Source organism: Clostridia bacterium (assembly GCA_035561135.1).
Taxonomy (GTDB): Bacteria; Acidobacteriota; Terriglobia; order Terriglobales; family Acidobacteriaceae; genus DATMYA01.
Genome location: DATMYA010000023.1, coordinates 1 through 57,671 on the forward strand (window position 1 = coordinate 1; position 57,671 = coordinate 57,671).

Sequence of the window (57,671 nt, forward strand, 5' to 3'; positions counted from 1 at the left end):
GAACCAACTCGGCTCGCATTCCTATGATGCCGCCGGCAACATGATTGACGGTGGTTTCGAGTACGACCATGAAAGCATGCTGATCGAAATAGGTGGCCAGCTTGCGTACACGTACGACGGCGATGGAAAGCGCATCGCAAAGGTTGGAACCAGGCTCTACTGGATGGGAGTGGGATCGGCGGCGCTGTCGGAGAGCGACACTACCGGACAGATCACCGACGAGTACATCATGTTCGGCGGCAAGCGGGTTGCACACATCTCCTCGGCAACCACGAATCCGCAAATGTACTACTATTTGCCCGATCATCTCGGGACCACTCGCATGTTGACGGATGCAGCAGGTGTGGTCTGCTACGATGCAGATTTCTTTCCATACGGTATGACGCGGCAGATTTATGTAGATACTTGCGACCAGAACTACAAGTTCACCGGCAAAGAACGCGATACCGAAACCGGGTTGGACTACTTCGGAGCCAGATACTACGCCAGCAATATGGGACGGTGGATGAGCCCCGATTGGGCGGCGAAGCCTGTTGCTGTTCCGTATGCGGACCTAATAGATCCACAGTCCCTCAATTTGTATGCTTACGTCCGAAACAGTCCGGTCACAAAGAACGATCCTGACGGTCACAAACTCAATTGCAGCGGTGACCAGTGTGCCCGATACATTGCAGAGTCCCAGAAGGCGACAGGATTAACTTGGCTATAGGGAGGCGTGGCGCAGTCAACATCACCGGTACTCCGAAAGAGATGAGTACTGTTGCAAAACAATTCGCGAAGATCATTGGCGACCCTAATCACACTGTAAAGATCTCTGCGGATTCACACAATCAGGTGATTGGTGGCAACTATGACTTCTCAGGGCACGGTAATCAGCGTCTCAACTACAACTCCATAGACCAGTTGAGCAGCGCTAAGGGCGGCTTCTCGCCAGCATCAGTGACCACCCACGAAACCACAGAAGCGTATCAAGGTTTACTCAACGGAAACAACTTCGGCCAAGCTCACCAAACCGCTATCCAGTACGAGAACTTGGTGAGGATACAAGAGGGCCTTGGTCCACGAATCGGAGAGTCTTCTACCCTGACCAACGGCGGAACCGGGGCACGAATTGAAGTGAACTTCAGCTTTTATAAGGAGCTAATAAATGTCAACTTACAGGTCCCATCAGTTACATCGACACAAAGCGTTCCGTCCATGCAACCGGCTCCTGTTAATTAGCTCTGCCGTTGCGCTTTCGATTATATTGGCGCTGTCGCCAGCGATAGCAAAGTCGAAACAGGTCACGAATTCCTTCTGCGTTCGCCTGGAAAGAATAGGGCCGCCGCCAGGCTTCTGGAGCGGCCCAATAGCTGCTGTTCAGTGGCTTGATGCAGTGGTTATCTCAGCACCCGGAGCCAGCAAAAAAACTGGAGATCACTTACGATTCGGTGTCTATGTTGTTCGCGGCAGCAAGTTTTCGGACAGTACCGATCCGAAACTAAACCCGGTTATCTTTCATCCTGGCGCGGTTATTACTTTGCGAGACGCCAAGGACTGCAAATTCGCGGGCAGCGAGGGGTATGTTTACGACCCTTCGTGTCTGACGAAAGAATGCAGCAAGAGAAGGTAAACTGCTGGAAACCTGCAAGTTCACCGGCAAAGAACGCGACTCCGAAACCGGGCGGGTGGCCCATGCAAGCCGCCGTTGCTTGCATGGGGTTGAGATCGCGTCGGAGTGGACGACGGCGCTAAAACGCAAGAACATAGGGGGCGATGCTGATTGATGGCCTCTGTCCCCATGCAAGCAAAACCGGCTTGCATGGGCCACCTGCCCAGTGATGATGAATCCGCTACGCGTCGTAAATCCTCAGCGGCTGAAACTCTACTCGTATGCGGTCAACAATCCGCTTACGTTCATCGATCCTGATGGGAAAGACGCGATAGCAGTCAACCTTGTGAATGGGGTCCCCGGCGGAGGGCACCAGGCAATAATCGTGGTTCACCCCGACGGGTCTGCTACGTATGCTAGGTTCGGACCGAAGGGCGGCAACGCCGCTTCCGGCCCTGGCGAAGTCGGTGAGAAACAGTTGTCGCCAGTTCAATTCCAATCGAACGGACTCCCGACGGATGCTTCTTACAAACAGTTAGCTAAGGAAGTTGCTGACTTCGAAGGCCAGCCTGCCAGCACTGTTGGGTTCAATTACTTCAAGACTTCCGACGCAGACACGATGGCTCTTCAGAACTGGATGGACCAGATGAAGGCGCTGTCAGATGCAGGTAAGGCTCCTGACTATCAGGTGAATACCCAGAACTGCGCGACATTCTGTATCGCTGGGTTGCTCACGGCACATGCGATTGAAAACAAGAACCTCAGCATCATTCCAAACCGTTTGTTCATGCTTCTCTCACGACTGGCGGTCGAGAACTGGACCTGGCAAGGCCGTACTCCCAAGGAGAAGGTGACTCACAAAATCTGCTGGACCGATGAAAAAGGCAAGAAGCAATGCCAGTGAGGGACGGCTTTATGAAACGACTGAGCTTGTTCGAAAAGAGCGTTGCTGTCCTGACTGTGCTAGTCGTGGCAATCATCGTTGCAGTGGTGGGTGGGTACTGGTGGAGCAACTCCACTCCTCATCGGCCGCGGGGAGTTCCTGAGAGCGCAGTCTTCCTCAGAGCGCCTGCTACAGGGGCTCCTGGTGCACCACGGGGACAGTGGTTGTCGTGCTGGGTGAGCGAGGGGCACAACCGTTGCAAGTTAACCGATAAAGACGGAAGTACGAAGTTCGAAGGCGACTTCCTCCCGTATGGTCGTGATGGTGTGGTTGCGGAAGCTCAGTTGAAAATCAACCTCGCGAAGACTACAAAGCAAGACTCAGTCTGGGCCGGAGACACATGGGTTCCACTGGTCTATCTCGACAATGGTGAGGTTCTCATCCCGGCTGTGCAATACGAAAAGGGAAAGCTCATCGTGGAGAAGGAGCGGGAGAAAACGAAATGAGTCCAGGACGCGATTAGCACATGTCTTGTGACGAAATCTGTTCCGAAATCAAAACAAATGAAACCCTCCCGGGGTGAAATCTGGGAGGGTTCTTCTTTTAGCTGCCGAGGTTTTTAGCCGCCGATCCAACCACGAGACTCAGTCCCCGGCAGAGGCGGCGACGGCTTGCTTCTGCGGAGTGGAGGGTGGTGCCTTTTTCTCCGTGCCGTTGCTTGCGGTTCCGTTCTTCAGGGTGGCGATGAGGGGCTTGATGCGGCGCACATCGGCTTCGCGGGTGACGTTCTTCTCCAGCAGCTCGATGAGGCGTTTGCGGGCGCTGCATCGCTGGCGGAATCGACAACCAGGGGAACAGCGATTTCGCCTCGCTTTCGATCTGAAAAGACTAATGGGACTGCCTTTGCCGAGCGGGTCGACAAAGCATGTAGCGTGCTCGGTTTTGCTATCCCTCAGAGCCGGATGCTGCTCTCGCTTTTTCGTGTGCCTCCACTTGGTTGGCGTATGTCGCCAAAGCCAGCAGTGGGAAGTAGTCCCTATACAAGTGGTAGCTGAGGTAAAAAACGTTGGGAAATCCGGTGCCGGTTGTGATGGATTCCTCCCAGGTTCCATCGGATTCCTGGTGTTCGCGTAGCCATCGCACGCCATCGCTGACGGCGTTGCTCTGAACTTCCCCGGCGGCTATGAGTCCGAGAATTGCCCAGGCAGTTTGCGAGGGCGTGCTAACGGCGCTCTCAAAACGATTGGTCTCATAGCTGCGGCAGCTCTCGCCCCACCCGCCGTCCGGATTCTGCACGCCCTGGAGCCAACGGGCAGCGCGTGCGATAGCATCCGCCACATCCGGCGAACCGGTAGCGCGCAAACCGCGAATCGCGAGGAAGCTGCCATAGATGTAGTTCACTCCCCAGCGTCCGTACCAACTCCCGTTGTCCTCCTGCTCTGTCAGCAGGTATTTCACGCCGCGCGCTATGGCCGCATTCTTGTAGTCGAAACCGCGACGGCAAAGCGACTCTAAGGTGCGCCCGGTAATGTCCGGGCAGGTGGGGTCCAGCATTGCGTTGTGATCGGCGAAGGGTACCTTGTTGAGGATCTGCCAGTTGTTGTCCACGTCGAAGGCAGCCCAACCGCCGTCGAAACTCTGCATGCCCAATAGCCAGTTAATGGCGCGGCGTTCCGCGCGTGCCTGTTTTTCCGGATCACTGGCCTTGGCATGCAGCAGGGCGAGCAAAACCATCGCCGTGTCATCAACATCGGGGTAGAACTCATTGGCGAACTCAAAGACCCAACCGGAGGGAGTTAAATCCGGGCGCTTGGCGGCCCAGTCACCCTTGCGTCGGATTTCCTTGGTGAGCAGCCAGTCGGCGGCCGCGGTGAGGCGGGCGGGGTCGGCCTGGCCAAGCTCACCGAGGGCAAAGGCCGCAATCGAGGTGTCCCAGACGGGGGATTTGCACGGCTGGAAAATCAGGCTCTCCTCGTTCTCCAGAATCAGGTCGTCGAACTGCCTGATGGCGAGTTGCAGGTCGGGATGATCACGCTCATAGCCGAGTGCGTCCATCGCCATGATTGCGTACATCATCGACGGATAAATTGCACCCAGGCCCTCGCTGTATTGCAGATGATCCAGCATCCAGTGTTCAGCCTGGCGGATAGCGCGCCCGCGGATTTGCTTGACGCTCTGACGCTCCCAGCGTTTGAAAAGCTTGTCGGCGGTAATAAATAGATTGGCGATGCGGTCCTTGCGCTGCAAGGCAAACTTCCGGTGCGGATGCACCAGTTCGTCTACACGGACTCCGCCGGGCGTTGGCTTGGTACTTCCGAGCGCCTGCACCAGAGAGAGCGGGACGATGATCGTGCGCGTCCAGGAAGACATCTCGTAGAGAAAGTTGCCCGGGATGATCAAGATCTCGGGCGGAATCGTCGGACAGTACTTTCGAGGATAGAGCCCGAAGAAGCTGAAATTCAGCTTGGTGTAACTGTTGCATGCTTGGATGCCACCAAGCTTAAGAATAAGCGCGCGGGCCTTTGCCATTCGCGGATCGTCGATGCACATGCCGGTCATCTTCAGCATGGTGTACGCGCGAACCGTGGCGTTGATCTCCGAGGACCCGGGCTCGTAGATGTTCCAGCCGCCGTCGGGGCGCTGGGCATCGAGAATAGCGCGGGCGGCTTTGCGAATCTTGGGCATCGTCGGCGGATTCCAGCTTCCATCCGGCGCAGCGGGGTAGAGCCACATCTGCAGGAGGATGTAATCGGACTGGAGGGTGGAGTCGGCGGTAAGGTCGCCATGCCAGTACCCATCGGAGTATTGCTTGGATTGCAACGCGCTTGCTGCTTGCACGGCGGAGGACCGAGCCTCATTCGCTGAAGTGCGAACTACCGCCCGTGCGACGGCGGCGACCTTTGTGACCGCCGCCCCCTCTCCTCTGATCATGATTCCGGCCAACTCACGCATGATTTCGTCCCTTTCGCAGATCTGCAGCTACCCAGATTCACCAACACCGTCATTTGAGAGCAGGTTTTCTCTGAATCTACTAGCGTTCAGGAACTCTGTCTAGACAAGACCGTTGTTTGGTGACAGGCTTTGAAAAACTTTCGACATGCGAAGCCCGTCGGACGAAGTTGTCAGGCGTCCGACGTCGTCATTTGGGACAAAGGCTCCTTGAAGCACGCACCCTGGGCCGCCGAACAACGCCGGCTTTCGCTGTTTTATCAACTTGGGGTCCCCCTTGTTGTCGGTGCGGGACTCAGGCGGATTCCCTCTTCGTGCCTCTCATTCCGCTGTCGGCGTCTGGCGTAAAATGTGTGAGTAGCCGGGTTATAAGGGCGGATGGATGCGCTCGGGCATGTGCAACGCGACATTCCATCATCGCCATCTAAGTAGTTGAAGAAACCAAAGCAGGTTATGAAAGGTATGAAGAAGGTGGGATCTCTCGCCATACGGGCGGCTCTGTCGCTCGCCGTACTTTTGGCGCTGTCGCCATTTGCAAACGCCCGCGCCAGCCAGTCGAAACTGGTGTTGCCGACGTCGGCCAATGAACTCGTTCGCATGACGATCGCCAACGAACTAAAGCAGCTCGATGACGATCGGTTTTACGCATTCATTCAAAGCACTGAAAAACCGAGGGGAACCACGACCAAGGAGATGGTCGAAACCCCCGACGGCGTGATCGGACGTGTTGTCGCCGTGAATGGCAAGCCTCTCTCCCAGGAGCAGCGTCGCGCGGAAGACGACCGCATAAATCGATTACTAGATCCGAAGCAGATGCGCGACAAAGCCAAGGAGCAGAAAGAGGATCAGGAGCGCACTACCAAGCTGGTCCGCTCGCTTCCGGATGCCTTCATTTATACCTATGACGGTCCTCCTGAGGGCAACATCGTGCGCCTCAAGTTCACTCCCAACCCAGATTTCGATCCGCCATCCAGGGAGACTCTTGTGTTTCAAGGCATGGCCGGCGTCATGGTCATCGACGCTGCTGCCATGCACCTCGCCAAAGTCGATGGCACCATGACGCGAGACGTCAATATCGGCTGGGGAATTATCGGCCACCTGGATCGCGGCGGTCATTTCTATGCCGAACAGGCCGAGGTTGACAAAGGTCATTGGGACATTGTGAAGATGAACCTGAACTTCACCGGCAAAGCCTTCTTCTTTAAGAACATACGAATAAAGCAGACAGAGACTTTGTCGGCATTCCGTCGCGTGCCGCGCATGAACGTTGCGCAAGCACTCGAATTTCTTCGCAAGCGAGATGCAGAAGCGGTAACCGCCAGCACGAAATAGCTTAGCCACCGCCGCAAATAGCAAAGATCCGTGCGTCAGGGACACCCCGAGTTCAGCCAAAGAAAGCTCCGCCAGACGGAGCTTTCTCCAAAGCCGAACTCGAACTGCGATCGGCGCTTAGGCCCTCACAGTTTCTTTTCGCACCGTTAGTTCCTCAATCAGCTCTTCCCGAACGTCGTAGCCGCGCCCCGGTTTGTCCGGAATAGCGATGGTTCCATTCGACGACACTTCCACCGCAGGCTCGATCACATCCTCTTTCCAATAGCGTTTTGAGGCCGACACATCCCCCGGCAAACGAAAGTTCTCAAGCGTTGACATTGCGATGTTGTGCGCGCGCCCGATGCCCGACTCCAACATACCGCCGCACCACACCGGCACGGCAGCGGCCTTGCACACGTCGTGCGTCGCAATCGCCTCGGTGAAGCCGCCGACGCGACCCAGCTTGATATTAATGATCCGGCAGGCGCCCAACTGAATCGCCGCCTTAGCATCGCGAGCGTTGTGAATCGATTCGTCCAGGCACAACGCGGTTTGCAATTGTTTCTGCAGGCGCGCGTGGAAGTAGATGTCGTCGCTCCACAATGGCTGTTCGATCATCAGCAGCTTGAACTTGTCGAACTGCTTCAATCGGTCGATGTCTGCCAGTGAGTATGCAGAGTTAGCATCGCAGCTCAGGAGAATCTCCGGCCAGCGTTCTCGGATTCGTTCCAGGATGTTCAGATCCCACCCCGGCTTCACTTTCACCTTGATCCGCTGATAGCCGGATGCAAGCTCCCCGTCGACTTTCTCCAGCAACTGCTCCGGTGATTCCTGAATGCCAATCGATACGCCGGTATTAATCTCGCCCAGAGAGCCCCCGACCAGCTTCCACAACGGGACCTGCTTCTGCACCGCCTCGGCATCCCAAACCGCATTCTCAAGTGCGGCCTTTGCCATTCGGTGGGCGCGCACGCGCGCGAACAACGCTGGACATTCACAACCGGCATTCACTTCGCGCGCCAGCAACGCCGGCGCCAGGTACTGCTGCGTCACGTACCAGGCCGTGTCAATCAATTCTTCGTTGTAGAAGGGATGTTCGCCTGCCGTGCATTCGCCCCATCCCTCAAGGCCGTCCGCGTGTACCGTCACCAGCAGGATTCGTCGCTCTGTGGTGCGCCCAAAGCTGGTCTCGAAATAGTGCACCAGCGGCATTCGAATTTCACGTAGCGTGACAGCCTCTATCTTCAACCTTCACGCTCCTCTTCTCCATAGCCCCAACCTTCATCCCACCGCGCGAGCAAGAAGCGTCCATTCCCTTTTGCGTCGCGCTGATAGCCAAGCACTGCCAGCCCGTCGGTGAATGCCCTTTGAAAGGTCTCCCGGTTGCGGCGCTGTACATCGGCGGCAAGATGCTTCTCCGTCGCGCTCGCCTTCCACGCTGAGATCTCGACAGGCACATCCACCGCCTGCGTCGTGGCGATCGGCTCACGCACGCCCGTGCTCAGGGCAGTCTCTACGCGCTTCGAACGTAGCCACCACTCGGCCACAAAGCGGTCGCTCGGCAGTCCGCCCTGCAACGGCGAGGAAGTAATTCCGTACTGGTTCACGTTGTAGCGTCGCGCGATGGCCCCGAGCCGCTCGATGTTCAGGTGCGCGTTCTTGATCTCCAGCGGATCGAAGGTCCACTCGATCAGGTCGATGTTCTGCGCGAGAGCGATTTCGCGCTGGAAGATCTTGAGTGCGCGCCCCAACCCCAGGTTTCGATACTCCGCTTCTACGGCCAGCATGTGCGAATGAATATAGGAATGGCGGCCTCGAATCCCCGGCAGACCATACGCGAACCCCACCATTCTGTCGCCATCAAACGCACCCAACACGTGCCCGCCAATCTTCTCTCCCACAACAAACAGCCGGATCGGCACCATCTCGATATCGCTGAAGTTCCATACGCGCCTCTGCAAATCCAGCGCCTGGCGGAACTCATCGACTACGTGGCACGTTCGAAGCGTAATCTCGCCAACCTTCTTTTGAGCCTTCATCGTTCAGTTCCCTTTGCCTGCTGCCAGAGCTCTTCCATCTGCTCGATCGGTGTGTCTTCCAGCCTCTTCCCCTGCGCACGCAACTGTTCTTCCATGTACTGGAAACGCCGCTTGAACTTCCGATTGGTTTTGCGCAACGCCTGTTCGGAGTCCAGCGAAAGATAACGCGCAATGTTCACCAGGACAAAAAACAAGTCTCCGACTTCGTCCTCCATGCGCGCCCGCAGTTCTTCTGAAACAGCGCTTCCTTTCGCGCCTGAAACGCCGAGGCCCACCGGGACAGGGCCCGGCGGCGGAATCTGCTTCACCTCCGCGCGCAGTTCATCCGTTTCTTCTTTCAGCTTGTCAAAAAGTCCTTCAACATTAGGCCAGTCGAATCCGACGTGTGCCGCCTTGGCGCTAAGCTTGTGCGCTTCCAGCAGCGATGGCACTGCACCGCTGATACCCGCCAGCACAGAAGTTGGCTTTTCGGGAACTTTGCCGCTTTTGCCGCCGCCTTCTGCGAGTCGCTTCTTTTTTTCGTCGGCCTTGATTGCTTCCCAGTTACGCAGCACCTCGCCCGACGTCTCCGCCTTAACCTCGCCGAAAACGTGCGGATGTCTCGTCACCAGTTTGTCAGAGAGCCGGTCGAGAACGTCCTTGATCGAGAAATGTCCTGCTTCCTCGGCCATCTGCGCGTAAAAGAGCACCTGCAAAAGCAGGTCGCCAAGTTCGCCAGGCAACTCGTCCCAGTCGCGATTGTCGATTGCTTCCAATACCTCATACGTTTCTTCCAACGTGTAAGGCTTGATGGAATCGAATGTCTGTTCGCTGTCCCATGGGCACCCGTCCGGTGCCCGCAATCGCGCCATGATGGAAACGGCGCGCTCGAAGCGTTCTCCTGTGTCTGCCATCGCGCCTCCAATCTAAACGAGCGCATCCTTCAATTCAAAGCACTCGTGCAGTTATTCGGGGAAGAGTTATGAGCTCTAGCAACTCGTGGCGCGTAGCTATTGATTACACAGTCACTCTCTCGCGCATCTAACACGGTGTGAGCAGGCTCCTTCCAACGCGTCCGGCCGTCTCCGGCCAGTTCGACGTCGTAGTCATCGGCGGAGGAATCAATGGCGTCGCTATTGGCCGCGAGTGTGCCAGTGCGGGACGCCGAACTCTGCTCCTCGAGCGTCACGACCTCGCCTCCGGCACGACTAGCCGCTCCACCCGGATCATCCATGGCGGCCTTCGCTATCTGCAGTTCGGCGAAATTGGGCTCGTCCGCGAATCCTTGCGCGAACGCGAGCGTCTTTTGCGTGAGCGCCCGCATCTCGTTCGGCCCATGAGCTTCGTGCTCGCACTTGGGCGCGAGCGCACACTTAGCGCGCTGGAGATTCGCAGCGGACTCTGGTTCTATCGTCGGTTCGCCGGAATGCACAGCCCCAGCGCGGACACGATCCACGAACTGCGCGAGTTTGAGAAGCAGCTCGACGCAGGCCAGCACTGGTCGCTCTTCCACTACGACGACGCGCAGTGCGAATTTCCCGAGCGCCTCGTCGCCGAGTGGCTTATCGAAGCCGCTGCCGATGGGGCTGTCATACGCAATTACACAGCGGCTCTCGGCGTCAGGCTAGCTCATGGTCGAGTCCTCGGCGTGATTGTTCGCGACCTCCTTACGAATGAAGAGTTTACGGTCGACGCTCGCTGGATTATCAATGCTACGGGCCCATGGGCGGACCACATATGCGGAGACTCCGGCATTGACACCGCGGGACCGATGATCGGCGGAGTGCGAGGGTCACACCTGGTTTTACCGCAGTTCCCCGGAATGCCAGGGTCGGCTGTATACACGCATGCGAACGACGGCCGCGCCATCTTTGTGATCCCCTGGAATGGCCAAGTGCTTTTGGGCACGACGGAAATTCGCGACAGCAGCAATCCTTCCGGGGTGCAGCCTGCGCCCGAGGAAATCCGCTATCTGCTCGACTCGATCAATAACCTATTCCCCAATGCTCGCATCACTGAGGACAAAGTTTTGTACGCGTTCGCGGGAGTGCGGCCTCTGCCGTACGTGCCGGACAAGGCGCCGAATGCGATCACACGCCGTCATCTCCTGCGCAATCATGCGGCCGACGGTGCAGCCGGACTTATCTCTGTGATCGGGGGCAAGCTGACAACTGCGGCATCGCTAGCGCGTCAGTGCGCGCACGCCATAGGCATCAAGGTAGCCGAAACGCCACTGCCCATAGCATGCATCGGAACGGCCAGTGGCTTGGAATCCACAATCAGCCAATGGTCCACTCTAGTGGCGCAGACGGCGGGAATCACTGAGCAGTCCGCGCGCGCCATGGCCGCTTGGCATGGCCGACGTGCTTTCTGCGTAGCGCGACTTGCCGGCACCGAACCGCAGCTAGCTCGACCACTCTTCGACAGCACCGAGCACATTGTCGCCGAAGCTGTCTCTGCTGTTCGATACGAATACGCGGTGACGCTTGCAGACATCTTGCTGCGACGCGTGCCTGTTGCGCTCAGCGGTTCCTGGAACGAACACTCCAGCCGCGTGGCAGCAAAACGTATTGGTGCGGCGCTCCGATGGGAGCGCGACGAAATCGAATATCAACTAGAAGAGTTCGAAAACGAGAGAAATGCTTTCCTGCGGAAACCCGCTCGCCCAGGCAATGCCAGATCAACTTTGCCCTCGAACCGTGCGGCTTAGCAACTGTGTGTCATCGGAGATGATGCCATCCACTCCGAATTGCGTCATGCGTTGCATATCGCGCGGCGCGTTCACGGTCCACACCAGCACCTGTTTGCCCGCACTGTGGAAGTCGCGCACCAGTTTTTCGGTCACCAACGTACAGTGCGGCATTACGTGCGTGACCGGGAGTGAACGCCATCGCCGCATCGCACGGGCGTTGCTGAATATGTATCCAGATGGAACGTTAGGGTCGAGTGCGTGCACGCGCTCGACAACCTCGGGCAGGAAAGACGACACCACAACCCGCTCGTAGTCCCCTTGCTCGTGCAGCAACCCGACTACCGCATCTTCAACGCCAGCAACCTTCAGTTCAATATCTAGAAACGCGCGCTGCGCATAGCGCTCGAGCACTTGCTCGAAGCATGGCAGAAACGTCTGTTGCTGTGCCGAGTTGCGGAAGAGAGAACGCACCGGCCGTGCGATGTCTTCCGAAAGGAGGTCAAAGGTGGAACTCGCTACAAGCAGCTTGCCGAACTTCGAATCATGGCAGATCACGTTGCGTCCGTCTGCCGTCCGCCTCACGTCGAACTCGAAGCCGTCGCATCCATGCTGGAGCGCAAGGTCGAAGGCCTCGAAGGTGTTCTCCGGCGCGCAACGGCGGCAGCCCCTGTGGCCAAGCAGCAGCGGTCGCCCACCGGGGTTCTCGTAGCGCGTGTTCATAGATCAGTCGAGGTCGAAGTCGCGCAACGGCTTCTTGCCAGTGTCCGGCGTCTCTTTTGCCCTACGGATGGCCTCCTGGAATTTTTTCTCCAGCAGGTCCGACTTGTTCCTCTCGGCCTCGACGGATTGCTGGAAGATGGACTCCTTGCGAGAGTCGCGTTCCTTCATCGCGCGTGCAGCCTCTTCCATGTCGGCAAACATCTTCGGCATCGCCTTGGGAGTGTGCGCAATCACTGCCTTGGTGTTTGGGTCCACCTTGATAAGGGCGTCACAACATGGACAGGTAATCTCAAATGCAGGTTCGTTCTTCGCCATGCCAGAGATGGTATCGCAAATCGGACGCTGGTGTTTGAGTCCTTCCAGGGCCTAAGAGCTTCTCTGCCGTTACAAAAGCAATCTGAATAGCCGCTAGACGTGGATGACCTGATGACCTGGGCACTGGCGTGCCGTGACTTCGACGAGGTTCTGGAGCAACTCCGAGCCATGCGTCGCGAGGAAGTAGATGCCGGCAATCTCGCGTTCCTGGAGTGTTTTGCGCGGGAACAGCGAGGTCAGGATCTCTTCGGCATCGCGCGTGAGCATCTCATTTCGGCGCAACTCCGCGCGCGCCGCTTTCGATCGCAGTTTGCCGACCTGATACTGCATCTTGCGCGTTGAGCGTTCGGCAGCTTCGACCAGCGTCGGATCCAATCCCTTCAGCGACTGCTGCAAACGGGACATATTGTCCTGCACCGCCGCCGACGTCGCATCGAGATTCTGCTGGAGATCCGAGGGCAGAACTCGCGAACCCAGCAGCTCCCGCAGATGCTCTCCGCCATGGAAGAGATCAGGCAGCGTGAGTTGATAACGGTTTAGCAGCTTCTGCATGCGCGCACTGACCAACGTCGCGCTCATTCGCGGCAGCACGGGTGTAACCCGGCCCAGCAGCTTCTCGTAAACCACGGCTGCCTGCGCGAAGTATGCGATTTCCGCAGGTCCGCCGAAGTAGGCTACGGTGGGCAGCAGGTAATCCTGCATCACTGGACGCAACAGAACGTTAGGACTGAACTGTTCGGGATGTTCAGCTATGCGCGCAAGCATTTCGGCGCGTGCAAACTTTCTTTTCCCGACGAGGAAGTCTCCGTCATTACCACGATGCATGACTACGCGCTCGCCGTCCTGCAAGGCGAAGAGCAGCGTGGACGCAGGCGTTACCTTCACTTGCTCGTGGTATCCGGCATTGCGCAGTTGCTTGCCGCGAGCGAGCAGCGCCTCGTCCAACTCTTCCGCGCGCTCGGCCGCCTGTTGCAGCATGGGAGCTGCAATGGCGTGCAGTTCGGCGTCAAGCGGGTCGAGCAGTATGAGTCCAATGTCGCGGAAAATATGCGTAAACAATTTGGCGAATGCGCTGCCGAAGGTTTCGCCGGTACGATAACTCTCGCGCACGAAGCGGGCGGCCTCTGACGGTTCGAGCAGCGAGGATGCTTCGGCGGACAACGCGTCGATCTCCGGGCCGAACTGCACGTTGCCGACCGGCGCGGCTCCGTTGCTGCGCACCGCGTACGCAAAGTCGCGCAGCTCGCGCGCTCCGGAAGGCATCAATGCACTACTCACCTCCGCGACATCGTGGTCTTCCGTGGCCAGCCAGAAGATGGCAACCGCGGGCTTGCCGCTGCGGGACATCTCGCGCGCGAAGTTCAGCACGCTGGCTGCTTTTAACAACGAGTACAACGGTCCGCCGAACAAACCAACCTGCTGCCCGGTGACAAAAGCCGATGCTCCGCGACGCAACCTGTCGATGGCACTCAGCGTCGGCTCACCTGCTCCCCAGGTGCGGTTCTGGCGTTCGAGGACGTCGGCTACGCGACGGCGGCGCTCGTCTGGTACATGCAGCTTCGTTTGCTCGTTCAGAGTCCAATCGGCTGACGGCGGGCGCGAATAGAAAGTTGAAACGCGCTGGAACTGGAACAGGTAGTCATGGAAAAGCCTGGATGTATGCGGAATTTTCGAGAATGATATGCAGTCCGATGTCACTGTCCGCTCTTCTTTCACCTTGGTTCCGTGCGTTCCGGCGCATCAAGACAACACTGTAGCCAGCGAACACGCAAGCAGTTGGATGTGCAAAAACTTCCCGGGTCGCAGATTCTACGAAGCCAAAACGATTGTACCAACGCCGTTGCGAAACGAGACCTCGGCGACTCTCATATACCTCGCATTCGCACGCTTGACCGATTTCAGTCTAGCTTGCAATACGCTTTAGTGTTTGCAGCCTGTCTCGTCTGAATACCAGCAAGAAAGAAAAGCCACGGCTGATGTGCCATGGCTTTTCTGATGGAGCTGTTGGGGAGGGCGACTGTGCCCAATCCTAACTGATTGAAACGTTACCGACCGCCGCCACCCGGGCCACGACCGCCACGGCCAGGACCACGACCACGGCCTGGGCCGCCGCGTCCACGACGGCGATCACCGGAGCCGCCGCTACGCGGGGGACGAGGGCCGCTAGGTGCTCCCATTCCCTGCTGTTCGTTGATTGGCTGGCCAGCATCGTCAACGCGGTTAAAGTTCGGCTCGTCGTCACCGCCTTCGTAGCCGCCTTCAAATGTGATAGCGCCACTGCCTTCCGCAGCAACATCGGAATCAACATCGCCGGTTCCGCCTTCGGTGGGTGCTCCACCGCCTGCGGCCTGCATCTTGGCACGCTGTTCCTTCAAGATGGCTTTGCGGGAGAGGCGAATGCGGTTGCCTTCCACGGCGAGAACCTTCACGAGGACCTGATCGCCTTCCTTCAGTTCGTCTTTAATGTCCTTGATGCGGTGCTCGGAAACTTCCGAGATGTGCAGGAGGCCGTCGGTTCCCGGGAATATCTCGACGAAGGCACCGAACTCGGCGAGGCGTGTGACCGTGCCGAGATAGGTTTTGCCGATTTCTGCGGTGGCCGTGATGTCTCCGATCATCTGGAGAGCCTTTTCGGCTGCTGCCGCATCGCTGGATGCGACCTTCACGGAGCCGTCGTCTTCGACGTCGATCTTGACGCCAGTGGCTTCGACGATGCCGCGAATCACCTTGCCGCCCGGTCCGATCAGTTCGCGAATCTTGTCCACCGGGATCTTCAGGGTATAGAAGCGCGGTGCGAACTCGCTGACCTTGGTGCGACCTTCAGTGATGACTTCGTTCATCTTACCGAGGATATGCAGGCGTCCACGCTTAGCCTGCGCGAGAGCTTCGCGCATGATACCCGCCGTGATGCCCATCACCTTGATATCCATCTGCAAAGCGGTGATGCCGTTGCTGGTACCAGCAACCTTGAAATCCATGTCGCCGTAATGATCTTCCGCGCCGGCGATATCGCTGAGGACGGCGTACTTTTCGCCCTCGATGACAAGGCCCATGGCTACGCCGGCAACCGGAGCGCGCAGAGGAACTCCGGCGTCCATGAGGCTGAGCGAGCCGCCGCAAACGGTGGCCATTGACGATGAACCGTTGGACTCAAGAATGTCGCTAACAACGCGGATGGCATACGGGAAATCTGCTTCCGCGGGAAGCACTGCGGCGAGCGAACGCTCAGCGAGTGCGCCGTGACCGATCTCTCGACGGCCCGCGCCGCGCAGGAACGCGACTTCGCCAACGGAGAACGGCGGGAAATTGTAGTGCAGCATGAAGCGTTTCTTGGCTTCGCCCTCGAACCGCTCAAGGCGCTGCATGTCTTCGCCCGTGCCGAGCGTGGTCGTGACCAACGCCTGGGTTTCGCCGCGAGTAAAGATGGCGGAACCGTGAGTGCGCGGGAGCACGCTGGTTTCGATCCAGATATCGCGTATCTGGTCGAACGCGCGACCGTCTGGACGGCGGCGATCGTTCAGTACCTGCTCGCGGAAAATGCTTTCGCGGAGCATCTCGTAATACTTGCCGAGCTTGGCGCGACCATCCGCATCGTCCTCGGGAATGGCAGCCTTGAGCTCGTCCTTAATCTCTTTGACTTTGGCGTAGCTCTCCGCTTTGGGATACTTCTCGGTATTCAGGGCATCGGCAAGCCGATCACCGATGCGGCCACGGAGTTCAGCCAAGTATGCTTCGTCCAGAACGGGGGGCTCAACCTTGCGCTTGGGCTTTCCGACCCGCCGCGCGAGTTCGCTGATGGTGGCGCAGATCTTCTTGATTTCGGCGTGGGCGAACTCGATGGCCTCGACGACGCGTTCTTCATCCACTTCATTCGAGCCCGCTTCGATCATCACAATGCCATCGACGCTGCCGACGACCATGATGTTTAGCTTGCTCTCGTGCATGTCGCTGTAAGTGGGATTGATGATGAGCTCGTCATTGACGAGGCCGACCCGAACCGCGCCGATAGGCCCCTGGAACGGAATGTCAGAAACCGCCAGTGCGGCGGATGCGCCGTTGATGGCGGCTACGTCGGGATCATTCTCGGTATCAGCCGAGAGGACCAGCGCGATAACCTGCGTCTCACAGCGGAAGCCATCGGGGAACAAGGGGCGGATGGGGCGGTCGATCTGGCGGCTGGTGAGGATTTCACGCTCGCTGGGACGGCCTTCGCGCTTGATGAAGCCGCCGGGGATTCGTCCGCCGGCGTAGGTGTACTCGCGATAATCAACGGTGAGTGGAAAAAAGTCTATGCCAACGCGAGGTTCAGCATTGGCGCAGGCAGTGGCGAGGACAACGTTGTCGCCCATGCGCACGACTACGGAGCCGTGTGCCTGCTTTGCTATTTTTCCAGTTTCAAACGAAATCGTTTTACCGCCTGTAAGTGTCAGGCTGGCATCTTGCTTGTTCATGATGTGTTCCTTCTATTCAGTGCGCGTTGTGCAGCACGGGCCGGGGCACCGCAGGCGGAAGAGAATTGCTCGTAAGCGTCATCGCGCCTACGGCCGCTGAAACCGGTACCACAGGACGGATTACTAGACAGGGTTAACAGCTTGATCTCTACCCCGCAACGCCGAACATTGCGGGCATCATAGACGTGTACCGAACCAACTTGGGGATAGGGCGAAGCGCCCGGCCTGCGGTTATCCCCCAAGGGGCCGAAAGCCGGGAAGGGGACGTGTGCGCGAACGCACGTTAACCCAAACGTGGGTATTCCCACGACGACACACATAATCTCGAGACGGAAAACTCGACTTCCGAGCGGGCACTACTTACGGATGCCCAGCTTCTGGATGACAGTCTTGTAACGCTCGGTGTCGTACTTCTTCAGATAGTCCAACAAGCTACGGCGCTTGCTGACCATCATGAGAAGTCCGCGGCGGGACGCATGGTCCTTTTTGTGCGTACGGAAATGGTCGGTCAACTGGCCGATCCGCTCACTCAAAATTGCGATCTGGACCTCAGGGCTGCCGGTGTCGTTCGCGTGGGTGCGGTACTGATCGATGATGGAGGTCTTTTGCTCTCGAGCTAACACTGAATCTAACGCGCTCCTGCTCTGTTATATCGTTTCCTGTAACGCGTAGAAGGTTACCACGCGCCACACATAAGTGTAAAGCTCAGCCGTACTTGGGTTTGCGAACAGATACGGGCTCCACGGCATCGCGCCATCAATCTCCCCTGAGAGGCCCAACAAGAAAGAGCGAAATACGGTGAAAGACCGCATTTCGCTCTGTGTTCTCTTCTGCTCCCCTTAGGCAAGCAGGCGCAGCGTGATGTGGTAAGCGGCGAAGGCCGAGACGTAGGCCACGAAAGTCATGTACGCGAACTGGGCAGCGGGCCAAGTCCACCCATTTGTCTCACGCCTGACGATGGCAATCGTGGAAATGCACTGCATGGCGAAGGCAAAGAACACCAGCAGGGCAACCGCGGCTGCCGGGGTTATCTCCTGACGCAAAGCGGCCTGGAGTTGCAGGTTCTGCGATTCGGGATCGAGGCCGTAGAGCGTACCCATGGTGGCAACAATGGTCTCGCGGGCCGCAATCGAGGTCACTAGACCTACGCCGATCTTCCAATCGAAACCGAGTGGGCGGATCGTGGGCTCAATGAAATGGCCAATCTTCGCGATGGCGCTGACCTCAAGTGCAGGAGGCTTTCCGCCATGCATCGGAAGGTTGGTCAATACCCACAAGAGGACGGAGACGGCAAGAATGACGGTCCCGGCACGATAGAGAAAAGCCTTGCAGCGGTCCAGGACACGCAGCCCCAGCGATTGAAGAGTCGGCCAGCGGTAAGGCGGCATCTCCAGCATGAAGGGTACATCAAGACTTTTCAAAACAGCAGACTTGAGGAGTCGAGCCGTGAGGACGGCCATCCCAAAGCCAAGCAGGTACAGGCCAAGCATGGCCAGCGCACGCGTTCCCAGCAGGAATCCAAGCAGCGGCCGGTTCGGAATGAATGCCGCGATAATCATCGTATATACAGGCAGACGCGCGGAGCAGGTCATGAACGGCGCAATCAGAATAGTGGCCGTGCGATCACGCTTGTTCTCGATCGTGCGGGTCGCCATGATGGCCGGCACGGCGCATGCGTAAGCAGAGAGCAGCGGAATAAAGCACTTCCCGTTCAGCCCGACTCGCGCCATGGTGCGATCCGCTATGACGGCAGCTCGCGCAAGATAACCGGAGTCTTCGAGAATGCCGATGACGAGGAACAGCAAAAGAATCTGAGGTAAGAAGACAAGGACGGAGCCAACGCCGTTCCAGACACCATTAAGTAATAAAGAACGAAAAAGGTTATCGGGGAGAACGCTGCCAAGTTGCTGTCCGGCAAACTGAATGGCGTGCCCGAAAACATCAGAGATAGGCTGCCCGATGGCGAAGATGGTCTGGAAGACGCCAATGACCACCACTGCGAATACGACAGAGCCCCATGTGCGGTGCAGAAAAATGGAATCTAGGCGGCGAGTCCACTCCGGCGTCGCGGGGCGGCGGTAACCGGCTTTGGTACCTACGCGCTGCGCCCATTCGCGACAGCCGCGGGCATCCTGCAAAATGGGTAAATCGAGCGGCGACGGAGATTTTGTGCGGGATGAAAGAAAATGAGCAACCTTGTCGATTCCCTCCCCTGTCGTCGCGCTGACCAGCACGACAGGAGTCCCAAGTTGCTGTGCAAGGGCGAGGACATCGACGTGGCCGCCCTGGTTGCGCAGTGCGTCGGCCATGTTCAGAACGACTAGCGTTGGCAAACCCAGCCCAATAACGCGTGCCGCAAGAACGAGGTGACGGTTGAGATTGGTGGAATCTACGACAAGGATGACGGAGTCTGGACGTCCGACGCTTTCCATCTTGCCGGTGAGAACGTCCACGGTAACGCGCTCGTCTTCCGACTTGGGCTGGAGACTGTAGACGCCGGGCAAATCGACGAGAGCAACTTCCTCGCCGTTACTATTGCGAAGGTATCCGGTGTGGTGCTCGACCGTTACGCCGGGGAAATTGCCGACCTTCTGACGCAGGCCTGTGAGGCGATTGAACAGCGTGGTCTTGCCGCAATTGGGAGGGCCAACGACGGCAATGGTTCGTGCGGAACGTTCACTGGCGGACTCGGTGGCTGCGCCTGTGTGGCAAGTTGTAGCCATTCTCAGTCCCCGAATTCAGCCGTTAAGAGAGGCCGGATTGCGATGTGTTTCGTGACTTCATTGCGCAAAGCAAACTCGGCGCCATCCACGCGGTAAACGCGAGGCGTGCCACCGGGCGCAATATGCGCTAAAACAACTTTGAGCCCAGGTATGAGGCCGAGATTCATAAGGCGCTCGGCAACGTGCGCCGGAAGATTAAAGTCCTGGACGACGGCGGTTTCGCCAACGGCAAGATCAGCAAGAGTCGGGTTAGGATGATGGCCTGTCATTTCGATATTGAAAATCGTTTTCAACTCCCTAATTATGATTGTAGCCGTCCTGCGCAGAAGTGCAAGTGGTGATCGTCACACTTATTTGTGACGAGTTCACAATTGGGAAATGGCTGGGGGCAACCAGGCGTTCGTTTTCAGGCACTTAGTTCGCGGTGGGAATGGAGGATTTTTCAGGTTCCTGCACTGTTCAAAGTGAAAGGGCATGGCCGCGGCCATGCCCTTTCTTTGACTGGCGCGTATGTTGCTCAGGAACGATGCTTAAAAACGGAAAAGGTAGCTGAGCTTCACAAAGACCTGTCGCCCCGTCGGAGTCGTTGGGGAGTTGCTCCGCATGAGGCCACCGGGCGCACTGTTTTCAAGACGCAGGTTGTCGTAAACGTCGGTATAACCGACATAGAGCGCGGTACCGGGATTGATCATGTAGGTGAACAACACGTCACCTGTCAGCTTTTTGGCTCGTTCTGAGTCGACGAGCAATGGATTGGGGAGGACGGCGTTGTAGTCAAGTATAGTGCGGACAGAGAGGCGGGGCGTGAACTGGTAATGCACCTTGGTGCGCACGATGTGGTTGTTGAAAATCGGACGGCTGCCACCTGGCGCCGAATCCAAAGTCCCCAGACGCCAGTAGATGTAGCGCTCCGTGACACGCAGGCGCGAGGTGGGCCGCAAGTTAATGGTGACGCTTTTATCGTTGGATTTCGAGAGTGTTGGGAGACCGATCGCTGGATAGTAGTTGATACCCGTACCATCCGATCCCGACAGCGACACGCTCAACCACTTCAGCCATTCGGTACCGAAGTAGTAGTGCGTGCTGTGCTGACGAAAACCTATGCCCCGGTATTTTTCAAAGCTTTCAGAACGCTCCAGAGACAGTTCTGTAGAGCGTGGCAGTTCGATTTCGAACTCAGGTTCCACTTCCCATTCCTGCAAAGTTCCTTTGTGATCCCAGATGACGCTACTTGAAACGAAGGGGCCAAACCAGAGCACGTTGCCCTTCTTTGGGTGCCAGAAGTAACCGATCTCCTGCTTCAACCAGCGTACGTCCGTGCGACTGATGTAGCCGAGCGGTGCGCGAAGGTCGGGGCTACGGTCCCAATACTCGGTCGAGAACTTCAGATCGCGCCCGCTGCGCTCAATGGCCGCGAAGAACGAGTTGCCGGCAACGTCTTTTTGCCGGAGGTCCGTGTCGTAACTGCGTATTGCCTGGCCAGTGACGGTCCAATGCTTGCCGAGCCTGGTGCGCGTATCGAGCGAGAAGACACGGTTCGAGCTTCCGCCAAAGTCGCGACTGGTGACCATGAGGCCTATGTGACTCGCACGGCCAATATCGCGCTGCACACGACCGATAGCGATTTTTGCGCGTTCACCATGCGCGGCATCATCCAGAGAGAGCGTTCGCCCGGCAGCACGATCGTCCATAGTTAGCGCTGCGACCGACCAACCGCCAATGCGACCGGTGAGTCGAGCGCCGAACTCCGGGTCGGCGATGCGGCGAGAGAAGAAGAGCGTCTCCGGCGTTTTGAAGAAGTCTGAGTTCTCCAGGAAGAATGGCCGCTTCTCTTCGAAGAAAACTTCGAAACGCTGGTTGATGGTGGTCTGCGGTTCGTCCGATTCAACCTGGCTGAAGTCCGGATTTACTGTCACGTCGAGCGTTAGCGCGTCCTTGATGACGATTTTGGAATCAAGACCGCTACGAGGTTCGTAATCTCTGCGATACGCTGCTCCGCCCTGAGCCTGCGGGTCCAGGGAGCGAGATGCGGCGAAGGACGTGTATGGAATGAACTGCATGTTGCGTCCCGGCGACACGTTCTTCATGCCGTCCAAGTGCCCCATTTGGGTGCCAAACCCTGCAATTTTGCGAGTTATGTGCGGCCAGAATGACACCTCGTTGTTTTGCGGGATGGAGCGCGCAAGACAAATTCCCCACTCCTGCACTGGCGTGCGATTGAAGCGCAGGCTCCTGAACGGGATCGTTATAAGCACGACATACCCGTCTTTCACAATGCGTCCTTCGGAGTGCCAAACGGTGTCCCAGGACATGTCGTCGTTCTGGCCATCAGCAGCTACGCCGTCGGCCTGAATTCCGTGAGGATTGGAAAAAAACTCATAGGCGCGCCGATGGTCATGGAAGGTGTCGAGGAGAACCATCACCATGTCGTCGCTAAAGACGTCTTCACGCTTACCGATGCTGGCACGCAGTTTTGAGGGATCGCTCTTGCACACAAAGGCGACATACAGGTTGGCATCGTCGTAGGAGAGGTATGCCGTCGTCGGCTCCGTTACCGGGTCGCCATCGTGCGGCTCACGCTGTATGAAATCCGTCACAACGCCCTCGGCTTCGCGTGGAGTGCCGTCAATGAACTGTTTCAATGTTGGGGGCAGCTTTACGCGAGGGATGTGGACGGCGGGCGTTTCAGCCGAATAGGCAGGCGTTGGTAAGGCGAAAGCGATAAACACGATAAACAGAAGAACGGTTGCAACAATGAACCCGCGGGTGACTTTCATCTTGCGTAGCCTCAGGTTAAGAATCCGTCATGAGTTCGTACGGATGTTGGTACGCAATATTGAACTCCTAAGTTCACGGTTCGTCAGCAACGATTCGCGAAATGCGCCAGACACTGTGGGTTGGGCAGGACCTTCAGGCAGGAAATTCACGAGAGAGTTAGGGGAACCGGGGCTTCGGTAGACAATTCGTAAGGGCGTCTGATCATCCGGCGCTACTAACTTGATGTGAAACACTAAACCAATCGCACTCCGTCTGAGCCCATCTGCTCGTTAATCAATCGCGAGAGCAGCGCCTTGAGACCTTCGCCGGTCTTAGGCAGGACGAAGTCGTTCGCGCCCTCCGACCAGTCAAGCTTGAAACTTGTGGAGAGCGCCGAAATCCACATCTGCTTGACCGGAGTATTGGGCGAAATGACAAACCTCCCGGGCGGTTCGTCGAAGCTGATGTGAATGGCGCCGAAGCGTTCGTCCACTTCGAAGTCCGCAGTCTCTTCTGCGGCGATGAGGCTTTGGTTCAGGGCTCCAAGTGCGGCTTCAGCATGACGTCGAAATTCCAGCTCATCCATGCACAAGATCATAACTGACGGAACGTTATCTGCGGCCTCGCTATCTCATGCCGGAAGTATCGCCGCCCTTCTTGGCAACGCTGCTGTCGTTCGCGTCCTTGCAGTTTGTATAACCACGCTCTATCGCGGTTCCTTCCTCGTAATCGTTCCACGTCACGATCATCAGGAAGGCAAGCGGCCGCGAGCCGGTGTAGTAGCGGCGGAAAACTCTCAACGAATCTTCAAACGTGCGTCCACAGCGCGAATCTATTCTGCGGTTACGGCTCCAACTTGCGCGCGAATCGTTGAAGCCCGGCCACGCCGCACCAACGGCTAGTTTGTCCGCGTACTTCGAATTCATCGTCGTGTAGAAATCTTCCAGGTAATCGCGTCCCCAGTTGCTGCCGTCCGGCGACCAGCCTTTTCTTCCCGGATGCACCCACGCGTAGTACCCGTCAAATGCGCCAGCATACCGCTGGTCGAAATCCTTGTAGATAAGCAGCGGCGGATCTTCCCATGAGTTCGCCGCTTCTCGCACCTTGTTCCAGTCGGTGCCCGCGCCTTTTGGGAAGATGAAGATAACCGGACGCCCGTGGTAGCGCAGATAAGGTTCGCGTGGCTCCGTAGCGTGATGCGAAATGTATCGTACGTACGCGTACCGCAGATCGTTGATCACGGCGTCGGTCGCATTGCCTGGGTTGCTGTCGTCCTCGTCATACATGAGCGCGACCTTAAAATCATTCTGCGCGGCCAACCGTTGAAGCTGAGCGTAACTGCGGTCTTCAAATTCTTTACCGGGGCCATACCAGTTGACGACGAATCCAGCGATCCCTAGACTCTTTGCCTGGTCTATCTGGCGTTGCAGCACGACGCGGTCCTGTGACGAATAGCCGACATTGATATGTCCGGGGCGTCCGAACCACGGCTGATACGCGGCCAGCAAAACAGGACCACCCTCCGTAGCCTGAAAGCGGTTGTCCTTTAGAGTCTTGTGCAGATCGGCCTTAGTGCAACCAAATGCCCCCACCAGTGTCATGAGCGCGAGCAGCAGGTAGCTTCGGCGCAGAATTTGCAAGAGTCCCTTCATTCCAGCGAAAGCCTCATTAGCGCAGATTTCAATGCGATTGGATGAGAAATCCGCTATCGGCGTTGGACAGAGTTGTGGAACGGGATCTGGTCCACGTGCTTTCAATTTCCCGGCTATCTCTCGCCGCCGGTGATGTACTTGTGTTATAAGCCCCTTATGCGCAAGTGGATGCGCGACCGCATGAAGCGGCGCAAGAAACCGGGCAAAGACCCGGAAAAGCAGTCGGGAACCGAACAGGGCCCGGCACCATTACAACCGACATTCCTCGATCGTGAAGCGGGCGACTGGGGTTCGGGTGAGCAGACCGAGGCACGCGGCAAGAAGAAGGACGAACCGCAGCCCGAATACGAAGCTCAGCCCGAGACCGAACCGTCCGACGAAGCTGAAGCGGCTGAAGCTGCGCTGCCGACCGCGCAAGGCGCTTCCAGCCGGCGCGACCGTTCGCGACGCCGCGGACGCCGTGGTCGAGGCAATAAACCGCAAGCTGGCGAAGAACAGCCGCGTCCCATACTGCCCATCGCACCGGGACTGGCAACCGGGGAAGCCTCCGAAGTCGCTATGGACGATGGCGCGGCCACCGCTGACGCCCAAGTCCCCGAACAACCAAAGCCTGCGAAGGAACCTAAGCGCGCTCGTAAGCCCAAAGGCGCTGTCATTCTCGCCATAGGACTGCCGGGCTCAGGCAAGAGTTCGTGGTTCAAGCGTCAGAACATCATTCCGCTCTCCAGCGATCTCGTGCGCGGGCTGTTGTTTGACGACGCCACGGAACAGCGCTTCCAAGACCTGGTGTTCTCAACGCTGCGTACCATGCTTCGTGCGCGCCTGGTCGCCAGTCGTCCGTTCAACTACATCGACGCGACGAACCTCGCACCCAAGGAGCGCCACAGCTGGATCAAGATGGCGCAGGACTTCGGCTACGAAGCACACGCCGTTTACTTCGACGTTCCGGTGGAAGTTTGCATGGAGCGAAATAACATGCGTTCGCGCAACGTGCCAGACGACGTCATGCGGCGCATGGCGCAGAAACTGCGTCCGCCGAAGTTTGAGGAAGGCTTCGCCAAAATCACCGTCGTTCGACTGAAGCGCTCTGAACCAGAAACGCAGAAGGAAGAACCCGGCGAATCCGAAGAGTAATCACTCGTTCGTACAAGCAAAAGCGCCCGGAACTTCCGGGCGCTTTTCTCGCTGCAACAGTCGGCGGTTCATCGCGGCACAGGTTGAGGCGTGCTGCTAGTCGGAGGCGTTGAGGTTCCACTCGGAGCCGGTTGTACCGGCTGCCCGGGTTGCGGCTGAATCGACGGTTGAGCGGATTGCGGCGGCGTGGTCGGTGAAGCCATCGCCCCCGCCCCCGTTGCGCCTGCACCGGGCGTTCCGGTCATGCCGGTTGCAGCGCCTACTGCTCCACCCGAAGTGCCACCGGCTCCCGTGGCAGGCACCTGCCCCGTGCCGCGAGATGCAATCGCTTCGCCAGAGACGACCAGTTCGACACGGCGATTCATTTGCCGGCCTGTTGGCGTCGCGTTGCTTGCCACCGGTTCCGCCTTGCCAAAGCCACGGGCAGTCACGTTGTTGAGATTTACACCCTGGCTGATCAGGTAATCGCGCACCGTCGCCGCACGACGCTCGGAGAGCGTGAGGTTGTAGCTGTCGCTACCCACGCTGTCCGTATGACCTTCGATCTGCAGCCTTAGATCGGGATAAGCCAGGATGATCCCTGCAACTCTCGCCAGGCGTTCACGAGCACCGGGACGCAACGTCGCTTTACCTGTATCGAACAGCACGTCGGACATTTGGACGATGAGTCCACGGGCGGAGTCCTTCGTCTGTAACACGTCGTTTAACTGTTTAAGCAGGCGAGCGCGCAACTGCTCGCGCTGTTGTTCCGCTTGCTGTGCCGTCAGCCGCGCCTGTTCCACCTGTCCCTGTAACTGCTGCTGTTGTTGCAGCGCTTCCTGGCGAGCCTGCTCAGCGGCTGCCCGCTCCTGTGCAGCACGCTGCGCCGCCTGCTCCGCCTCCATCCGCGCCTGCTCGGCTGCGAGACGTTCCTGCTCGGCCTGTGCGCGACCTTGCGCTTCGGTGGCGGCCTGCTGCTGAGCTTGTGTTGCCACTGCTGCGCTAGTTTCGGCCTGCTGCCGCGCCGCTTGCTCCTGCTCCTGCAAACGACGCCGCTCAGCGGCAACGCGCTCCTCCTCGCGACGCCGAATTGTCAGCACGCGAGCATCTTCTGCCTGCTGAGTCGCGCCGCGCGCCACGGTGCCGATCGCGGAACGGCTCTGCTTTCGGCTCAGATAATCCTCACCCTTGGCGAGAAACTCCTCAGCCTTGCGCAGTGCGTCGGGAGCATAGCGTTCCGCACCCTGAGCCTTCGCGATTGCCACAGCATTCCGCGCCTCCAGCAATTCGAGCGGGACTTTCTTCGGATCCGCGCTTGTTGCCGGCAATTGTGCAGGAGTCAGGTCCACCGTATATTGCCCGCGCTCCAGCAATTCAAAACGCGCGTCAATCGGCTGTTCCCAACCCTTTGTGTCCCCCCGAACAATGTTCTCCGCTACAACCATGTTGCTGGGCCGGGTTACCGCGAAGTACGGCTCGGCGGTGATGATGAGGCCGAACGCTTGCAGGTCGGTGGTCACGCGCGTATCAACCTTGCCGTCGTCGTTCGGCAGCACTTCGCCCAGGTTGACGGCCCGTCCCTCAGGCGTGATCGCCCACAACACATACGTCAGGTACTCGGGGCCGAACATCTTGGCTGAACGCAACTTTTCCAGCGTGGCATTGATCTCAAGGCGGCCCGCCTTACTGTCGACCTTCGCCTGGCCGATTGCGGCGGGCATCAAGTCGGTGCCGTGGATATCGACCTTCGTTGAGCCTGCACGGTGGCGATAATTAACCGCCTTCGTCGTCCGCGCAACGACGTTGACGCGGTACGTCGGCGTTTGAGCCATGGGCTCAACTTGCGTGTCCTGTTGCGAGCCGGTGATACTCTGCGTCGAAGTAGTGCCCGGACTCTGTGTGGAATTCGAATTGTCGCTGCTTTGAGCCGACGCGCCTACAATGACGGCTGAGCAGAGCAGTGCTGCTAATACGACCTTGTGCGACATGGCGTCACCATTGGACGAACATACAAAACTGTTGATTTGAAGGGCGCACCTAACAAGATGTCGCAAAACGCAGTGATGGTTGTTCCACTTTGAGCGGTGCTACGGCGATTCCCGAAGGATTGCGCAGCACGGAACGGAGCCGTTGAGCGGCTCTCATTGCTGGCCTGTCTGGCCTGTGTGGAAGTGTGTTCCAGAACTGCGCCCGGAAATTAGTCCGAGGCTCTTGCTACTACACTCGAGGTTTACTGCGCTCCGCGCTCTACTTCAGATATTGCAGCAATTCCTTGAAAGCTGGCGTGCCGCTCTGGCGCAGAAGCTCATACATCATCATCTCTGTCGAGGAGATCACGGCACCAGCATCGCGCATCCGATCGAGCCCGACCTTCCAGTTCCATTCCGCTCTCGAGCCGACAGCGTCAGAGGCCACGTGCACCAAGTAGCCATGTTCGAGCGCGCCCAGTGCTGTCTGCATTACACAGATGTGAGTCTCCATCCCGCAGAGAAGCATAGTCGTGCGATTTCCGGGCAGCGTCTTTACCGCCGAGCAGAACGTGTCTTTGCCGAAGCAACTGAACTCAACCTTGTCGATGGGCTGTACGCCGGGCAGCAGGGAGGCAATCTCCGGAACCGTGTCGCCCAGTCCCTTCGCATACTGAGTGGTCACCAGCACCGGCAACTTCAGGATGTTGGCGAGCCGGACCAGCAGTTGCGAGTTGCGCACCAGCGATTCCTTGTTGAAGATGGGCGGCAGAAGTTTCTGCTGAATGTCGACCACGACGAGAGCGCACTCCTCAGCGGCGAGCGGTCTGCGAGCTATCTCTGCGCCGCTCGACGTATTGATCCTGCCCAGTGTCGTCACCATCTCATCTCCTCCGCTGCATTTCGAATTATTGTATCAGCGCGAAATCACGCTTTTGTGTGATGAATGCGTGCCGCTGGCTGCAACTGCTCAATTTTCGCCAGTGTTCATGCATCTGAAGCTTCGCTCATAGTGCGCCGGGTCCGCACGTGATACACGGGTTGACGCATTCTCGATCTGCAAATAGAATCAGACAGTCGCGGAAAGCTGTGCTGCACGCCGTGACCCACAACCTGACGCAGCGCACACGTGCTGCCCCCTCGTTCAACGGTAGGACAGCAGATTCTGGATCTGCTTATCGGGGTTCGAATCCCTGGGGGGCAGCCAAAATTTTTGCCTTCGGTTTTCTCTCACTTCAACCTAAAATTCGTGCGCCCGAAATTGACCGTAGTTTCGTGTCAGGCTGGCCCCACATCTGCTGCGCAGATGTGGGGCACAAGGCGACCGAGGCTATATGCCATTTCCAACAACCTTAGAGCAAGCCAATCGTCAGGAGGATAAGCGGTGCTCACGCATCTCGGTACTCCATCGTTCGCACTCACGGGAAGCGTCGGCATATACAACATCGGCTTCGGGCTCTTTCACATCCTCTTCTGGCGTCTGTTCGAGTGGCCGAGGTCAATCCGGGCGTCGGGCGCGGTTAACGCCGCGATCACGCAAACGTTGAATGTGATGCTGACCTACTGCTTTCTGCTCTATGGCGGTTGGCTCATTTGGACGAGCGCGGCCGAAGTTATGCCACATCCGCTGCTGCTGAGTGCGGGTGGCGGTTTTTGGCTGCTCCGAACCGCGGTTCAGCCGGTGCTGTTTCAAATGCGCAGCAGGCGGTCTGTTGTCATCACAGCCGTCTTCGTCCTTGGCACTGGGCTGCATTTCGTCGCCGCCTGGTTCTCTAGGTAACGCTTGTTGCCCTGCTGTGCGGGGATTCGGACAGCCGGGTTAAAACGTAATGAAAGACGTCTGCGGACTGTTGCGTGATCCGGAAGAGAATGTAGCCAACGAGCAGCGTTAATACCGCAGTCACCAACTCTGAACTGTACTTCAAGAGCCACAGCCAGAAGGGTTGAGCCAACATTTCACTCTCCGTCGCTGGTGACGCCACGGTGACGCGGATAGCGGTTTTGCGCGACTTGAACGCGACAAACCAGCACAAAGGGCGGAGCAGCGTGTCAGGCTGAACCCACATCTGCTGCGCAGATGTGGGCACCAGGCAGCCCGATGCGCGACGGGAGGTGCTCGACCGTATCGGGATTTGGTGCGCCGGATTGAGAAGGATCGGGAATGGAAACGGCACTTTTCGGGCGCGGAACGCTTTCATATTGACTATACGGGTCGGTCAAGAGCTCGGAATCGACGATTGTCAGATTGACGATTGAGGAGTATATAACCACTCTCGAATCATGAATGCTGTATGGAGCGCGAAAGATGATCAGCAAGACTGCATTTCTATTCCTTCTGGCGCTGACAATTGGCTTCTGCGCTTTAATGAGATTCGACGTGCCGGTGCAGGCAGGAAACAAACAAGATACGGCGGCCAATATACTTGCCATAGAACGCGCTGCGATGGATCGGTGGATCAAAGGTGACCCTGATGGATTTCTCGATATCAGCGATCCGGACGTGCTGTATTTCGATCCAGCAGTAGCGGCGCGCATAAATGGGCTGGAGGAATTGCGCAAGTATTACGAACCCGTTCGTGGCAAAATCAAGATCGATCGTTACGAATTCATCGATCCGCGCGTGCAGATCAGTGATGACAATACGATGGCGGTGCTCACGTTCAACTTCGTCTCGCACGGGAGTGAGGGCGATTCGCGCTGGAACACCACCGAGGTCTATCGGCTGAACAGAAACAAGCAGTGGCGAATCATCCAGACTCACTGGTCGCCGACGCAGCCGGAATTGCAGAAATAGCGCCTTCTGTTTACCGGAAACGAGAAAGCTCCTATTCTGGCCGTCGTTGTTGGCTTGGTGTTGTTGCTCGTCTGTGTCTGGGTCCTGGAAAGGTGCTTCCGTTTGGTGATGGGAAGCAAGAACCGCGGCGGCTTGATGAGCCCAGCGACACTCCGGGTAATCTCCGTCTTCTTTCTCGTGCTTCCCGTTGCGGGCCTGTTAACTGGCTACTGTCGGGAAATGGGACCCGTGGGGATTTCAGGCGGTGAGCTAGTTCTTCGCGTTTGTAGGGCTCCGCAAGTTGGCGAGCAAGCGAGAATCTACGGTGTCGAACCGGATGTAACCTCTGAGAAGAACGATGGCGATAACAGACCCTCTTAAGACCATCTAAGTGAGAAGGTCCGAGTCCCTTTCTAGAACAAGCGCCTCGAATTTTCAGATCTAGAGTTCGAATCCTTTTCTATCTCTTCAGCCTACTAGGGTTCAATTCCAGTCCCGAAACTGGTATCGGAAAGGACTTGTAATGCTGCCCGAATCCCTGGGGGCAGCCAAAATTACTAAGGCCAGCAAAAGTTCCAGTTCCCCTCCCGCGTTGCGCCTTTTTGATTCCACTCGCTGTTAAGCTCGAGTCTCTTGTTCTGCCAATTTGCGTTTGAGGTCGTCTGCGATAAGCCTGCCGTGGAAGCGCCCGTTTTCGATGAAAATCTCTCCGGTTTTCATGCCTGCAACGATGACTCCCGCCAGGTAGACGCCGGGGACGTTACTCTCAAGCGTTTCCGTATCGACGACAGGACGGTGATCCTGTTCTGAAAACTTGATACCAACGCTGGCCAGGAATGAGAAGTCAGGATGGTATCCGGTCAGCGCGAGTACGAAATCATTCTTCAGCCGAAGCTCGCCGCCAGGCGTTTGCAGGAGCACGGAGTCCTCCACAATCTCCTTCACGGTCGTCATGAAGAAAGCCTGGATTTCGCCGTTCCTGATGCGGTTCTCGATGTCCGGCTTGATCCAGTACTTCACGTGGCTGTCGATGCCGGGTCCGCGATGAACCAAGGTCACGCGCGCACCGTGTCGCCATAACTCCAGCGCGGCGATGGCTGCAGAGTTTTTCGCGCCGACGATAGCAACGTCCATGCCGTAGTAAGGGTGCGGCTCCCTGTAATAGTGCGCGACCTTCGCGAGATCTTCGCCGGGGACATTCATGTAATTGGGCAGGTCATAGAAACCTGTTGCAAGGATGAGTTTGCGCGAGGAGTACTCGCATTCGCGTCCGAGCAGGTCAGTCGTGTGGACGCGGAAGTTGCCATCGTGACCCTTTATGGCACGCACGTTGACGTACTGCCGGATGTCGAGTGCGTAGAACTCCGACACCTTGCGGTAGTACTCCAGAGCTTCCTGGCGACTCGGCTTCTGGTTCGCGCTGGAGAACGGGATATCGCCAATTTCGAGCAGATCCGGCGTCGTGAAGAACGTCATGTTCGTGGGGTAATGATAGAGCGAATTAACCAGGCAGCCTTTGTCGATGTTGGCCACCTTGAAGCCGGCGCGTTTCGCGTCAATGGCGCAGGCAAGGCCAGTCGGGCCGGCGCCGATTACAAGTACATCAAAGTCTTCAAGCGTCATAGTCATGCTGGTGGAGTCCGCTTCATTGGATGCGAGTGGCGCGCAGGAGTTTCGGAGATGCTGGGTGATTCGGTTGACAGCGGCGCGCGAGCGGAACTAGACTTTGTGTGTTGAAATTGAATTTCATTTTCAATTTCTCATTCTCTCGAAGTCATCCGCGAGGGCTCTTGCTTATCCGCCGCCGAATCGTTCACGTCGCCCGACGTCTCCACCTCTGGATAGGACTGATTTCCGCCCTATATTTCATGCTCATCGCGATCACCGGCGTCGCGCTGAACCACCGTGAAGGCTTGCGACTGGAAGCCCGTTACGTTTCCCGGCACTACCTTCCTTCTACCTACCGTGCTAACGATGGCGCAGAGGTGCGTGCCGACATTGTTGCGGGCGACCTGCACTCTGGGCTCATCTTTGGGCCAGTGGGAGCTCGCATGCTCGACGTAGTTTCCCTTTTCTGGTTCGCTTCCCTGCTGAGCGGTCTCACAATTTATTTCTGCTCTCGCGGTCGATCAAGCGCCACACTGCCTCCGCCGCTGACCAAGGAAGAACAACCGCCGCAGCCTCCCCGCGAGGCGGAGATTTATTCCATCGCCGACCGCCGCAGGTAGTCGATTACAGGTTTTCGTTGGTTTAGCGGGGCGCTATCTACGCGTAGGAATCCCGTATTGGGAGGTGTAGCAGAGCTTGATCTCGCCGCAGGTCTTCTGCTCCGCCGAATACACTACGCAGGAGTCAAATGGACGCGAGTACAGATGCACGCTCACGGCACGCTCGTTCCACTCGCGCTCGTTGTAAACGGAGTGCACGGGGTTCTGCGGATCGACGGCGACGGGGTTAGAAGTATTCATCTCGATCTTATCGGTCGGAATGAGTTCGCACGTTTGCGATGCCAGGTCCTGGTGAACGACATGGTAGTTCTGCACCGTCAAGCGACCGATTGGAACCGACATCCAGCAGTTCTGATCTTTGTGGTTGTGAATCGAACTGCCCTGGCCCACTTCCCAACAGACCGCAATAAGGTCATACACATCGGTATGATCGATCAGGTTGCGGGTGTAGTGCCCGCGATCCCAGAACAGAAAGGGTTCGAGCGACTCTGGCGCAATCGGATTTGCTCGCAAAAACTCAAGCACTCGAGTGATGCTGGAGAATGCCGATTCCGGCAAGGCGCGCAAGTTGGTGACGAACTTCGCCGCGGTCACTAAGTCCGTATTCGTCTGCTGCCCTACTTGTGCCATCGTCTTTCTCCTTCTTAATGCTGCCAGTCCCGATCAGCTTACGTCACAGGCGTGTGTGCGCTAGAGCACGATTGTATGTCAATGCGCCCGCCATTCGATCTCTTTTCCAGAGCCGAACACCGCCTGCGCGAGGACATCGCGAACTTGGATGTTGTGGCTGCGTTCTTAACGCTACGCTGCTGGTAACGGCGCGCCGACGTTCGTCTATAATCTGAGGTTCCTACATACCGCAATAATATTCAGGAGACAACGATGGCACCGAACTCTTCACCGGAAGCCGCGAACCGTACCCGAACAGAAACAGACAGCATGGGAGCCATCGAGGTTCCCGCGAACGTATATTGGGGTGCGCAGACACAGCGCTCCCTCCTCCATTTTGCGATAGGACGCGACACCATGCCGCCCGAACTGATCCATGCTTTCGGGACGCTGAAGAAGGCGTGCGCGCTGGTCAACGAAGATTTGGGAAAACTTCCGTCCGAAAAGGCCAAGCTGATCGTGCAGGCCGCCGGCGAAGTCATCGCCGGAAAACTAGACGAGCAGTTCCCTTTGCGCATATGGCAGACGGGTAGCGGCACGCAGACGAACATGAATGTGAACGAAGTCATCGCGAACCGCGCCATCGAGATAGCGGGAGGAAAGCTGGGTTCGAAGAACCCCATACATCCGAATGATCACGTGAACATGTCGCAGTCGTCGAATGACACGTTCCCGGCGGCAATGCACATCGCCGCAGCGCAGAGTGTAAAGAACGCTCTGATCCCGGCGATCCGGACCGTGCGTGACGCTATCGCAGCGAAGGCCAAAGAATTTTCGGACGTCGTGAAGATCGGGCGCACGCACTTGCAGGACGCGGTGCCGCTCACAGTTGGGCAGGAGTTTTCCGGCTGGGCGAGCCTGCTGGACCGCGACATCAAGCGGCTGGAGCAGGCGCTGGACGGCCTCTATGACCTGGCCATCGGCGGAACGGCTGTGGGCACGGGCCTGAACGCGCATCCGGAATTCGCGGAACGCGCGGCGAAGAAAATTGCTGAACTGACCGGGCTTCCCTTCCGCTCGCATCCGAACAAATTTGCCGCACTCTCTGCTCATGACGAGCTTGTCTTCGCGCAGGGTGCGATGGAGACGCTGGCGGCCTCGCTGATGAAGATCGCGAACGACATTCGCTGGCTGGCCTCGGGACCGCGCTGCGGTTTTGGCGAGTTGACCATCCCCGAAAACGAGCCGGGTTCATCCATCATGCCGGGAAAGGTAAACCCGACGCAGTGCGAGGCTATGACCATGGTGTGCGTGCAGGTACACGGCGCCACGGCGGCTGTCGGCTTTGCGGGCTCGCAGGGTAATTTCCAGTTGAACGTCTACAAGCCTGTCATGATCTACAACTTCCTGCACTCGGTCACGCTGATCACGGACGCCTGCCACGGCTTTGTGGAATACATGATTAACGGGATCGAACTCAACCGTGACAAGATCGACTGGTATGTAAATAATTCGCTGATGCTCGTCACCGCACTGGCGCCGAAGATCGGCTATGACAAGGCCGCAAAGGTTGCTCACACTGCGCACGTGGAACACAGCAGCTTGCGCGAAGCAGCGCTGAAACTAGGCTACCTGTCGGGCGAGGATTTTGATGCCACCGTGCGACCGGAGACGATGACGCATCCTTAAGTCGGACGGCGGACGCGAGACATCGGACCGTCATACATTGGACTTCGGACGTCAGTGAGAGCGATATAAATTATGACTGTAATACTTGAATCGGTTCTTACATGTCCACACTGTGGCCATGCGAAACAGGAAATCATGCCGACTGACGCGTGTCAGTTCTTCTACGAGTGCGAGAACTGCAAGACCGTGCTACGCCCCAACGCTGGAGACTGTTGCGTCTTCTGCTCGTACGGGTCGGTGAAATGTCCGCCTATTCAAGCTGAGGTTAGCTGCTGCTGTAAGTAACCCAACAGTCGGCCCAGCCAGCGGGCTTTTCCGCTGAAAGCAACGCCCCTCTCTTTCGAAAGGGGCGTTTTTGATTTAGACGTGCTCAAAGCGGTCTGCACGAAAACTCACTGCGTAGCAGCCCCGTAGATGTTCTGGTCGAGTCCACCGGCGTGTGGACACGTGTCGGGCCCCCAAGTTCCGGTGGTGGAGTTAAACGCGCGGCACTGGTGGACATCGGCATGGTCGTTATCCGAGTCGCCACCCTCCCGTTGGTCAATGCCCGGCACCGTGTTGCGATAGTCCGTCCAGGTACCGAACGCGAAGTCGCCCAACGACGTAACCCAGATATAGTCGCCGTTGAACGGCACTGCGCGATTGTCGAACTGCTCGTAGTTCGGGTTGCTGGTGAAATTTGTCTCGCGTGTCGGCGAGGTCCAACTAGCCCCCAGGTTGTTCGACTTGGCTGAGAACACATCGAGCGATGGGTGCGTGCCTCGGTTGGCATCGTTACCGATGGGCCGGGCGGGCGAGTACACCGGGTCGTTTCGGCTGTCGTACCATGCGACGTGCAGCACTCCGCCATCGGCAGAAATATCCGGCCAAATCTGGTGTCCACGAGCTTCACTGTTCAGCAACACGGGCGTGGTATGCGCCCCTGTTGCGCCGTTAAGGCGTGTGAAGTACGCGCCGCTTTGACTTCCGGTGCCGGGATCAATCGTGCCATAGCTCGTTCCGGTGCTAACGGTTGTCCCCGGCTTGCTTGCGCCATAGACGATGTACACGTACTCGTGTGCGGCATCCAGTTGGTCAGCGGTGGAGCGCGGCGAGCTGTCTACGCGGAAGAAGGTGTACCCGGAGAGGCAGTGGTCCAGGAAGTCGCCGCAATCGCGAGCCCTGGCCTCCTTAGGCGGAGCAGCACTTTCCTCTTCGGCACCAACATCCTCCAGCGAGGATCGTGGTGCCGCGCCAGGCTGTGGATCAGTCTGGTCCTGAGCATCCCAACGCAGGAAAGTGGTAACACGGATGGGCCGCGAAAAAGTTGCGCCGCAATCCGTTGATTTCGCATAGTAAACAGCGTCCTGTTCGCCATTGACAAAAGCGAAGGTTCGGAACGTTACATAGACATTTCCGTTGCCGGTAATCGCGATGTCAGGATCCTGAACGGATTGAAGGCTTTCGGTCAGTTTCGAAGCCTGCGACCAGGTCGCGCCATGATTGGTGGAGCGCGACAGATATATCTGATTAGCGCCTGCCCCGTTGAAACTGGACCAGGCAAAATAGACGTTTGCGTCACAGGGTCCACCCGTGCGGTCGGCCTCGATTGCAGTCTTGTCCTGGAAGCGGCCAAGCAGATTCGGCGCTGACGTGCCGCGTTTCACGATCGTGCTGCCCACGAAGCGCTTGCCATCGTTGATGCTGTTGCCGTTTTCGCCATCAGGGTTGTCGAAGGTCGCCACCCAGACATCGCCGAAGGTCTTCTTTGTGCCAGCGGGATCATCGGAACTTTCCGACCCCATGAAGACGCGACCATGGGCGTCCCATGCGATGACGGGATCACCCGCGCTTGCTGTGCGTACGTGCGCGAGCGCCGCGTAAGGCGATTGGTCCTGCGGATAGCCCGGCACAAGTGAACTCTGGAATGATGCTCCCTTGTTCTCCGAGCGATAGTAGCCGAGCCATACGGGGCCGAGTGCGACCGGCACTCCGTTGATGGTGACGAAGAACACGCCGCAGTAGTCGTTCGAACTGCCAATAAGCACGTTGGTGTTGCGGGGGTTGACCGCAACAGCGGGCTCATTCTGCCGGCCACGCGAGATCGAACACTCGTTCAATACCGCATCGGTATATGCGTTGCCGGTGGCCAACGTGTATGCGCTAACGTATCCGCCACCGGGAAAGTCGTTCGTGAGTCGCACATTCTGACCGTCCGCCACAGAAAGCAGGGTCAGGAGCAGAAGCACGGTGAGGCACAGACGCGACGAACTCATTTTGTACAACCTCCACAGCGATCGTGTTAGAGATTGGCTCCGCGATGTTTTTAAGTGAGGGTGTGACCGACGCAGATTCAGAGTCGCACGGTCGCTACACGTGGGATTCCCCACACTTGCGGGAAGTTGACCGGAACTGAAATGTTTGAAGAATTATCTGCGACAGCTCTCGCCAAAGTAGACGAGCTACACAACGCAAGTCGAGAATCGAGCTGCCCGCAAGCGCCGTCGCTAAATGAAAGCGCGCGCCCTTCGGCGCGCGCAACACTCACTATTCACGTTTCTTTTTCTATCTTAGAACGCCCACTTTAGCAGGGTAGCTCCACTCGTGAATCCTGCGCCTACAGACGCGAGCAGGACGGTGTCGCCCTTCTTCAGCTTGCCTTCTTCGATTGCGGTCTTCATTGCCAATGGGATGGTTCCGGCGGTGGTGTTGCCGTACTTGTCGATGTTGATGATCACCTTTTCGGACGGCATCTTCAGGCGGTCGGCGGTGGCACAGATGATGCGTTTGTTGGCCTGGTGCGCAATGAAGCAATCTACGTCCTGCCCGGTGCGGCCCGTCTTGGCAAGTATGCGCTCAGTCATTTCCGACATTTTCTTGACGGCATACTTGAATACCTGCTGGCCATCCTGGTGGACATAGTGCATTTTTTGATCGACCGTCTCGTGGGAAGCCGGATTCAGACTGCCGCCACCTGGCATGTTCAGATACTCGCCGCCAAAGCCTTCGATTTGGTGCACGTAGTCGATAAGGCCAACGTCTTCCCCCTCGGCTGTCGGTTCCAGCAGGACCGCGCCAGCACCGTCGCCGAAGATGATGCACGTGGCGCGGTCTGTGTAGTCGATCATGGAAGAGTTCACGTCAGAGCCGATGACAAGCACCTTCTTGTGCGCGCCGCTCTCAATAAGCTTTGCGCCCGCGGTCAGTGCATAGACGAAGCCGGAGCATCCTGCCGATACGTCAAATCCCCAGCACTGCGGGATGTTCAGCTTTTGCTGTACGAGGCACGCGGTGGAGGGATACATCATGTCCGGCGTGACGGTTCCGACAACGATGGCTTCCACGTCGTCAATCTTTGTTCCGTACCTGGCGACCATGTCCTGCACGGCACCGACGGCCAGGTCGCTCGCGGCCTTGCCTTTTTCGACTAAATGGCGTTCATGGATGCCGGTACGCTCCAATATCCATTCGTTCGTGGTCTCGACCATCTTCTCGAGGTCGAAGTTGGAAAGTACGCGGGGAGGAACATACGCGCCCAGCGCCGTAATTTTCGCGCGTCGAACAGTATTCAATTTTAGTTCTCCGGATAAAAAAGCATTTTCGCCGATGAGGGGTGCTATGGCAATGAAAGAACACGCGACAGAGTTGGTTTCAAATCTGAAGAGCGCTTCGGTGGCGCGTTCCCAAGGCAAGCGATGAGGCAAACTTTTCCGCGATTAGTGCGAGCTCTGAAAGCAGGCACTCCGAATCTTTGGTATTATCACCCAGTCGGGCATCGGTCTTGCGCGACGCAATCCCGCCAACCCCGCCAGATCCGGAAGGAAGCAACGGTAACGGGCTCGTGCGTGTGCAGTGAGTAACCGGTGCCCGGCGTTTATTTTGGTTGACACCTGGACGCGGGGCTCACCGCGACGAGAACACCGGCAGCTTGCCTTTCGAATCCTTCCCTCTTCCCTTCCGGGCAAGATCTCGCGACAATAAGAGCCTTGTGGCTACGGCGGTTCCCAATCTCGACGCTTGTAAGGGAGTCGTGCCTCCCGCCGTGGAGCGCTACTTCCAAGTCTCGCTCTTCCTGCTGATTGTGACAGGTTTCGCCACGCTGGTGTCTACGGGCAAACTGGACGCATTGAGCGTCGGCTTCGTGTCTGCCGCGCTGCTCTTCCGCGGGTACCTGCTCTACCGGGGACGCACGCTGCAACTGCCGGAACGACTTACTTCGTATCTCGGCCTCGTGTACATCCTCGTTTACATCGCTGATTTCTTCTTCATCTCGCAAAACTTCGTTACCGCGTCTGTGCATCTGCTGCTATTCGGGATGATGGTGAAGGTCTTCTCTGTGCAGCGCGACCGCGACCACATTTACCTCGCGCTACTGGCGTTTCTCGAAGTACTCTCCGCGGCCATCCTCACGGTTGATTCGGTCTTCCTCGGTGCGTTCAGCGTCTTTCTACTCGTCGCGGTCGCTACGTTTGTCAGCATGGAAATGCGACGCTCGGCAATGGCGGCGACGACCATGCAACGTGGGTCGCTCGACTCCCCTGCTCCCTCGCGCCGCTCATTTAATCTGCGCTCCTTTCAGCCGGCGCTGTCGATGATGAGCGGAGTGCTGGTCGTCGGCATTCTGATCTGCTCGGTGGCGATCTTCTTCGTTCTTCCGCGACTCTCTGCCGGATACCTGAGCCGGCTGGCGCAGCAGAACAACCTGGTCAGTGGATTTAGCGACACGGTTCAACTCGGCGAAATTGGGCACATTCAACAGTCCAGCCAGGTGGTGGCGCACGTACGCATTGAGAACGGCGGACCGACAAACCTTGAACTGAAGCTGCGCGGTCTGACGCTCAGCACCTTCAACGGCAAGAGCTGGTTCAACCCGCCGCACACGGCCGAGATCGTATCGGGGATAGGTGGGCGGTACGCGCTGGCCGATGCAGCCACCGGGTTTCCGCGTGAACTAAGCAGATTCGCTGAACCTGAGCACCACAAGGTCATCCGTTATCGCGTTGTGATGGAGCCAATCGGGACGAATGTCGTGTTCCTGATTCCAGCCGGACGATACCTCGCGGCGAACTTCCGCGAAATCAGTATGGATTTCGGCCGCTCCGTCATCAACACCGACGGAGACCGCCCGACCAACGTGTACTCCGGCGTCTCTGATGTGGGCGCGCCCGCAGTCGCGAAGCTGCAACAGTCGGGCGAGCAGGTGCCCGGCGAGGTTGCAACCCGCTACCTCCAGCTTCCCTCCATCGATGCACGGGTGCAACAACTCGCGAACGACATCACTGCCCGCGAGGCGAACGCATATGCGAAGGCGCTTGCAGTGGAGCGCTACCTTTCTACTCAGTTCGGCTACACGCTGGAACTGCCGGCAGAGCGCCAGGCTGATCCTGTGGCCAACTTTCTCTTCGAACGCAAGCGCGGGCATTGCGAATACTTCGCATCGGCAATGGCCGTGCTGCTGCGAGCGGAAGGCATCCCAAGCCGCGTCGTTACCGGCTTCCGCGGAGGCGAGTACAACGACGTGACGGGCGACTACATCTTCCGTGCCCGTGACGCACACTCCTGGGTGGAAGTTTTCTTTCCGGGCCATGGCTGGGTAACATTCGATCCCACTCCCGCCAGCGCTCCGGTCGACCGTAGTAGCTGGGCACGAGCCGCTCTCTATCTCGACGCCATGCGCGAGTTCTGGCGCGAGTGGGTCATCAACTACGACTTCTCCCACCAGGCGGCGCTGTCAAATATTGCTGCCTCCCAGAGCCGACAGCTATTCGATGAAGTTCGGCTGTGGACGCGGCAAAAGTACGAGTCGCTGCTGGAGGCGGCACGCCGAACGCAACGTCGCGCGTCGGAAACGCCAAGACAAATCTCCTCCTGGATGGTGCTAGGGCTGGGGGCATTCCTTCTGCTGTTCAATCTTCCCGGACTCTACCGCGAACTGAAACGCCACCGCATCTCCTCGAACCCGGCGAGCGCCCCGAAGAACGCTGCCTCCATCTGGTACGCCCGGATGACACGGACGCTCGCACGCCGAGGTCATCGAAAGAAGCCCACGCAGACGCCGTCAGAATTCGCGGAATCAATCACCGACCAACCACTGCGCTTGGCTGTCGAGCAGTTCACGTCGCACTACGAACGTGCACGTTTCGGCGACTCGGCGAAGGATGCCGTGAAATTGCCCCAACTGTTCGAAGAGATACGCGATTCACGCTAACGACGCGCAGCTCGCCGCGCCTGTCATTTGAATTTGACCGGTTTAACTGTAGGCGAATGTTCTCTGCCTCCCTGAGCGGATCATCCCTACGACCGGAAGCTTGTCAGTACAATAGGGCTGCTTCGACTCGGGCTACGCCCTCGCTCAGCATGACAATCTGAAATCGAGTTCAGCTGGATCAGAGAACCTCGAACTCGATCGGGAAAATGCCTAGAACTAACAACTTTCTGGTGTTGAAGTCCGACGTCTGAGGTCTGGAAGTCAGAAGTCTGATGTCCTCCGTCCGCCTCCACAGGTGATAAAATCAGCAAATTGCATGCCTGAAATGACCCTGAGTGTAACCCCTCCCAAAGCTGACAAACTGGCGAACGGGAATTCCGACCAGCCCCGCACCAGTTCCCAATCCACGGCCGAAGTCGCCGATTTGAGAGCACGTCCGCGTGTGGGTTTTGTGAGCCTTGGGTGCCCCAAGAACCTGGTGGATAGCGAAGTAATGATGGGCATGCTCTCCACGGCCGGAGCGCAGATTACCTCTAAGGCCGATGACGCTGACATCATCGTAGTGAATACCTGCTCGTTCATCGACACCGCAAAGCAGGAATCGGTGGACGCCATTCTGGAGATGGCGCAGCACAAGGTCAATGGCCATGCGCGCAAGCTGATTGTCGCCGGATGCCTCGTCGAGCGATATCGCAACGAAATTCAGAAGAACATTCCTGAAGTCGACGCCGTTGTTGGCACAGGAGAGCTGGACAAAATTCTTGCCGCCGCCGGTGTTCAGATGCCGTCTGCTGGCGACTCGCATTCTCCATTTAAGATACTGAACTCGACTTCGGCCTCGCAGTCGTTGAAGTCAGGCGTGCATACGGGAGAGCAGGTCGGGCACGCGTCTCGTCCTGAGGGCGACGCTCGCGAGGAATCCGGTCGCTTCTCGCGTGGCGAGTGGGATGGCGCCGTGGCGGAACTGCCCAGCTATCTCTATGACGAGAGCACGCCGCGTATGCTCGCGACTCCCAGGCACGCGGCCTACATCAAGATCGCCGAGGGCTGCGATCATCCGTGCTCGTTCTGCATCATCCCGCAGTTGCGCGGCAAATTCCGTTCGCGACGGCTAGAGTCGGTCGTAGCGGAAGCCGAGCGGTTGGCCACGCAAGGCGTGAAGGAGATCACGCTGATCGGGCAGGACACTACCTGCTACGGCGAAGATCTAGGAATTAAGGACGGTCTGGCGCTGCTGCTGGAGCGCCTGACGCAGATCGAGCAACTCCAGTGGGTTCGCTTCCTCTATGCGTATCCCAACAAGATCACCGGAAGATTGCTGGAGACAATCGCAAAAATTCCGAAGCTCTGCTCCTATATCGACGTGCCGCTTCAACACGCGTCGGCGAACGTGCTGAAGCGCATGAAGCGCGGAGCGTCGGCTGACATCTTCCTGAAATCGATCGAGAAGATGCGCCGCACTGTACCCGGCTTGACGCTGCGGACATCGTTCATCGTGGGCTTTCCGGGCGAGACAAAGGATGACTTCGAGCAACTTTGCGAATTCGTTCGCGCCGCGGAATTCGACTGGCTTGGAGTGTTCGCTTACTCCGATGAAGAGGGTGCAAAGGCTTTTACACTGGGCGAGAAAGTTCCTCAGCGCGAGATTGAGCGCCGCCGCAAGAAGCTGATGCAGATGCAAAAGCAGATCAGCCGCCGCAAGCGCAAGGCACTTGTTGGCCGCGAATTCGATATCCTGCTGGAAGGGCCTTCTGAGGAAACTGATCTTCTCTGGGAGGGCCGTACCGAGATGCACGCACCCGAAATCGACGGCAAGGTTTTCATCAACGACTTTGCCGATTACCAGGACGTGCAGTCGGGGCAGATCTATCGGTGCCAAATCACCGAAGCGCACGATTACGACCTGGTAGCGCGGCTACTGTGATCAGCTAAACGCGGAACAAATACCCACAACTGGCCACAATCGCCTGCTACACTGAAGCGCGAATTTCGCTGGCAACTGAGAACGAATCACCCGCAACTGTTTTGGTTATGCCAAAGAAAAAAACAAAGAGCCTGCGCTGTCCAACATGCCGCACGCTCGTCTTGGCGAATGACGAGAACTTCCCGTTTTGCAGTGACCGCTGCCGGGTGATTGATCTCGGAAAATGGGCGAGCGGTGGATACGTCATCTCCTCGCCAATCAACGATCCCGAGTCCGGCGGCGAAGCCGAGTACACGGATCCTCACGCTGGAACGAGCGGCACTCGACGCGGTCCCGACAGCAGTTCAAAGAACGAAACCGATGGACGCAAGCCCAATTAACGACAGCATAGAAGTTCAACCGCCGGTCAAAGCTCCGATGTGGGCGTGGGCCACTGCAACCTTCTTTGGCATTGGCACCCTGCGTCCCGGCCCCGGCACGTGGGCTTCGCTTGCAACCGTGCTGCTCTGGTGGTCGTTTGCACACCGCTTGTCGCACACAACGCAATACAGCATCGCCGCCGTGCTGGCGCTGGCGATAACACTCATCGGCATTCCGGCAGCGACCCTTGTTGCGCGCGCCTCCGGACGCAAAGATCCGTCCATCGTTGTTATCGACGAAGTTGCCGGACAGCTGGTTGCGATGATTGGCGCGCCGGCAGCGTGGAAGCCGCTCGTAGTGGCGTTCGTCCTTTTCCGCATCTTCGACATCGTGAAGCCCCCGCCTGTGCGCGGCCTTGAAAAGCTGCCGTGGGGCACCGGAATCATGATCGACGATATTGGAGCAGGACTCTACGCTCTCATCTTTGTGCAGCTATTGCTTCGTTTTGGCATCTTAGGATGATGGGGTGTGGGATGCACGACGCCCTTCATCACAACACGATTCCATGCTGAACAAGAATGGCCGCCCAAAAATCGATTCGGTCGAACCTGCGTTTGCACTGCCGGGGGGCGAAGTTCGCATCATTGGCAGCAGCCTGCGGCCGCCTGAACTCAGGCAGCCGCTCGTGCAATTTGGCGATATCGAAGGTTCCGTCGTCATCAGTTCCGATCAGTTCCTGATTGCACGGGTTCCTGAAGGTGCAAGTTCCGGACCCGTGACAGTTTCTACGAGCGCGAGCAGCAATCCGCACCAGGTTGGGATCGCCATCCCTATCGCCGAGAACCTGCACCCTGTCGCGAGCCCGGCCATCGATGCCGAGGGAAACATATACGTGACCTACTCCGGCCAGCGCGGCCAGAAGGTTCCGGTGGCCATCTACAAGATCGACACGAATTACAACGTTAAACCTTACGTGGCCGAGATGATGAATCCGACAGGCCTCGCCGTCGATGTTGACGGCTACCTGTATGTGTCATCGAGATATGACGGCACGGTGTTTCGCGTCGCACCAAACGGTACGACCTCTACGTATGCGGAAGGAATGGGCGTCGCGACTGGAATCGCCTTCGACGGCGCGCGCGATCTCTACGTTGGCGATCGCAGCGGCACCATCTTCAAAATTTCGCGTGATCGCCAGACGTATGTCTATGCGACGCTGGAACCCAGCGTTTCGGCCTATCATCTTGCATTCGGCCCGAATGGGAGTTTGTTCGTGACTGGGCCAACCACGTCGAGTTTCGACGCGGTGTACGAGGTCGATACCCACGGCACGGTCAGCGTCTTCTATCGTGGACTGGGACGGCCACAAGGCCTGGCCTTCGACGATGCCGGCAACATGTACGTAGCAGCATCGCTGGGTGGGCAGCGCGGTATCGTTCGCATCACGCCTGAGCGCGAAGCCTCTCTTGTTGTTTCCGGGTACAACCTGGTCGGACTCGCGTTCGCTCCAGGCCGCGCAGTCGTTCTCGCGACAACCGACGCTGTCTATCATCTTTCCTGGGATATCGCGGGGCGCTCGCTGCTGTACGAGTAGTCAGTGGCCACTAGTCAGTGGCCAGTTGCCGGTTGCCAGTTGCCGGGGGCAGCAGCTGGGTCGTCTGTTTTTTTGTCTTCCTGAGCGCAGCGACGCAGTCGCGGAGTCGAAGGAGCCCTACGACGCCCGAAAGTTCGGGAGTTCAATAGGGCTCCTTCGACTCGGGCTTACGCCCTCGCTCAGGAAGACGACGTGTTTTAGGTTGGGTCTGGCGGCTGGCGTCTAGCGTCTGATGTCTGATGTCTGACGTCTGAAGTCTGCCCTCCGCTCTTTCGCCCCTTCGCCTGCTGCTTTACACTGAAATACGTGAAAGCCGAACTCATCGCGATTGGGTCTGAATTGCTTACTCCCTTTCGCCAGGATACGAATTCCCTCTATCTCACTGCACGGTTGAACGAACTGGGTGTGGACGTTGCGTTCAAGTCGGTTGTCGGAGACGACCGCGAACACCTCACGTGCGTTGCGCGCACTGCACTCTCGCGCGCTGATATTTTGATCTTTATGGGCGGACTCGGCCCCACGGAAGACGACCTTACCCGTGAGTGCGTAGCCGAGGCACTCGGCATCGAACTGCGTCGCGATCCCGACCTCGTCGCCGAACTGTATGCCCGCTTTGCCGCGCGTCGGGTCAAGATGCCGGAGAACAATGCGCACCAGGCAGACGTACTCGACGGCGCAGAGGTACTGCGCAATGCCAAGGGCAGCGCGCCCGGCCAATGGCTGGAAGGCGCGCATCTTGACCAGTTGCGAATCATCATCCTGCTGCCGGGGCCGCCGTTCGAACTCGAGCATGTGTTCGAGACCCAGTGCATGCCGCGCTTGCGCGCCGCACTGCCTCCAGCCTCGATTGCCACGAAGGTCATCAGGTGCGCCATGCTTCCCGAGTCCGTCGCAGACGAACGCGCTGCACCCGTTTATAAGCAGCACCCGGATGTGCAGACCACGATTCTTGCAGGCGCTGGACAGGTTGAATTCCACCTGAAGGCGCATGGCAGCACGCTGGACGAAGCGGAAGAAAAAGTTGAGATTCTTGCCTCCGCACTGGAGGAGGAACTGGATGACGCGGTCTTCTCCAGCGCGGGCGAGACGCTGGAACAGATTGTTGGCTATTACTTGCAGATGCGTAGTGCGACCATCGCCGTGGCAGAATCCTGTACCGGCGGACTCGTGGGGCAGCGCCTTACATCTGTGGCCGGAAGCTCGCGATACTTTCTTGGCGGCGCTATTGTCTATGCGGACGACATGAAGACGCTGTTCTGCGATGTGCCTCCGTTGTTGATCGCAGAGCACGGAGCGGTCAGCAAACAGGTCGCGATCGCACTCGCGGAAGGCATTCGCAAACGTTGCCGCGCCAGCATAGGAGTCGGGGTAACGGGCATTGCCGGACCGGGCGGCGCAACGGAAGAGAAGCCGGTCGGCCTGGTTTACATTGCCGTCGCAGGACACGGGAAGACAGAGGTGTTGGAGCGCAAATTTCCCGGAGACCGCGAACGCATTCGCTACTTCGCATCGCAGCAAGCGCTGGACATGGTAAGGAAAAAATTGATTTAGAAGCAGACGTCGAACGGCAGACTTCAGACGCTAGACTTCGGAATTCAGTGTCCTGCCCGGCAAATACTTCAGGCGTGAACACCTGAAGTATGCCGTCGAACGTGAATTCTTGTTTTTGACGTCCGAGGTCTGCCGTCTGACATCTGCATCAACCTATGCGCCTCTTCGTTGGAATCGATATCGAGGAACCGATACGCAAGCGGATCACGCAATTTGTGGACGACTTGCGGAAGTTCGCGCCTGAACTGCGCTTTGTTGGCCCGGAGACCTACCACGTAACGCTCAAGTTCATCGGCGAGACCAACAAATTGGAAGAGATTCGACGCGCGCTCAGCGACGTTCGCTCCGCCCAGTTTCCAATTGACTTCCGCAGCTACGGCTTCTTCCCCGGCGCGAAGAACCCTCGCGTGTTCTGGATCGGAATCCAGGCGCCCGTCGCGCTGCAGCAGCTTGCGACTGCGGTCGACAATGTCGTTGCGCCGTTGGGTTTCGAGCGCGCAGACAGCCCACTCAGTCCGCACCTAACGCTGGCGCGCAGCGGCTCCGGACGTCCACGTTCTCTGTCCGGCGATCGCCCTAATCAGAAGTTCCAGCGCATACAGGAACGATTGGCTTCTGCGCCCGAACCAGAGTTCGGTACAATGGCCGCTCGCGAATTCTTCCTATACGAAAGCAGGCTCTCGCCGCGCGGCGCGCAATACTTCAAGGTGCAGTCTTACGAACTGCATCCCTGACGTAGCAGCCAATGCGGCGACAGCATACTGAACTCTGATTTCCTGATGCTTACATACGTCGTCGTCGCCATCGCCGCCTACCTGCTCGGGTCCATCCCGTTCGGCTACATCCTTGTTCGCACGTTTGTTGGCGCGGACGTCCGCGCGCAAGGCAGCGGGAACATCGGGGCCACCAACGTTGCACGCACAGGTCACAAAGGCCTCGCAATCGCGACGCTTCTCCTCGATGCGCTCAAGGGTGCCTTTGCCGTTCTGTTCGCATTTGCCTGGGGACGCCACACGCTTACCATTCCCCAACGCGAAGCGTGGTACGCGGGAGAGATGGTCGAGTACCTGCAGCACACTGTGCCTTACGTGGAGGTCAGCCGCCATCTTTATGCGCTTGCCGCAGTAGCAGCACTGTTCGCCATCATCGGACACATGTATCCAGTGTGGCTCCGCTTCAAGGGCGGCAAAGGCGTAGCGACTGGACTCGGCGTATTTGTCGCAATCGCGCCAAAGGCGGTGCTGGTCGTAATGATCGTTTTCGCGCTTATCCTCGTCGTAGCTCGTTACGTGTCGTTGGGATCCATCGTAGCCGCCGCTCTCTTCCCTGTCGCCTTCTTCCTGTTGCAGCGCGAGCAAGCCAGTCCACTTGTGCTTGCGATCACGGCAGGGGTCTCGCTGCTTATAATCTGGAAGCATAGAGCGAACATTCAACGGTTGTTGGCGGGCACAGAACATCGTTTCGGATCGAAGAAGTGAAAGGAATCAGCGCGTGAGTCAGATTGCAATCATCGGTGCCGGTGCCTGGGGCACGGCAATCGCTATCGCTCTTGGACGCAAAGGCACGCATGGCGTGCGCCTCTGGGCATTTGAAAAAGAGGTTTGCCAGTCCATTGCCGCACGAAGGACGAACGACTTATTCCTGGCCGATGCCCCCATCCCGGAAACTGTCGCCGCCACCACGAGCCTGAGTGAAGCGTTGGCCGGTGCTGAGATCGTCGTCAGCGTGATGCCGTCGCATCACACGCGCCGGGTTTATCGGCAGATGAAGCCGCACCTCTCTCCGGAAATGCTCTTCGTCTCCGCTACCAAGGGCATTGAGAACGACACATATCAGCGGATGAGCGAAGTGATCGCCGAAGTGCTAACGGTTGCGCCCAATGGCTTCACTCCCAGGCTGGGATCGCTGAGTGGACCATCCTTCGCGAAAGAAGTTGCCAAGGGAGACCCGACGGCCATCACCTTCGCCAGCCGCGATGCGGAACTCGCAGCGATCGTGCAGCGCGAATTCAGCGATCCTTCCTTCCGCGTGTACAGCAATGACGACTCCGTGGGCGTGGAACTCGGCGGTGCCCTGAAGAACATCATCGCTATTGCTGCTGGCGTCGTTGATGGGCTGGGGCTCGGACACAACACGGCTGCCGCCCTCATTACGCGCGGGCTGGCAGAGATGACTCGACTGGTTTTAGCCTGCGGCGGACGCGCTGAAACAATGGCAGGCCTAGCCGGACTCGGAGACCTCGTGCTCACCTGTACTGGCGGTCTTTCGCGCAACCGGACAGTCGGTGTGGAACTTGGCAAGGGGCGCCGCCTGGAAGACATCATCGCAGGCATGCACGGCATGGTTGCCGAAGGCGTGCTCACAACCAACGCCGCCGTCGGCCTGGCGCACAAGATGAAAGTCGAAATGCCAATCACCGAGCAGATGCACGCCATCCTGCAACAGGGCAAGCCGCCGCGCGACGCCATCCGTGAACTGATGACGCGCCCCTCAACCAGCGAAATCGGCCTTTACCGCTCCTGATGATTTCTGCGGTAAATGAAAAGCACCCGGATTCCCGGGTGCTTTTTTAGTTGTAGTACGTCCAACGAGTGGAGTGCGGAGACGCTATCCCCCAGTCGGGCCGGGTCTGCGGGAGCCAATCCAACAGCTTACGTATTCATTCATTTTGAGGAGAGCCGCATGAGAGACTTTGCGCGCTATTTGCTACTTACATTCCTTGTCCTAGTAATTTCCTCGGTGTTTGTGCTGCCCTGTCGGGCTCTGACGATGGCCGACGGCAGTCGCATCAGCATCAAGCTCGACACTTCCGAGGCCGAGGCGGTTCTCGCAATCCTTGATAAGGCATGTACACAGCAGCCCATCGCTGAGGCTGACTGGCAGCGCATCTTCAGCAGCGAGCCCTACGTAAGCTTGAAAAGGCGTGAGCACTCGATGAAGCGGAGCTTTGAAGATGACGTGTTTCAGCAATACGTGCTCTCGCCGGAAACGGTGAAGCGCACGGATGCACTGCGCTACACGCTCGAGGCCTGGAAGGGCGCGAACCTGATTGCCTCCGCGCGCCAGGTGCTCAAGTTCCTGCCCGCCGGAGCGAAGATAAACGCGACCGTGTACCCGGTCATCAAGCCTCGCGAAAACAGTTTCGTATTCGAAGACAACAAGATCTTTTTGTATTTGGACCCAACTCGCCCGAAAGAGGTGTTCCTGAACACCGTCACCCACGAACTGCACCACATTGGCATGGGGAGCGTGGAGACCGGCTTCGATGAGCGATACATGGATCTATCTCCAAACGCAAGGAAGGCTGGCATCAATGTGGGCCGTTTCGCCGAAGGCTTCGCTATGCTCGCCGCGGCCGGCTCTGCCGACGTGCATCCACACCAGTTCAGCGATCCCAAGGACCGCGCGCGCTGGGACCGTGACATGGCCAACTTCAATACCGACCTGAAGAAGGTTGAACAGTTCCTGCTCGATGTCTTGAACGGTAGGTTTGCGAGTGACGAGGAGATGTGGAACAAGGCTTTTGAGTTCTACGGTGAGCAGGGGCCGTGGTACACCCTCGGGTACAAGATGGCAGCCGCAGTCGAAAAGAAGTACGGCCGGGCGGCGTTGCTCGAATGCGAACAAGATCCGCGCCGCCTGCTCGCAACCTGGAACGTAATCGCCGCAGAGCAGAGCAAAAAGGACGAGCAGCTCGCAACGTGGTCTCCCGAGTTAATCAATGGACTGCACGCACAGCCAGTGCAGCGGTGATTCACCTTTGCTAGTCTGAGCGCCACGTCGCTGGCCGGATGGGGTAGCACCAAGGTAACGGTCTCTTCGCGCATTACGCCACTGAGGAAGCAGCAACTTACGTTAGAATTCGGCAACTCAGTCCATGCGCCTACTTCCGTCACGAATCCCGATTCTGTACTCGATTATGGGCGTGCTGCTGCTCGTCAGCATCGTGCCGATGTATTTCTATGCTGATCGCGTGGTCTCCGTGAATCGCGAGCGTCTGAAAGTGAACGAGATGCTCCTGCAGAATACGGTGACGAAGTCGCTTAGTGACGACATCGCGCAGAGGCAAGCGACCATACGCATGATGCTGGAGAACCTGGCCTCGGCCGTGCAGATCTCCAGCGGCGGGAACCTGGCTCAGGATCACGTTGCCGCGCCTGAACTTCGCGCTCTGCTGGAGAAGTTTGTCAGCTCGCATGGCGATCTTGCCTATGCCACGCTTCTGAACACCGATGCCAAGGGCATCTCCGCCGGCAAGATCACGCCAGATGTTTTCCTTCAACGTGAACTTGAACACGCATTTGCAGCCGCTCGCGACGGCCGCGCCTATAACGGACAGCCGCTCACAATCGGGGCGGGGAAAGACTCGCATACGGTTTTCCTCGCCAGCCATCCACTTTTAGCGGACGGGCGCTTCGTGGGTATGCTCGGCACCGTCATCGACCTTCAGTTTCTCGAGATCCGTCTTCGCGAATTTGGCCGTGGTGGACTCGCTCTATACGTTGTCGATCGCGAGGGGCGACTGGTCGCCGGTGCGTCGCCGCAATTCGCTACCGGTCAGGACCTTACGCGTTTCGAGATTGTTCAGAAGTTCGTTGACCAGGGCGGACGCTCGCGCCTCGTCGAGACCACCGAGTTCGCCGTCGACGAGAAGGACGGACGCACCGAACTGCTTGGTACATGCAGCCCTGTGCCTTCGCTGGAGTGGGCCGTCATAGCGCAGAAAGAACAGGGCGAGGCCTACGCCAGCGTCTATGAAATGCAGCGCTACTCACGGCTGCTGGCGTTACTGTCCGTTCTGTTGAGCATCGCAATCAGCTTCTACGCGACTCGAAAAATTACGACACCGTTACAAACGCTTACGGAATCCAGCCGGGCCATTGCCCGTGGCGACTTCTCGCAGCGCGTTACGCTTACCAGCCGCACAGAGATCGGAGAATTAGCGGCAACGTTCAATATTATGACCGGCGAGCTAGAACACTTCGTCCAGGACCTGAAGCGAGCCGCCGAAGAGAACCGCGCACTGTTCCTGAACTCCATACAGATGCTGGCCGGAGCGGTTGACGAAAAGGATCCGTACACACGGGGCCACTCCGACCGCGTGACGCGCTACTCCGTCATACTTGCAACGGAGATGGGACTGAGCGAAGAGGAGATTGACAATGTTCGCATCGCCGCCCTGCTGCATGACGTGGGCAAGATCGGCATCGAGGACCGCATTCTCAAGAAGCCCGGCGCGCTCACTCCCGACGAATTCGAGATCATGAAGACGCACACGACGAAGGGCGCCAACATTCTGCGCCCCGTCACGCAACTCGCGCTCATGCTGCCCGGTATCGAACTGCACCACGAGTCTCTCGACGGCCGGGGCTATCCCTATGGCTTGAAGGGCGACGAACTGCCGCTGATGGCGCGCATCATCAGCGTGGCCGACACGTTCGACGCCATGACGACCAACCGCCCTTACCAAGCCGCCATGGATACCGAGTATGTCGTCCGCATCATCAATTCGCTAGTGAGTACGAAGTTTGACCCGCGCGTGGTCGCCGCCCTGACATCGGTGTTCGAGAGCGGCAGGTTACAAATCCGCCGAGCCGGCTCCACCAATCCGGACCAAGGCGCGGCAGCAGTCGCAGTAAATGCCGAAGCCAGCGCAATCGTGTAGCAAGTTTTTCAGCCGTGCTGCGACAAAGCAAATGACTGATAGCGATCAGCCCAAGCGCGGCGAAGTCGCCCTCCTGCGCCGCCCGGCTCGACCGCTATAATGATCCAGCATGATTCAGACTCTGTTCGGCAGTCTCGACCAACCCGAAAAGCCATCTTTTCTAGATCGCATGAAGCAGGCGGTCACGCGCACGCGTGAGAACCTGACCGACCGCATTGAAGAAGTCGTCAGCTTCCGCAAAGAAATCGACCGCGAGACGCTCGATGACCTGGAAGCCACGCTAATCGCTGCGGACCTGGGCACGACGACAACGCATGAAGTGCTGGAGCACATGCGCGAGAAGGTGGATCGCAAGCAGATTGCAGATGTCGAGGAATTGAAGCGCGTTCTTAAAGAAGAACTGCTCGCTATCCTTACCAAAGCCAATGAGAAGCCTGCGAACCGAGTTGATGGTGAACCTGAAGTCATTCTTGTGGTGGGCGTGAACGGGACGGGCAAGACGACCTCGATCGGCAAGCTCGCGCATACGTTGCGAGCGCAGGGCAAAACCGTGCTGCTGGCTGCTGCGGACACCTTCCGCGCTGCGGCCATTGAGCAACTGGAAGTCTGGGGCGATCGCACCGGGACGGAAGTCATTAAGACGAAACCGGGCGGCGATCCTTCGGCCGTGCTGTTCGATGCCCTGCAAGCCGCGAAAGCCCGCAACGTTGACTACGTGATCGTGGACACCGCAGGGCGTTTGCACACGAAAACGAACCTGATGCATGAGTTGGAGAAGATGCATCGCACGGCGCAGCGCATCATCCCCGGCGCGCCGCACGAGACCCTGCTCGTTATGGACGCCACCACCGGGCAGAACGGACTCCAGCAAGCACGCATGTTCACCGAGTCGGCGGGGGTCACAGGCATCGTGCTCACGAAACTTGATGGCACCGCAAAGGGTGGCGTCGTGGTCGCCATCTCGCGCGAACTCGGACTGCCCGTTCGCTACGTCGGCGTCGGCGAACAAAAGGGTGACATGCTTCCCTTCAATGCCAACGACTTCGTGGATTCGCTGTTCGCGTAGTTGACTGGGACATTATCCTTTTTGCCACCGAACCGAGCTGGCAAAAGGGATCCTTCGACTCGGGCTTACGCCCTTGCTCAGGAAGACAAGGTTTTGGTTTATCTCCTTGGAGTGTGTCTTCCTGAGTGGAGCGACGCAGTCGCGGAATCGAAGGACCCCTTTCTTCAGCGCCAAGTTGGCAAAAGTGCTTTCGACTATGGCTTACGCCCTCATCTTCTCTCTTCGTCTCTCCGCGGCTTCGTGTTGAAATAGACCTCTATGGCATTGCGCGATACTGAAGAACTTTTCATGACCCAGGCACTCGATCTTGCACGGCAGGGCGTCGGCCTCACTTCTCCGAACCCGTGCGTTGGAGCAATCGTTGTGGACGAGCGTGGCCGCATCGCCGGACGCGGAACGCACACATATGAGGGCCGCAAGCACGCTGAAGTTCTTGCCCTTGAAGAAGCTGGAGACCTAGCGCACGGCAACACTCTCTATCTGAACCTGGAGCCCTGCTCGCACCAGGGTCGCACAGGCCCATGCGCAGATGCGATTATCGCGGCCGGCATCGCTCGCGTCGTTAGCGCTATGCGCGACCCCAATCCGCTCGTCAGCGGAAAAGGGTTCGAGAAACTTCGTGCTGCCGGCATCGAGGTCGTTGACGGAGTGCTTGAAGCCGAAGCACGGAAACTCAACGAAAGCTTCACGCGATACATCCGCACCCGCTTGCCGCTGGTGACGCTGAAGACAGCCATGACGCTGGATGGCAAGATCGCGGCAGCATCGAACGTTTCGCAGAATCCCACGGCGCTCGGATCGGCGCAGGCGTCCATTACCTACATCACCGGCGAAGCCGCGCGCGCGCATGTACACAAGCTGCGGCACGCAAGCGATGCGATTCTCGTTGGTGTCGGAACCATCATCGCAGACGATCCGTTGCTCACCGATCGTAGTTCACTCCCGCGCCGCCGTCCGCTGTTGCGCGTCATCCTGGACTCGCGACTGCGACTGCCGCTGGAATCGCGCCTCGTGAAGACGTGCCAGGAGGACGTGCTCGTGTTCTGCTCGTTCGCAGAAGAGAAGAAGCGCGCCGAACTCGAAGCAAGAGGTGTGCGCGTGGAGCAAGTGCCTCTCGCTACGTTTGAGCCGCAAGCCGGGGAAGTTCCTTACCCACATGCAGTTCCCACGAACAGCAAGCCTGACATGAAGAAAGTCTTCCAGCAGCTCGGCGAGTCTGAAATTACCAGCGTTCTTGTCGAAGGGGGAGCCGCAGTGAACTGGACCTGTCTGGCCGCCGGAGTCGTGGACAAGATTTTCTTCTACTACGCCCCCAAGATTCTTGGTGGCAGCGGCTCTGTACCCTTCGCGTCCGGCGCCGGATTCGCTCGTATGGCAGAGGCTGCCATGGTGCATAACATCACCGTCCACCACTTCGGCGAGGACTTTGCCATCGAAGGCTACTTGCGCGATCCGTACGCGTAGACAGTTGCCAGGTGCCAATTACCGGTTCCCATGTGCCAGCTTCCTGCTGACCGATATACTGCACACTTGCACTTGTTCTTGTCACAAACAAAGAGCACGGCACACATTATGATGTATGCGGATTATCGTTGCCGCTACTAACTGGCAGTCGGCTATTGGCCACTGGCTGCTGACAACTGGCTACTGGCAACTGGAGTTTTTATGTTCACCGGAATCGTAGAGGAAGTTGGGCGCATCGCCCGCATCGAGCAGAAGGGCGAGAATCGCCGAATCACCATTGAGGCCCGTGATGTTCCAAAGGAACTCAAGACCGGGCACAGCGTAGCCGTGAGCGGCGTCTGCCTCACCGCGCTGGATATCACGCCAACAACGTTTGCCGCCGATCTTGCGCCGGAGACATGGGTACGCACGTCGTTCTCGCGAATCACTACCGGAGCCCAGGTCAACCTTGAACTTCCGCTCCGAGCCGACGGACGAATGGGTGGACACATGGTGCAGGGTCACGTGGATGGCGTCGGGCGTCTCGTGAACTTCGAGCGCATTCCCGATTCCGAGAACTGGTGGTTGCACATAGAAGTCCCACCCGAGCTCGAAAAGTACCTTGTCTACAAGGGTTCCATTTCTATCGAAGGCATCAGCCTCACGATTGCCAAGCTGGAAGGGATGATCTGCACGGTGGCAATCATTCCGCACACGGTCGAGATGACGAATCTCAATACGCTGAAGGCTGGTGATCCTGTCAACCTGGAGGCTGACATCGCAGCCAAGTACCTGGAGAAATGGTTCCATCGCGACCGCGACCTCGGCGGCGACACGCTTACAGTCGAAAAGCTGGTGACCAAGGGGTTCTGAAGCGGTGGGCACAGCTTGGTGGATAGAATCGGAGCGCGCTCCGTGTGGAGCGCGTTTGCTGCTTGTAGCATGTCTTCAGCGCCGTCAGCGCGTATCCGGCGCCGGTTTCCAGTAGTCGAGATTCAACGCATCCAGATCGATGAACTCTCGCACGATCTGCTCCTGAGCAGCGTTCATGCCCTCTGGCGGGCCGAAGTAAATTACCTTGGCTTCGTGTAGAAAGACGACTCGGTCCGCAACTTTCTGCGCCAGTCGCATATCGTGCGTTACGACGATGCTCGTCAGCTTCAACTGATATTTCAGTTTCTTGATCAGATCCCCCAGCAGGTGCGCCATCAGAGGATCGACCATCGTCGTCGGCTCGTCGTACAGAACAGCATCGGGCTGCGCCGCCAGTGCACGCGCAATGGCCACCGACCGCTTCATCCCGGTCGAGAGATCCGATGGCAACTGGTCGCGATATTCACGGACCCCCACCATGTCCAGCAGGCCGTCGACAATCTGGTAGATCTGCTCTTCGTTCAGGTCGCCACGCTCGCGAAGCGAAAATGCCACGTTCTCGCCCACGCTGAGCGAATCGAATAGCGCGCCGTTCTGGAACACCATCGTGACCTTCTTGCGTATGCGCTCAAGCTCCGGTTCGGGATAGTCTGTGATGTCTTCGTACGCCACCCAGATGCGCCCGGCGTCTGGCTTCAGAAATCCCATTATGTGGCGTAGCGCTACGGATTTGCCTACACCGCTTCGCCCAAGGATGCATACGGTTTCCCCGGGCATCACGTCAAAGCTCACGTCGTCCAGCACGACGTTGTCGCCAAATGCCTTGGATACGTGCTGGAATTCGATATATGGCCGCTGATTCTGGTCTGCCATTCCCAAGCCTCTGCTTTGTCCTCACCCATGCGTGTGCTCCGGCCGGCGGCCAGCACGAATGCGGTCACCTGCTCTGTCAGGTTTTGCACGTCAGTCATGTTACACGTCGCAGGCGGCAGGCGGGAGCTCGGCTGCTGTCAGGCGTTGCCTCGCGACTGCTCCGGAGACCACTGGATTTCCATGCCCACGATCCTGCCTGCGATGTCCAAATCCAGCTTCGCGGGAGCCTCAACTACCGCGTCGCCGCTATAGCCGGGCACGGCGATGAATACACGCGGCTCGATGTAATCCGCCATCTCGTCTTTCCGTATGAACGTGAGTGCCTGATCGTTACGGCAGGGCTTAGGCAATACGAACATGAGGTCGGCGAGATCGCCTGTCTCTGAGACCGACACCGCGGCATCCACGGGCATGCGCGCGTGGACGTTCTCCGGCTCGATCTCCGTGTTCGGCTTGAACGACACGTAGTACAGGAACCCATCTTGCGGGTCGTACTCGGAGCGTTCTACGCGAAATGCCATGGCTCTCCCTTGGAGCACGCCTCATAGTGAACCGTTAACGGTGAACAATCACAGCATTAACGTTCGGGCGTCTTTGTACCACACAAACTCAGCAAGCTCAATCGGCTGTATTTCCAACGCATTTTGTTGAACGCATATTGTTGCGAGGTACCGGGTTTTATCACTGCGGGGGGTGCTGCGGGGGGTGTCTGAATCTCTGCAGCTATCTGGCCGTCTAAAGAATCATGGCTATTTATCCGAAACTCCGCGTGTACACGGACGGAAACTGCGAGTTCTGCTGGTGGGCTCGCGGTTTGATTGAGCCTTACGACACAGGGCGTCGCATCGATTTCCGCGACTTCAATCGTCCCGAGATCGCAGCGGAGACGCCGTTCACACGACGCGAACTCGCGCGCGAGATGCACGTGCTCACGCCGGACGGACGCTGGTATGCAGGGTTCTGGGGATGGATGGTAATCCTGCGAGTGCTGCCGCGCCGCCGCTGGCTCGCGCGCATCCTCTCGTTGCCGCCATTCCGCTGGTTTGGGCCGACGCTCTATCGTTTTCTTGCCTCGAACCGCTATCGCTTACCGCGCTTCCTGCTTCGACGCCTGGGCGCACCGGGTCTTTGCGCGGACGCTTGCGACGCCGGCCACGCCGGTTTCGATAACTCCTTCAAGCAAGTTCCTGTCGGGCTGCGAAAGGAGTAATCTGTGAGACTTGAGTGCAAAAAAAATTTCAGCAGAGGCGACAGCAACTCTGCATCTAACTTCAGTAACCACAAGTTTGGAAACAGGAGCGAACTTATGAAGGCGAAAGGTATCACTTCGTTATCCGCGTTTGGGCGCAGCGAAGCACGGATATTCGTACTGCTGGCGCTCGTACTTATCTTCGGACTCGCGACCGCTTGCAACCGCAATCCGCTTGGCTCATCGAAGAACGACTCGCAGATCGCAAGCGAAGTTCAAACTAAGGTCATGTCGGACCCCAACATCACAAGCCGTCAGATCAGTGTTCAGGCGGCGAATGGCGTGGTCACGCTCGGCGGATATGTTAACTCCGACCAGGAGCGCGGAGCCGCAGCAACGGCCGCCTCGCAGGTTGAAGGCGTAAAGACGGTCGTCAACAATCTCCAGGTTTCCACGGCGGGCAACACGCAGCTCGCCCCGGCAGATCAACAGGAACAGTCAGCCG

At 57.9% G+C, this 57,671-nt stretch carries 50 protein-coding genes, 1 tRNA gene and 1 other RNA gene (1 of these 52 running past the window's edge); 30 read left to right on the top strand and 22 right to left on the bottom strand.

The window, feature by feature from the left end; translation table 11 throughout:
* The 4 genes from VN622_06170 to VN622_06185 all read left to right on the top strand — a co-directional run.
* The coding region (locus VN622_06170; GenBank protein HWR35439.1) for an RHS repeat-associated core domain-containing protein at positions 1–709 on the top strand (709 nt) is incomplete at its 5' end.
* A gap of 41 nt (positions 710–750) precedes the next feature.
* On the top strand, positions 751–1,221 hold the full coding sequence (locus tag VN622_06175) for a hypothetical protein (GenBank protein ID HWR35440.1): 471 nt from the start codon (positions 751–753) through the stop codon (positions 1,219–1,221).
* Positions 1,222–1,820: 599 nt separating this feature from the next.
* Positions 1,821–2,495, top strand: a complete 675-nt coding sequence (locus tag VN622_06180) for a hypothetical protein (protein HWR35441.1) — start codon at positions 1,821–1,823, stop codon at positions 2,493–2,495.
* 11 nt (positions 2,496–2,506) lie between these two features.
* Entirely contained in the window at positions 2,507–2,980 is a 474-nt protein-coding gene (locus tag VN622_06185; GenBank protein HWR35442.1) for a hypothetical protein, read from the top strand.
* Between the two features lie 439 nt (positions 2,981–3,419).
* Here VN622_06185 and shc read toward each other — a convergent pair whose 3' ends face one another.
* The gene (shc, locus tag VN622_06190) at positions 3,420–5,405 is read right to left on the bottom strand and encodes a squalene--hopene cyclase (protein ID HWR35443.1); all 1,986 of its coding nucleotides are present in this window, start codon (positions 5,403–5,405) and stop codon (positions 3,420–3,422) included.
* A gap of 480 nt (positions 5,406–5,885) precedes the next feature.
* On the opposite strand from shc, the gene VN622_06195 reads away from it, so the two are divergent.
* Positions 5,886–6,755: a hypothetical protein gene (locus tag VN622_06195; GenBank protein HWR35444.1), complete on the top strand. Its 870-nt coding sequence runs from the start codon at positions 5,886–5,888 to the stop codon at positions 6,753–6,755.
* Between the two features lie 117 nt (positions 6,756–6,872).
* Here the strand turns inward: VN622_06195 and menC are convergent, their stop codons facing one another.
* The 3 genes from menC to mazG are packed head-to-tail and all read right to left on the bottom strand — an operon-like array spanning position 6,873 to position 9,666.
* Complete coding sequence (gene menC / locus VN622_06200) at positions 6,873–7,982, bottom strand: o-succinylbenzoate synthase (GenBank protein HWR35445.1); 1,110 nt, start codon at positions 7,980–7,982, stop codon at positions 6,873–6,875.
* Complete coding sequence (locus tag VN622_06205; GenBank protein HWR35446.1) at positions 7,979–8,773, bottom strand: GNAT family N-acetyltransferase; 795 nt, start codon at positions 8,771–8,773, stop codon at positions 7,979–7,981. The genes menC and VN622_06205 overlap by 4 nt, the downstream gene beginning before the upstream one ends.
* Positions 8,770–9,666 carry a nucleoside triphosphate pyrophosphohydrolase gene (mazG, locus tag VN622_06210; GenBank protein HWR35447.1) on the bottom strand — a complete coding sequence of 299 codons (897 nt, stop codon included), beginning with the start codon at positions 9,664–9,666 and terminating at the stop codon, positions 8,770–8,772. Before mazG ends, VN622_06205 begins: the two co-directional genes overlap by 4 nt.
* Positions 9,667–9,803: 137 nt before the next feature.
* On the opposite strand from mazG, the gene VN622_06215 reads away from it, so the two are divergent.
* A complete protein-coding gene (locus VN622_06215; protein HWR35448.1) occupies positions 9,804–11,462 on the top strand; it encodes a glycerol-3-phosphate dehydrogenase/oxidase in 1,659 nt (552 codons plus the stop codon).
* Here VN622_06215 and VN622_06220 read toward each other — a convergent pair.
* The 10 genes from VN622_06220 to VN622_06265 form a co-directional block, all read right to left on the bottom strand.
* Positions 11,433–12,164, bottom strand: a complete 732-nt coding sequence (locus tag VN622_06220; GenBank protein ID HWR35449.1) for a glycerophosphodiester phosphodiesterase — start codon at positions 12,162–12,164, stop codon at positions 11,433–11,435. The genes VN622_06215 and VN622_06220 overlap by 30 nt on opposite strands.
* A 3-nt stretch (positions 12,165–12,167) precedes the next feature.
* On the bottom strand, positions 12,168–12,479 hold the full coding sequence (locus tag VN622_06225) for a hypothetical protein (protein ID HWR35450.1): 312 nt from the start codon (positions 12,477–12,479) through the stop codon (positions 12,168–12,170).
* Between the two features lie 93 nt (positions 12,480–12,572).
* A complete protein-coding gene (gene bshC / locus VN622_06230; GenBank protein ID HWR35451.1) occupies positions 12,573–14,177 on the bottom strand; it encodes a bacillithiol biosynthesis cysteine-adding enzyme BshC in 1,605 nt (534 codons plus the stop codon).
* A gap of 347 nt (positions 14,178–14,524) precedes the next feature.
* Positions 14,525–16,930 (bottom strand): polyribonucleotide nucleotidyltransferase, encoded by a 2,406-nt coding sequence (gene pnp, locus VN622_06235; protein HWR35452.1) that lies wholly within the window; start codon positions 16,928–16,930, stop codon positions 14,525–14,527.
* Between the two features lie 356 nt (positions 16,931–17,286).
* Positions 17,287–17,553 carry a 30S ribosomal protein S15 gene (rpsO, locus tag VN622_06240; GenBank protein HWR35453.1) on the bottom strand — a complete coding sequence of 89 codons (267 nt, stop codon included), beginning with the start codon at positions 17,551–17,553 and terminating at the stop codon, positions 17,287–17,289.
* A 216-nt stretch (positions 17,554–17,769) separates the two neighbouring features.
* Positions 17,770–19,653 carry a ferrous iron transporter B gene (locus tag VN622_06245; GenBank protein HWR35454.1) on the bottom strand — a complete coding sequence of 628 codons (1,884 nt, stop codon included), beginning with the start codon at positions 19,651–19,653 and terminating at the stop codon, positions 17,770–17,772.
* A gap of 2 nt (positions 19,654–19,655) precedes the next feature.
* Positions 19,656–19,946 carry a FeoA family protein gene (locus VN622_06250; protein HWR35455.1) on the bottom strand — a complete coding sequence of 97 codons (291 nt, stop codon included), beginning with the start codon at positions 19,944–19,946 and terminating at the stop codon, positions 19,656–19,658.
* Positions 19,947–20,183: 237 nt separating this feature from the next.
* Positions 20,184–22,430, bottom strand: coding sequence for a DUF5916 domain-containing protein (locus VN622_06255; protein ID HWR35456.1), 2,247 nt, complete (start codon positions 22,428–22,430; stop codon positions 20,184–20,186).
* A gap of 233 nt (positions 22,431–22,663) precedes the next feature.
* Entirely contained in the window at positions 22,664–22,996 is a 333-nt protein-coding gene (gene cyaY / locus VN622_06260) for an iron donor protein CyaY (protein HWR35457.1), read from the bottom strand.
* Positions 22,997–23,036: 40 nt separating this feature from the next.
* Entirely contained in the window at positions 23,037–24,062 is a 1,026-nt protein-coding gene (locus VN622_06265; GenBank protein HWR35458.1) for an endo-1,3-alpha-glucanase family glycosylhydrolase, read from the bottom strand.
* Between the two features lie 156 nt (positions 24,063–24,218).
* Here VN622_06265 and VN622_06270 point away from each other — a divergent pair, with 156 nt between their 5' ends.
* Positions 24,219–25,196: an AAA family ATPase gene (locus VN622_06270; GenBank protein HWR35459.1), complete on the top strand. Its 978-nt coding sequence runs from the start codon at positions 24,219–24,221 to the stop codon at positions 25,194–25,196.
* Between the two features lie 68 nt (positions 25,197–25,264).
* Here the strand turns inward: VN622_06270 and VN622_06275 are convergent, their stop codons facing one another.
* Together VN622_06275 and VN622_06280 are read right to left on the bottom strand one after the other, a co-directional pair.
* A complete protein-coding gene (locus VN622_06275) occupies positions 25,265–27,163 on the bottom strand; it encodes an OmpA family protein (GenBank protein ID HWR35460.1) in 1,899 nt (632 codons plus the stop codon).
* A gap of 259 nt (positions 27,164–27,422) precedes the next feature.
* On the bottom strand, positions 27,423–28,025 hold the full coding sequence (locus VN622_06280; GenBank protein HWR35461.1) for a hydrolase: 603 nt from the start codon (positions 28,023–28,025) through the stop codon (positions 27,423–27,425).
* Between the two features lie 250 nt (positions 28,026–28,275).
* Here VN622_06280 and VN622_06285 point away from each other — a divergent pair.
* The 3 genes from VN622_06285 to VN622_06295 all read left to right on the top strand — a co-directional run bounded on the left by VN622_06285 (position 28,276) and on the right by VN622_06295 (position 29,936).
* Positions 28,276–28,349 (top strand) — tRNA-Gln (locus VN622_06285).
* Between the two features lie 177 nt (positions 28,350–28,526).
* Positions 28,527–28,922, top strand: coding sequence for a hypothetical protein (locus VN622_06290; protein ID HWR35462.1), 396 nt, complete (start codon positions 28,527–28,529; stop codon positions 28,920–28,922).
* 525 nt (positions 28,923–29,447) lie between these two features.
* The gene (locus VN622_06295) at positions 29,448–29,936 is read left to right on the top strand and encodes a nuclear transport factor 2 family protein (protein HWR35463.1); all 489 of its coding nucleotides are present in this window, start codon (positions 29,448–29,450) and stop codon (positions 29,934–29,936) included.
* 597 nt (positions 29,937–30,533) lie between these two features.
* Here the strand turns inward: VN622_06295 and VN622_06300 are convergent.
* Complete coding sequence (locus VN622_06300; GenBank protein ID HWR35464.1) at positions 30,534–31,544, bottom strand: YpdA family putative bacillithiol disulfide reductase; 1,011 nt, start codon at positions 31,542–31,544, stop codon at positions 30,534–30,536.
* Between the two features lie 161 nt (positions 31,545–31,705).
* On the opposite strand from VN622_06300, the gene VN622_06305 reads away from it, so the two are divergent.
* Positions 31,706–32,143 carry a hypothetical protein gene (locus tag VN622_06305; protein HWR35465.1) on the top strand — a complete coding sequence of 146 codons (438 nt, stop codon included), beginning with the start codon at positions 31,706–31,708 and terminating at the stop codon, positions 32,141–32,143.
* Positions 32,144–32,176: 33 nt separating this feature from the next.
* Here the strand turns inward: VN622_06305 and VN622_06310 are convergent, their stop codons facing one another.
* Positions 32,177–32,773, bottom strand: a complete 597-nt coding sequence (locus VN622_06310) for a cysteine dioxygenase family protein (protein ID HWR35466.1) — start codon at positions 32,771–32,773, stop codon at positions 32,177–32,179.
* 252 nt (positions 32,774–33,025) lie between these two features.
* Between VN622_06310 and fumC the strand changes: the two genes are divergently transcribed.
* Both fumC and VN622_06320 read left to right on the top strand, forming a co-directional pair.
* Positions 33,026–34,441: a class II fumarate hydratase gene (gene fumC / locus VN622_06315; protein HWR35467.1), complete on the top strand. Its 1,416-nt coding sequence runs from the start codon at positions 33,026–33,028 to the stop codon at positions 34,439–34,441.
* Between the two features lie 69 nt (positions 34,442–34,510).
* Entirely contained in the window at positions 34,511–34,726 is a 216-nt protein-coding gene (locus VN622_06320; protein ID HWR35468.1) for a GDCCVxC domain-containing (seleno)protein, read from the top strand.
* A gap of 107 nt (positions 34,727–34,833) precedes the next feature.
* Here VN622_06320 and VN622_06325 read toward each other — a convergent pair whose 3' ends face one another.
* Together VN622_06325 and VN622_06330 are read right to left on the bottom strand one after the other, a co-directional pair.
* Positions 34,834–36,696 (bottom strand): sialidase family protein, encoded by a 1,863-nt coding sequence (locus VN622_06325; protein HWR35469.1) that lies wholly within the window; start codon positions 36,694–36,696, stop codon positions 34,834–34,836.
* Positions 36,697–36,990: 294 nt separating this feature from the next.
* Positions 36,991–37,992, bottom strand: coding sequence for a beta-ketoacyl-ACP synthase III (locus VN622_06330; protein ID HWR35470.1), 1,002 nt, complete (start codon positions 37,990–37,992; stop codon positions 36,991–36,993).
* 200 nt (positions 37,993–38,192) lie between these two features.
* Between VN622_06330 and ffs the strand changes: the two genes are divergently transcribed.
* The 15 genes from ffs to VN622_06405 all read left to right on the top strand — a co-directional run bounded on the left by ffs (position 38,193) and on the right by VN622_06405 (position 55,104).
* An RNA gene (gene ffs, locus VN622_06335) (signal recognition particle sRNA small type) lies at positions 38,193–38,290 on the top strand.
* 118 nt (positions 38,291–38,408) lie between these two features.
* Positions 38,409–40,628 (top strand): DUF3488 and transglutaminase-like domain-containing protein, encoded by a 2,220-nt coding sequence (locus VN622_06340; GenBank protein ID HWR35471.1) that lies wholly within the window; start codon positions 38,409–38,411, stop codon positions 40,626–40,628.
* A gap of 316 nt (positions 40,629–40,944) precedes the next feature.
* On the top strand, positions 40,945–42,552 hold the full coding sequence (gene rimO, locus VN622_06345) for a 30S ribosomal protein S12 methylthiotransferase RimO (GenBank protein ID HWR35472.1): 1,608 nt from the start codon (positions 40,945–40,947) through the stop codon (positions 42,550–42,552).
* 107 nt (positions 42,553–42,659) lie between these two features.
* Positions 42,660–42,932 carry a DNA gyrase inhibitor YacG gene (yacG, locus tag VN622_06350; GenBank protein ID HWR35473.1) on the top strand — a complete coding sequence of 91 codons (273 nt, stop codon included), beginning with the start codon at positions 42,660–42,662 and terminating at the stop codon, positions 42,930–42,932.
* Positions 42,913–43,434: a phosphatidylglycerophosphatase A gene (locus VN622_06355; protein HWR35474.1), complete on the top strand. Its 522-nt coding sequence runs from the start codon at positions 42,913–42,915 to the stop codon at positions 43,432–43,434. The genes yacG and VN622_06355 overlap by 20 nt, the downstream gene beginning before the upstream one ends.
* A 43-nt stretch (positions 43,435–43,477) precedes the next feature.
* Positions 43,478–44,506 carry a gluconolaconase gene (locus tag VN622_06360; protein HWR35475.1) on the top strand — a complete coding sequence of 343 codons (1,029 nt, stop codon included), beginning with the start codon at positions 43,478–43,480 and terminating at the stop codon, positions 44,504–44,506.
* Between the two features lie 306 nt (positions 44,507–44,812).
* Entirely contained in the window at positions 44,813–46,057 is a 1,245-nt protein-coding gene (locus VN622_06365; protein ID HWR35476.1) for a competence/damage-inducible protein A, read from the top strand.
* A 155-nt stretch (positions 46,058–46,212) separates the two neighbouring features.
* Complete coding sequence (gene thpR / locus VN622_06370) at positions 46,213–46,791, top strand: RNA 2',3'-cyclic phosphodiesterase (protein HWR35477.1); 579 nt, start codon at positions 46,213–46,215, stop codon at positions 46,789–46,791.
* Between the two features lie 45 nt (positions 46,792–46,836).
* Entirely contained in the window at positions 46,837–47,535 is a 699-nt protein-coding gene (gene plsY, locus VN622_06375) for a glycerol-3-phosphate 1-O-acyltransferase PlsY (GenBank protein ID HWR35478.1), read from the top strand.
* Positions 47,536–47,548: 13 nt separating this feature from the next.
* Positions 47,549–48,580, top strand: a complete 1,032-nt coding sequence (locus tag VN622_06380) for an NAD(P)H-dependent glycerol-3-phosphate dehydrogenase (protein HWR35479.1) — start codon at positions 47,549–47,551, stop codon at positions 48,578–48,580.
* 159 nt (positions 48,581–48,739) lie between these two features.
* A complete protein-coding gene (locus VN622_06385; protein ID HWR35480.1) occupies positions 48,740–49,810 on the top strand; it encodes a DUF5700 domain-containing putative Zn-dependent protease in 1,071 nt (356 codons plus the stop codon).
* 124 nt (positions 49,811–49,934) lie between these two features.
* A complete protein-coding gene (locus tag VN622_06390; protein HWR35481.1) occupies positions 49,935–51,722 on the top strand; it encodes an HD domain-containing phosphohydrolase in 1,788 nt (595 codons plus the stop codon).
* Between the two features lie 109 nt (positions 51,723–51,831).
* Positions 51,832–52,788: a signal recognition particle-docking protein FtsY gene (ftsY, locus tag VN622_06395; protein ID HWR35482.1), complete on the top strand. Its 957-nt coding sequence runs from the start codon at positions 51,832–51,834 to the stop codon at positions 52,786–52,788.
* A 258-nt stretch (positions 52,789–53,046) separates the two neighbouring features.
* Positions 53,047–54,252 (top strand): bifunctional diaminohydroxyphosphoribosylaminopyrimidine deaminase/5-amino-6-(5-phosphoribosylamino)uracil reductase RibD, encoded by a 1,206-nt coding sequence (ribD, locus tag VN622_06400; GenBank protein HWR35483.1) that lies wholly within the window; start codon positions 53,047–53,049, stop codon positions 54,250–54,252.
* Between the two features lie 201 nt (positions 54,253–54,453).
* A complete protein-coding gene (locus VN622_06405; protein HWR35484.1) occupies positions 54,454–55,104 on the top strand; it encodes a riboflavin synthase in 651 nt (216 codons plus the stop codon).
* Between the two features lie 84 nt (positions 55,105–55,188).
* On the opposite strand, the gene VN622_06410 is transcribed toward VN622_06405, so the two are convergent.
* Both VN622_06410 and VN622_06415 read right to left on the bottom strand, forming a co-directional pair.
* Positions 55,189–55,977 carry an ATP-binding cassette domain-containing protein gene (locus VN622_06410; protein HWR35485.1) on the bottom strand — a complete coding sequence of 263 codons (789 nt, stop codon included), beginning with the start codon at positions 55,975–55,977 and terminating at the stop codon, positions 55,189–55,191.
* Between the two features lie 137 nt (positions 55,978–56,114).
* The gene (locus VN622_06415; GenBank protein HWR35486.1) at positions 56,115–56,498 is read right to left on the bottom strand and encodes a hypothetical protein; all 384 of its coding nucleotides are present in this window, start codon (positions 56,496–56,498) and stop codon (positions 56,115–56,117) included.
* Between the two features lie 224 nt (positions 56,499–56,722).
* Between VN622_06415 and VN622_06420 the strand changes: the two genes are divergently transcribed.
* Both VN622_06420 and VN622_06425 read left to right on the top strand, forming a co-directional pair.
* A complete protein-coding gene (locus VN622_06420) occupies positions 56,723–57,187 on the top strand; it encodes a DUF393 domain-containing protein (GenBank protein HWR35487.1) in 465 nt (154 codons plus the stop codon).
* Between the two features lie 96 nt (positions 57,188–57,283).
* Positions 57,284–57,671: the 5' portion of a BON domain-containing protein gene (locus tag VN622_06425; GenBank protein HWR35488.1), read on the top strand. The gene runs 728 nt beyond the window's last position; only the first 388 of its 1,116 coding nucleotides appear in the window; the start codon lies at positions 57,284–57,286; its stop codon lies off the right edge, out of view.

Coding starts and splice junctions, on each gene's coding strand:
- VN622_06225 (HWR35450.1), bottom strand. CDS start 12,479: ATGGCGAAGAACGAACCTGCATTTGAGATTACCTGTCCATGTTGTGAC.
- VN622_06245 (HWR35454.1), bottom strand. CDS start 19,653: ATGGCTACAACTTGCCACACAGGCGCAGCCACCGAGTCCGCCAGTGAA.
- VN622_06415 (HWR35486.1), bottom strand. CDS start 56,498: ATGGCATTTCGCGTAGAACGCTCCGAGTACGACCCGCAAGATGGGTTC.
- VN622_06295 (HWR35463.1), top strand. CDS start 29,448: ATGATCAGCAAGACTGCATTTCTATTCCTTCTGGCGCTGACAATTGGC.
- cyaY (HWR35457.1), bottom strand. CDS start 22,996: ATGGATGAGCTGGAATTTCGACGTCATGCTGAAGCCGCACTTGGAGCC.
- rimO (HWR35472.1), top strand. CDS start 40,945: ATGCCTGAAATGACCCTGAGTGTAACCCCTCCCAAAGCTGACAAACTG.
- ribD (HWR35483.1), top strand. CDS start 53,047: ATGGCATTGCGCGATACTGAAGAACTTTTCATGACCCAGGCACTCGAT.
- VN622_06420 (HWR35487.1), top strand. CDS start 56,723: ATGGCTATTTATCCGAAACTCCGCGTGTACACGGACGGAAACTGCGAG.
- VN622_06195 (HWR35444.1), top strand. CDS start 5,886: ATGAAGAAGGTGGGATCTCTCGCCATACGGGCGGCTCTGTCGCTCGCC.
- VN622_06275 (HWR35460.1), bottom strand. CDS start 27,163: ATGTCGCACAAGGTCGTATTAGCAGCACTGCTCTGCTCAGCCGTCATT.
- VN622_06355 (HWR35474.1), top strand. CDS start 42,913: ATGGACGCAAGCCCAATTAACGACAGCATAGAAGTTCAACCGCCGGTC.
- VN622_06390 (HWR35481.1), top strand. CDS start 49,935: ATGCGCCTACTTCCGTCACGAATCCCGATTCTGTACTCGATTATGGGC.
- VN622_06270 (HWR35459.1), top strand. CDS start 24,219: ATGCGCAAGTGGATGCGCGACCGCATGAAGCGGCGCAAGAAACCGGGC.
- pnp (HWR35452.1), bottom strand. CDS start 16,930: ATGAACAAGCAAGATGCCAGCCTGACACTTACAGGCGGTAAAACGATT.
- VN622_06220 (HWR35449.1), bottom strand. CDS start 12,164: ATGAACACGCGCTACGAGAACCCCGGTGGGCGACCGCTGCTGCTTGGC.
- VN622_06300 (HWR35464.1), bottom strand. CDS start 31,544: ATGACTATGACGCTTGAAGACTTTGATGTACTTGTAATCGGCGCCGGC.
- VN622_06405 (HWR35484.1), top strand. CDS start 54,454: ATGTTCACCGGAATCGTAGAGGAAGTTGGGCGCATCGCCCGCATCGAG.
- VN622_06310 (HWR35466.1), bottom strand. CDS start 32,773: ATGGCACAAGTAGGGCAGCAGACGAATACGGACTTAGTGACCGCGGCG.
- VN622_06360 (HWR35475.1), top strand. CDS start 43,478: ATGCTGAACAAGAATGGCCGCCCAAAAATCGATTCGGTCGAACCTGCG.
- VN622_06325 (HWR35469.1), bottom strand. CDS start 36,696: ATGAGTTCGTCGCGTCTGTGCCTCACCGTGCTTCTGCTCCTGACCCTG.
- VN622_06205 (HWR35446.1), bottom strand. CDS start 8,773: ATGAAGGCTCAAAAGAAGGTTGGCGAGATTACGCTTCGAACGTGCCAC.
- shc (HWR35443.1), bottom strand. CDS start 5,405: ATGATCAGAGGAGAGGGGGCGGCGGTCACAAAGGTCGCCGCCGTCGCA.
- VN622_06175 (HWR35440.1), top strand. CDS start 751: ATGAGTACTGTTGCAAAACAATTCGCGAAGATCATTGGCGACCCTAAT.
- VN622_06410 (HWR35485.1), bottom strand. CDS start 55,977: ATGGCAGACCAGAATCAGCGGCCATATATCGAATTCCAGCACGTATCC.
- yacG (HWR35473.1), top strand. CDS start 42,660: ATGCCAAAGAAAAAAACAAAGAGCCTGCGCTGTCCAACATGCCGCACG.
- VN622_06385 (HWR35480.1), top strand. CDS start 48,740: ATGAGAGACTTTGCGCGCTATTTGCTACTTACATTCCTTGTCCTAGTA.
- VN622_06265 (HWR35458.1), bottom strand. CDS start 24,062: ATGAAGGGACTCTTGCAAATTCTGCGCCGAAGCTACCTGCTGCTCGCG.
- ftsY (HWR35482.1), top strand. CDS start 51,832: ATGATTCAGACTCTGTTCGGCAGTCTCGACCAACCCGAAAAGCCATCT.
- VN622_06185 (HWR35442.1), top strand. CDS start 2,507: ATGAAACGACTGAGCTTGTTCGAAAAGAGCGTTGCTGTCCTGACTGTG.
- thpR (HWR35477.1), top strand. CDS start 46,213: ATGCGCCTCTTCGTTGGAATCGATATCGAGGAACCGATACGCAAGCGG.
- VN622_06255 (HWR35456.1), bottom strand. CDS start 22,430: ATGAAAGTCACCCGCGGGTTCATTGTTGCAACCGTTCTTCTGTTTATC.
- plsY (HWR35478.1), top strand. CDS start 46,837: ATGCTTACATACGTCGTCGTCGCCATCGCCGCCTACCTGCTCGGGTCC.
- mazG (HWR35447.1), bottom strand. CDS start 9,666: ATGGCAGACACAGGAGAACGCTTCGAGCGCGCCGTTTCCATCATGGCG.
- VN622_06280 (HWR35461.1), bottom strand. CDS start 28,025: ATGGTGACGACACTGGGCAGGATCAATACGTCGAGCGGCGCAGAGATA.
- fumC (HWR35467.1), top strand. CDS start 33,026: ATGGCACCGAACTCTTCACCGGAAGCCGCGAACCGTACCCGAACAGAA.
- VN622_06180 (HWR35441.1), top strand. CDS start 1,821: ATGATGAATCCGCTACGCGTCGTAAATCCTCAGCGGCTGAAACTCTAC.